This is a genomic window from Erythrobacter neustonensis (assembly GCF_001663175.1).
GTDB classification, from domain to species: domain Bacteria; phylum Pseudomonadota; class Alphaproteobacteria; order Sphingomonadales; family Sphingomonadaceae; genus Erythrobacter; species Erythrobacter neustonensis.
In genome coordinates this window covers 566,918-621,996 of record NZ_CP016033.1, presented here as the reverse complement: position 1 = coordinate 621,996, position 55,079 = coordinate 566,918, and the positions used below count along the sequence as shown (strand labels likewise).

General features: G+C 63.0%; 56 protein-coding genes and 1 pseudogene (2 of these 57 running past the window's edge). 27 read left to right on the top strand and 30 right to left on the bottom strand.

What is annotated here, in order from left to right:
* On the bottom strand, positions 1-551 hold the 5' end (the start) of the coding sequence (locus A9D12_RS02995) for an aspartate kinase (protein WP_068349658.1). The gene continues 736 nt to the left of window position 1, outside the view; only the first 551 of its 1,287 coding nucleotides appear in the window; it begins with the start codon at positions 549-551; its stop codon lies off the left edge, out of view.
* Positions 552-604: 53 nt separating this feature from the next.
* On the opposite strand from A9D12_RS02995, the gene ubiG reads away from it, so the two are divergent.
* Positions 605-1,342 (top strand): bifunctional 2-polyprenyl-6-hydroxyphenol methylase/3-demethylubiquinol 3-O-methyltransferase UbiG, encoded by a 738-nt coding sequence (gene ubiG / locus A9D12_RS02990; protein ID WP_068349656.1) that lies wholly within the window; start codon positions 605-607, stop codon positions 1,340-1,342.
* A 105-nt stretch (positions 1,343-1,447) separates the two neighbouring features.
* Here the strand turns inward: ubiG and A9D12_RS02985 are convergent, their stop codons facing one another.
* The 4 genes from A9D12_RS02985 to A9D12_RS02970 all read right to left on the bottom strand — a co-directional run bounded on the left by A9D12_RS02985 (position 1,448) and on the right by A9D12_RS02970 (position 4,162).
* The gene (locus A9D12_RS02985; RefSeq protein ID WP_068349654.1) at positions 1,448-2,512 is read right to left on the bottom strand and encodes a glycerophosphodiester phosphodiesterase family protein; all 1,065 of its coding nucleotides are present in this window, start codon (positions 2,510-2,512) and stop codon (positions 1,448-1,450) included.
* Complete coding sequence (locus A9D12_RS02980) at positions 2,491-2,838, bottom strand: arsenate reductase (RefSeq protein ID WP_068349652.1); 348 nt, start codon at positions 2,836-2,838, stop codon at positions 2,491-2,493. Before A9D12_RS02980 ends, A9D12_RS02985 begins: the two co-directional genes overlap by 22 nt.
* A gap of 16 nt (positions 2,839-2,854) precedes the next feature.
* Positions 2,855-3,328 (bottom strand): crossover junction endodeoxyribonuclease RuvC, encoded by a 474-nt coding sequence (gene ruvC / locus A9D12_RS02975; protein WP_068349650.1) that lies wholly within the window; start codon positions 3,326-3,328, stop codon positions 2,855-2,857.
* 90 nt (positions 3,329-3,418) lie between these two features.
* Positions 3,419-4,162, bottom strand: coding sequence for a YebC/PmpR family DNA-binding transcriptional regulator (locus tag A9D12_RS02970; protein WP_068349649.1), 744 nt, complete (start codon positions 4,160-4,162; stop codon positions 3,419-3,421).
* 29 nt (positions 4,163-4,191) lie between these two features.
* Between A9D12_RS02970 and A9D12_RS02965 the strand changes: the two genes are divergently transcribed.
* Positions 4,192-4,935 (top strand): CPBP family glutamic-type intramembrane protease, encoded by a 744-nt coding sequence (locus A9D12_RS02965; protein ID WP_156522779.1) that lies wholly within the window; start codon positions 4,192-4,194, stop codon positions 4,933-4,935.
* Here the strand turns inward: A9D12_RS02965 and A9D12_RS02960 are convergent.
* The 3 genes from A9D12_RS02960 to A9D12_RS02950 form a co-directional block, all read right to left on the bottom strand.
* The gene (locus A9D12_RS02960) at positions 4,932-5,249 is read right to left on the bottom strand and encodes a heavy metal-binding domain-containing protein (protein ID WP_068353533.1); all 318 of its coding nucleotides are present in this window, start codon (positions 5,247-5,249) and stop codon (positions 4,932-4,934) included. The genes A9D12_RS02965 and A9D12_RS02960 overlap by 4 nt on opposite strands.
* 108 nt (positions 5,250-5,357) lie before the next feature.
* On the bottom strand, positions 5,358-5,594 hold the full coding sequence (locus A9D12_RS02955) for a DUF2312 domain-containing protein (protein WP_068349644.1): 237 nt from the start codon (positions 5,592-5,594) through the stop codon (positions 5,358-5,360).
* Positions 5,595-5,674: 80 nt separating this feature from the next.
* Positions 5,675-5,986 (bottom strand): DUF1244 domain-containing protein, encoded by a 312-nt coding sequence (locus A9D12_RS02950; protein ID WP_068349643.1) that lies wholly within the window; start codon positions 5,984-5,986, stop codon positions 5,675-5,677.
* A gap of 65 nt (positions 5,987-6,051) precedes the next feature.
* Here A9D12_RS02950 and pyk point away from each other — a divergent pair, with 65 nt between their 5' ends.
* Positions 6,052-7,527, top strand: a complete 1,476-nt coding sequence (gene pyk / locus A9D12_RS02945; protein WP_068349641.1) for a pyruvate kinase — start codon at positions 6,052-6,054, stop codon at positions 7,525-7,527.
* A gap of 19 nt (positions 7,528-7,546) precedes the next feature.
* On the opposite strand, the gene A9D12_RS02940 is transcribed toward pyk, so the two are convergent.
* Positions 7,547-9,160 carry a ShlB/FhaC/HecB family hemolysin secretion/activation protein gene (locus A9D12_RS02940; RefSeq protein WP_068349639.1) on the bottom strand — a complete coding sequence of 538 codons (1,614 nt, stop codon included), beginning with the start codon at positions 9,158-9,160 and terminating at the stop codon, positions 7,547-7,549.
* Between the two features lie 165 nt (positions 9,161-9,325).
* Between A9D12_RS02940 and A9D12_RS02935 the strand changes: the two genes are divergently transcribed.
* The 5 genes and pseudogenes from A9D12_RS02935 to A9D12_RS02920 all read left to right on the top strand — a co-directional run bounded on the left by A9D12_RS02935 (position 9,326) and on the right by A9D12_RS02920 (position 14,170).
* Positions 9,326-10,942 (top strand): FecR domain-containing protein, encoded by a 1,617-nt coding sequence (locus A9D12_RS02935; RefSeq protein WP_068349637.1) that lies wholly within the window; start codon positions 9,326-9,328, stop codon positions 10,940-10,942.
* A gap of 82 nt (positions 10,943-11,024) precedes the next feature.
* Positions 11,025-11,873 (top strand): annotated as a pseudogene (locus A9D12_RS15180) (CHASE2 domain-containing protein); the annotation flags it as partial.
* A 534-nt stretch (positions 11,874-12,407) separates the two neighbouring features.
* The gene (locus A9D12_RS14945) at positions 12,408-13,385 is read left to right on the top strand and encodes an EAL domain-containing protein (RefSeq protein ID WP_231889680.1); all 978 of its coding nucleotides are present in this window, start codon (positions 12,408-12,410) and stop codon (positions 13,383-13,385) included.
* A gap of 87 nt (positions 13,386-13,472) precedes the next feature.
* Positions 13,473-13,784, top strand: coding sequence for an I78 family peptidase inhibitor (locus A9D12_RS02925; RefSeq protein ID WP_068349632.1), 312 nt, complete (start codon positions 13,473-13,475; stop codon positions 13,782-13,784).
* Between the two features lie 2 nt (positions 13,785-13,786).
* Positions 13,787-14,170, top strand: a complete 384-nt coding sequence (locus A9D12_RS02920; RefSeq protein WP_068349629.1) for a RidA family protein — start codon at positions 13,787-13,789, stop codon at positions 14,168-14,170.
* Positions 14,171-14,204: 34 nt separating this feature from the next.
* Here the strand turns inward: A9D12_RS02920 and A9D12_RS02915 are convergent, their stop codons facing one another.
* The gene (locus A9D12_RS02915; protein WP_068349627.1) at positions 14,205-14,585 is read right to left on the bottom strand and encodes a hypothetical protein; all 381 of its coding nucleotides are present in this window, start codon (positions 14,583-14,585) and stop codon (positions 14,205-14,207) included.
* Between the two features lie 125 nt (positions 14,586-14,710).
* Between A9D12_RS02915 and A9D12_RS02910 the strand changes: the two genes are divergently transcribed.
* From A9D12_RS02910 to mmsB, 5 genes are all read left to right on the top strand, one after another.
* Entirely contained in the window at positions 14,711-15,856 is a 1,146-nt protein-coding gene (locus tag A9D12_RS02910; RefSeq protein ID WP_068349625.1) for an acyl-CoA dehydrogenase family protein, read from the top strand.
* Positions 15,853-16,251 (top strand): VOC family protein, encoded by a 399-nt coding sequence (locus tag A9D12_RS02905; protein ID WP_068349623.1) that lies wholly within the window; start codon positions 15,853-15,855, stop codon positions 16,249-16,251. Before A9D12_RS02910 ends, A9D12_RS02905 begins: the two co-directional genes overlap by 4 nt.
* On the top strand, positions 16,248-17,309 hold the full coding sequence (locus A9D12_RS02900; RefSeq protein WP_068349622.1) for an enoyl-CoA hydratase/isomerase family protein: 1,062 nt from the start codon (positions 16,248-16,250) through the stop codon (positions 17,307-17,309). The genes A9D12_RS02905 and A9D12_RS02900 overlap by 4 nt, the downstream gene beginning before the upstream one ends.
* 109 nt (positions 17,310-17,418) lie before the next feature.
* Positions 17,419-18,213 (top strand): enoyl-CoA hydratase-related protein, encoded by a 795-nt coding sequence (locus tag A9D12_RS02895; RefSeq protein ID WP_068353530.1) that lies wholly within the window; start codon positions 17,419-17,421, stop codon positions 18,211-18,213.
* Between the two features lie 25 nt (positions 18,214-18,238).
* Complete coding sequence (mmsB, locus tag A9D12_RS02890; RefSeq protein ID WP_068349620.1) at positions 18,239-19,105, top strand: 3-hydroxyisobutyrate dehydrogenase; 867 nt, start codon at positions 18,239-18,241, stop codon at positions 19,103-19,105.
* Between the two features lie 6 nt (positions 19,106-19,111).
* On the opposite strand, the gene A9D12_RS02885 is transcribed toward mmsB, so the two are convergent.
* From A9D12_RS02885 to A9D12_RS02875, 3 genes are all read right to left on the bottom strand, one after another.
* Entirely contained in the window at positions 19,112-19,873 is a 762-nt protein-coding gene (locus A9D12_RS02885) for a hypothetical protein (RefSeq protein ID WP_068349618.1), read from the bottom strand.
* Positions 19,870-21,213: an O-antigen ligase family protein gene (locus A9D12_RS02880; protein ID WP_156522778.1), complete on the bottom strand. Its 1,344-nt coding sequence runs from the start codon at positions 21,211-21,213 to the stop codon at positions 19,870-19,872. Before A9D12_RS02880 ends, A9D12_RS02885 begins: the two co-directional genes overlap by 4 nt.
* A 119-nt stretch (positions 21,214-21,332) precedes the next feature.
* Positions 21,333-21,608, bottom strand: coding sequence for a hypothetical protein (locus A9D12_RS02875; RefSeq protein ID WP_197489863.1), 276 nt, complete (start codon positions 21,606-21,608; stop codon positions 21,333-21,335).
* Between the two features lie 785 nt (positions 21,609-22,393).
* On the opposite strand from A9D12_RS02875, the gene A9D12_RS02870 reads away from it, so the two are divergent.
* From A9D12_RS02870 to A9D12_RS02835, 8 genes are all read left to right on the top strand, one after another.
* Positions 22,394-23,602 carry a tyrosine-type recombinase/integrase gene (locus A9D12_RS02870; RefSeq protein ID WP_068349612.1) on the top strand — a complete coding sequence of 403 codons (1,209 nt, stop codon included), beginning with the start codon at positions 22,394-22,396 and terminating at the stop codon, positions 23,600-23,602.
* A 259-nt stretch (positions 23,603-23,861) separates the two neighbouring features.
* A complete protein-coding gene (rfbA, locus tag A9D12_RS02865) occupies positions 23,862-24,758 on the top strand; it encodes a glucose-1-phosphate thymidylyltransferase RfbA (protein WP_068349610.1) in 897 nt (298 codons plus the stop codon).
* The gene (rfbC, locus tag A9D12_RS02860) at positions 24,755-25,300 is read left to right on the top strand and encodes a dTDP-4-dehydrorhamnose 3,5-epimerase (protein ID WP_068349608.1); all 546 of its coding nucleotides are present in this window, start codon (positions 24,755-24,757) and stop codon (positions 25,298-25,300) included. The genes rfbA and rfbC overlap by 4 nt, the downstream gene beginning before the upstream one ends.
* A complete protein-coding gene (gene rfbD / locus A9D12_RS02855) occupies positions 25,297-26,154 on the top strand; it encodes a dTDP-4-dehydrorhamnose reductase (RefSeq protein WP_068349606.1) in 858 nt (285 codons plus the stop codon). Before rfbC ends, rfbD begins: the two co-directional genes overlap by 4 nt.
* Positions 26,147-27,202 carry a dTDP-glucose 4,6-dehydratase gene (rfbB, locus tag A9D12_RS02850; RefSeq protein ID WP_068349604.1) on the top strand — a complete coding sequence of 352 codons (1,056 nt, stop codon included), beginning with the start codon at positions 26,147-26,149 and terminating at the stop codon, positions 27,200-27,202. The genes rfbD and rfbB overlap by 8 nt, the downstream gene beginning before the upstream one ends.
* 12 nt (positions 27,203-27,214) lie before the next feature.
* Positions 27,215-27,910 (top strand): methyltransferase domain-containing protein, encoded by a 696-nt coding sequence (locus tag A9D12_RS02845; RefSeq protein ID WP_082925357.1) that lies wholly within the window; start codon positions 27,215-27,217, stop codon positions 27,908-27,910.
* Position 27,911: 1 nt separating this feature from the next.
* Positions 27,912-29,117 carry a polysaccharide pyruvyl transferase family protein gene (locus A9D12_RS02840; protein ID WP_068349602.1) on the top strand — a complete coding sequence of 402 codons (1,206 nt, stop codon included), beginning with the start codon at positions 27,912-27,914 and terminating at the stop codon, positions 29,115-29,117.
* Positions 29,110-30,339: a Coenzyme F420 hydrogenase/dehydrogenase, beta subunit C-terminal domain gene (locus A9D12_RS02835; RefSeq protein ID WP_068349600.1), complete on the top strand. Its 1,230-nt coding sequence runs from the start codon at positions 29,110-29,112 to the stop codon at positions 30,337-30,339. The genes A9D12_RS02840 and A9D12_RS02835 overlap by 8 nt, the downstream gene beginning before the upstream one ends.
* Positions 30,340-30,351: 12 nt before the next feature.
* On the opposite strand, the gene A9D12_RS02830 is transcribed toward A9D12_RS02835, so the two are convergent.
* Together A9D12_RS02830 and A9D12_RS02825 are read right to left on the bottom strand one after the other, a co-directional pair.
* Entirely contained in the window at positions 30,352-31,623 is a 1,272-nt protein-coding gene (locus A9D12_RS02830; RefSeq protein ID WP_068349598.1) for a rhamnosyltransferase WsaF family glycosyltransferase, read from the bottom strand.
* 1 nt (position 31,624) lies between these two features.
* On the bottom strand, positions 31,625-32,647 hold the full coding sequence (locus A9D12_RS02825) for a class I SAM-dependent methyltransferase (RefSeq protein ID WP_197489862.1): 1,023 nt from the start codon (positions 32,645-32,647) through the stop codon (positions 31,625-31,627).
* Between the two features lie 317 nt (positions 32,648-32,964).
* Here A9D12_RS02825 and A9D12_RS02820 point away from each other — a divergent pair, with 317 nt between their 5' ends.
* The 3 genes from A9D12_RS02820 to A9D12_RS02815 all read left to right on the top strand — a co-directional run bounded on the left by A9D12_RS02820 (position 32,965) and on the right by A9D12_RS02815 (position 36,100).
* Positions 32,965-34,410, top strand: a complete 1,446-nt coding sequence (locus tag A9D12_RS02820; RefSeq protein ID WP_197489861.1) for an oligosaccharide flippase family protein — start codon at positions 32,965-32,967, stop codon at positions 34,408-34,410.
* Between the two features lie 137 nt (positions 34,411-34,547).
* On the top strand, positions 34,548-34,754 hold the full coding sequence (locus A9D12_RS14830; RefSeq protein WP_197489860.1) for a hypothetical protein: 207 nt from the start codon (positions 34,548-34,550) through the stop codon (positions 34,752-34,754).
* Complete coding sequence (locus tag A9D12_RS02815) at positions 34,751-36,100, top strand: O-antigen ligase family protein (RefSeq protein ID WP_068349591.1); 1,350 nt, start codon at positions 34,751-34,753, stop codon at positions 36,098-36,100. Before A9D12_RS14830 ends, A9D12_RS02815 begins: the two co-directional genes overlap by 4 nt.
* A 27-nt stretch (positions 36,101-36,127) precedes the next feature.
* Here the strand turns inward: A9D12_RS02815 and A9D12_RS02810 are convergent, their stop codons facing one another.
* The 4 genes from A9D12_RS02810 to A9D12_RS02795 form a co-directional block, all read right to left on the bottom strand.
* Positions 36,128-37,081 carry a glycosyltransferase family 2 protein gene (locus tag A9D12_RS02810; RefSeq protein ID WP_068349589.1) on the bottom strand — a complete coding sequence of 318 codons (954 nt, stop codon included), beginning with the start codon at positions 37,079-37,081 and terminating at the stop codon, positions 36,128-36,130.
* A 16-nt stretch (positions 37,082-37,097) separates the two neighbouring features.
* The gene (locus tag A9D12_RS02805) at positions 37,098-37,973 is read right to left on the bottom strand and encodes a glycosyltransferase family 2 protein (RefSeq protein ID WP_068349587.1); all 876 of its coding nucleotides are present in this window, start codon (positions 37,971-37,973) and stop codon (positions 37,098-37,100) included.
* 114 nt (positions 37,974-38,087) lie between these two features.
* Positions 38,088-40,295: a GumC family protein gene (locus A9D12_RS02800; RefSeq protein WP_068349585.1), complete on the bottom strand. Its 2,208-nt coding sequence runs from the start codon at positions 40,293-40,295 to the stop codon at positions 38,088-38,090.
* Positions 40,296-40,300: 5 nt separating this feature from the next.
* Positions 40,301-41,017: a polysaccharide biosynthesis/export family protein gene (locus A9D12_RS02795; RefSeq protein WP_231889679.1), complete on the bottom strand. Its 717-nt coding sequence runs from the start codon at positions 41,015-41,017 to the stop codon at positions 40,301-40,303.
* Positions 41,018-41,337: 320 nt separating this feature from the next.
* On the opposite strand from A9D12_RS02795, the gene A9D12_RS02790 reads away from it, so the two are divergent.
* Positions 41,338-41,883: a hypothetical protein gene (locus A9D12_RS02790; protein ID WP_068349580.1), complete on the top strand. Its 546-nt coding sequence runs from the start codon at positions 41,338-41,340 to the stop codon at positions 41,881-41,883.
* Between the two features lie 13 nt (positions 41,884-41,896).
* Here the strand turns inward: A9D12_RS02790 and wecB are convergent, their stop codons facing one another.
* From wecB to A9D12_RS02745, 9 genes are all read right to left on the bottom strand, one after another.
* Positions 41,897-43,003 (bottom strand): non-hydrolyzing UDP-N-acetylglucosamine 2-epimerase, encoded by a 1,107-nt coding sequence (gene wecB / locus A9D12_RS02785; RefSeq protein ID WP_068353523.1) that lies wholly within the window; start codon positions 43,001-43,003, stop codon positions 41,897-41,899.
* A 38-nt stretch (positions 43,004-43,041) separates the two neighbouring features.
* Positions 43,042-44,352 carry a UDP-N-acetyl-D-mannosamine dehydrogenase gene (wecC, locus tag A9D12_RS02780; RefSeq protein WP_082925353.1) on the bottom strand — a complete coding sequence of 437 codons (1,311 nt, stop codon included), beginning with the start codon at positions 44,350-44,352 and terminating at the stop codon, positions 43,042-43,044.
* Between the two features lie 103 nt (positions 44,353-44,455).
* On the bottom strand, positions 44,456-44,917 hold the full coding sequence (locus tag A9D12_RS02775; RefSeq protein ID WP_231889678.1) for a glycosyltransferase: 462 nt from the start codon (positions 44,915-44,917) through the stop codon (positions 44,456-44,458).
* Between the two features lie 17 nt (positions 44,918-44,934).
* Positions 44,935-45,393, bottom strand: coding sequence for a glucuronosyltransferase (locus A9D12_RS02770; RefSeq protein WP_068349577.1), 459 nt, complete (start codon positions 45,391-45,393; stop codon positions 44,935-44,937).
* Between the two features lie 134 nt (positions 45,394-45,527).
* Positions 45,528-46,289 carry a 3'(2'),5'-bisphosphate nucleotidase CysQ gene (locus A9D12_RS02765; protein ID WP_068349575.1) on the bottom strand — a complete coding sequence of 254 codons (762 nt, stop codon included), beginning with the start codon at positions 46,287-46,289 and terminating at the stop codon, positions 45,528-45,530.
* Complete coding sequence (gene cysN / locus A9D12_RS02760; RefSeq protein WP_068349573.1) at positions 46,286-48,199, bottom strand: sulfate adenylyltransferase subunit CysN; 1,914 nt, start codon at positions 48,197-48,199, stop codon at positions 46,286-46,288. The genes A9D12_RS02765 and cysN overlap by 4 nt, the downstream gene beginning before the upstream one ends.
* Positions 48,199-49,110, bottom strand: coding sequence for a sulfate adenylyltransferase subunit CysD (cysD, locus tag A9D12_RS02755; RefSeq protein ID WP_068349571.1), 912 nt, complete (start codon positions 49,108-49,110; stop codon positions 48,199-48,201). Before cysD ends, cysN begins: the two co-directional genes overlap by 1 nt.
* A gap of 83 nt (positions 49,111-49,193) precedes the next feature.
* Positions 49,194-50,006, bottom strand: coding sequence for a class I mannose-6-phosphate isomerase (locus A9D12_RS02750; RefSeq protein WP_068349569.1), 813 nt, complete (start codon positions 50,004-50,006; stop codon positions 49,194-49,196).
* Entirely contained in the window at positions 50,006-51,043 is a 1,038-nt protein-coding gene (locus tag A9D12_RS02745; protein ID WP_068349567.1) for a mannose-1-phosphate guanylyltransferase, read from the bottom strand. The genes A9D12_RS02750 and A9D12_RS02745 overlap by 1 nt, the downstream gene beginning before the upstream one ends.
* A 208-nt stretch (positions 51,044-51,251) precedes the next feature.
* Here A9D12_RS02745 and A9D12_RS02740 point away from each other — a divergent pair, with 208 nt between their 5' ends.
* Together A9D12_RS02740 and A9D12_RS02735 are read left to right on the top strand one after the other, a co-directional pair.
* The gene (locus tag A9D12_RS02740) at positions 51,252-52,334 is read left to right on the top strand and encodes a CaiB/BaiF CoA transferase family protein (RefSeq protein ID WP_068349566.1); all 1,083 of its coding nucleotides are present in this window, start codon (positions 51,252-51,254) and stop codon (positions 52,332-52,334) included.
* Positions 52,334-52,795 carry a MaoC family dehydratase gene (locus tag A9D12_RS02735; RefSeq protein WP_068349563.1) on the top strand — a complete coding sequence of 154 codons (462 nt, stop codon included), beginning with the start codon at positions 52,334-52,336 and terminating at the stop codon, positions 52,793-52,795. Before A9D12_RS02740 ends, A9D12_RS02735 begins: the two co-directional genes overlap by 1 nt.
* Positions 52,796-52,919: 124 nt before the next feature.
* On the opposite strand, the gene A9D12_RS02730 is transcribed toward A9D12_RS02735, so the two are convergent.
* Together A9D12_RS02730 and A9D12_RS02725 are read right to left on the bottom strand one after the other, a co-directional pair.
* Positions 52,920-54,320 carry an efflux transporter outer membrane subunit gene (locus A9D12_RS02730; protein ID WP_068349561.1) on the bottom strand — a complete coding sequence of 467 codons (1,401 nt, stop codon included), beginning with the start codon at positions 54,318-54,320 and terminating at the stop codon, positions 52,920-52,922.
* A gap of 4 nt (positions 54,321-54,324) precedes the next feature.
* On the bottom strand, positions 54,325-55,079 hold the 3' portion of the coding sequence (locus A9D12_RS02725) for an efflux RND transporter periplasmic adaptor subunit (RefSeq protein WP_068349559.1). It continues 232 nt past the right edge of the window; only the last 755 of its 987 coding nucleotides appear in the window; the start codon falls outside the window, past its right edge; it ends in the stop codon at positions 54,325-54,327.

Sequence of the window (55,079 nt, the reverse complement as noted above, 5' to 3'; positions counted from 1 at the left end):
TAGACGCCGTCGACATCGGTGTAGATGTCGCAGCGATCCGCCTTGATCGCGGCGGCCACCGCCACCGCCGAGGTGTCCGATCCACCGCGGCCCAGCGTGGTGACGCGGCCCTCTGCCGACAGCCCCTGAAAGCCGGGGATCACCGCGATCTCGCCCGCTTCCATGCTGGCGATCAGCGCCTCGGCATCGATGCTTTCGACGCGCGCCTTGGCATGGGCTTCGACGGTGTGGATCGGCAATTGCCAGCCGAGCCAGCTGCGCGCCTTGCAGCCCAAAGCTTGCAAGGTAAGCGCGAGCAAGCCGCTGGTCACCTGTTCGCCGCTGGCAACCACGACGTCATATTCGGCCGGATCGTAAAGCGGGTTCGCCTCGCGGCAGAAATTGACGAGGCGGTCGGTCTCGCCCGCCATCGCGCTGACGACGACCGCGACCGAATCGCGTGTCCCGTCCGGTTTGACCGCGGCCTGCGCGCGCACGATATTGGCCACCCGGCGGATGCGTTCTGTCCCGGCCATCGAAGTGCCACCGAATTTCATCACGATACGCGCCACGTCGGTCAATGCTCCGGCTGGTGAGTGTTCGCGGCGGCTGTTAAGGGGGAAGGATGGGAAACGCAAACGTATCGAATGTAACTATCCGGCCCGAGGAAGCCGATTTCTTCAGCAAGCTGGCGCGCGACTGGTGGAACCCCAAGGGCCCGATGGCGAGCCTGCATCAGGTGAACCCGGTGCGGATGGCGTTCATTCGCGATGCGATCGATGCGCACTGGCCCGATGCGCCGCGCGCAGCAAGGCCGCTGGCGGGCAAGACGGCGCTCGATATCGGCTGCGGGGCAGGACTCTTGTGCGAACCGCTCGCGCGGCTGGGCGCTGCGGTGACCGGGGTCGATGCCGCGGCGGAGAATGTCGCGGCGGCCGCAGCGCATGCCGAAGGTGTGGGCCTCGATATCCGCTACATGGCGGGTGAGGTCGCCGGGCAGGATATCGGCGAATTCGATCTGGTAACAAGCGTCGAGGTGATCGAGCATGTCTCGGACAAGGCCGCGTTCCTGCGCGATGTCGCCGCGCGGCTGGCACCCGGGGGCCTGCTGATCCTGTCCACCCCCAACCGCACCGCGGCCTCGCGGCTGCTGCTGGTGGGCGCTGCCGAAATGGTCGGATACGTGCCGCGCGGCACGCACCACTGGGAGGATTTCGTCACCCCCGACGAGCTTGAGGCGCTGCTCGCGGATGCGGGTTTGCGCGTGACCGCACAGCGCGGGATCGCGTGGCGTCCGGGCAAGGGGCTGCACCTGTCGGACGATCTTTCGCTCAATTATATTCTTAGCGCGCGGCACGCCTGATTCGGGCGCTTGCCCGCCGCGTATGTTTCACGTGAAACATCCACTCGGGCCCGCGGTGAAAGGCATCGAACCGGGGTCTGGCAGGGGTCAAACAGGGCGCAGAACCTATCTGGCGCCGCTGACGCTGCACAGCAGGTTTTCCTTCCCGCCTTTGACCGCGTCCACGGCGCGGCCCGGATGATCGGCAAACACCCCCGAAACACCCGCCGCGCGCAGCATCGCCAGCAATGCGCCGTCGCAACCGCGCCCCTTCGGGTCCGTCCCTGATCGCAGCATGGCAGGCAGAAATTCGTTTTCGGGCCGCACGGTCCATGCATGCACCGCCAATCCCGCCGCCTTGGCATCCGCCACAAGCGTCGTCGGCGTGCCATCGGGGGTCAGGAGCAGCGCGATATGCGCGCCCACCGCATCGGCATATTTCGCGATCTCGGCAAGGCCGGCAGGCGCGATCATCTCGGCATAGCGGATCGCAGGTTCGTCCGCCGGGCCGTCCTCGGGCTTGACCAGCTGCACCAGCCTGAACCCGCCCCCGCGCTGCTTCAACCGCTGCAAAGGCGCGATCTCGAAGCTCTGGATGAAGACCGGGTCCTGCGGCGTGATGCCGAGCTGCGACAAGTCGCGCAGCAACAGGTCGACCATGTCGATCCCGGCATACTGGAGCATGAAGGTGGGGTGCTTCAGCTCGGGATAGAGGCCGATCCGCCGCCCGCTTTCGGCCTCCTTAGCGCGCACCAGCCTGACGATGTCGGCGAAGGTCGGCACCTCGTAAAGCCCGTCGAACCGCGCATTGGCGGGGCGCAGCGTCGGAATGCGTTCCTTGGCCCGCAGCGTCCTCAGTTCGGCAAGGGTGAAGTCCTCGGCGAACCAGCCTGCCACGCGCTGCCCGTCAATGGTCTTGTCGCGGCGGCGGTCTTCGAATTCCTCGCGGGAGGCGACATCGGTGGTGCCCGACAATTCGTTCTCGTGCCGCGCCACCAGCACCAGGTCCTTGGTCGCGACCAGATCGGGCTCGATATAGTCCGCGCCCTGATCAATCGCGCGTTCATAGGCGGCGAGCGTGTGCTCGGGCCGCTCGGCGCTCGCGCCGCGGTGCGCGATGACCACCATTTCCTGCGCTGCGGCAGGCGCTGCGAGCAAGGCTGCAAAAATCAAAGCAAGGCTGCGGACCATTCGTCTTCCCTGAAACCCACAAGGATGCCGTTTTCGTGTTCGGCGATGGGGCGCTTGATGATGCTGGGATGCTGAACCAGCAATGCGGCAGCGGTGTGACTGTCGGCGGCAAGCGCCTTGTCGGCATCGGACAGCGCGCGGTAGGTCGTCCCCTTGCGGTTGACGACCGCATCGAGCCCCGCAGTCCCGATCCAGCGGGTCACGCGCTCGGGATCGGCGCCTTCCTTCTTGTAGTCATGGAAGGTGTAGGCCTTGCCCGCCTTGTCGAGCCACACGCGCGCTTTCTTCACCGTGTCGCAGTTGGGAATGCCGTAAAGGTGGATCATGGGCCTGTCTTTCCGATCAGAATTTGGGGGCCAGATGCGCGTCGGCAATCGCGACGGCGAGGGCATCGGCCGCGTCGCTCCCGGCCACCGCGACGCCGGGGAGCAACACCTTGATCATCGCGGCGACCTGCTGCTTTTCCGCAGCCCCCGTGCCGGTGACCGCTTTCTTCACCAGCCGCGCGGCGTGTTCGTTGACCGCGATCCCCGCCGCGCCGCAAGCCGCCAGCACACAGCCGCGCGCCTGCGCCAGCTTGAGCGTCGATTGCGGGTTCTTGTTGACGAAGATTTCCTCCGCCGCGGCGCGCGCCGGGCGGTGTTCGGCGATCACCGCGGCAATGCCGGACTGGATCGCGGCAAGCCGCGCGGCCATCGGCGCGCCCGCATCGGTCTTGATCTGGCCGTTGGCAATGTGGCTGATCCGCGCGCCTTCGCTGCGGATCACACCCCACCCGGTCGAGGACAATGAAGGATCCAGGCCGAGGATCAGCACCCTACAACCCGAATGCGAGGCCGATCCGCCAAGCGGCTGCCAGCAAAAATGCGCCGCCAAGCGCGATCGCGAGCAGCCACTCCCCGCGTCTCAGCCCAGCTTCTCCATCACCTCGTCCGAGATTTCGTAATTGCCCCACACGGTCTGGACATCGTCATCGTCTTCGAGCGTGTCGATCAGCTTCATCAAGGTGGCGGCGGTGGCTTCGTCGGCTTCGACGGTCAGCACGGGCTTCCATGCCAGCTTCACATTGTCCGCCGGGCCAAGCACCTTCTCCAGTTCGCCGGCCACGCCGTGCAGGGCTTCGGCGGCGGTCCAGATCGTGTGGCCGTCTTCCGAGCTTTCGACATCATCCGCGCCCGCTTCGATCGCGGCTTCGAGCACCTTTTCCTCGTCGCCGACGCTTGCCAAATATTCGATCAGCCCGCGGCGTTCGAAGCCGTGCGACACCGAACCTTCCGAGCCCAAGTTGCCACCGTTCTTGCTGAAAGCGGTGCGCACGTTGGTTGCGGTGCGGTTGCGGTTGTCGGTCAGCGCCTCGACGATCAGCGCCACGCCGCCCGGGCCGTAGCCTTCGTAGCGCATTTCGCTGTAATCCTCGCCGCCGGCCTGCGCGGCCTTGTCGATCGCGCGCTGGATGTTGTCCTTGGGCATCGACTGCGCCTTGGCGGCGTTGACCGCGAGCCGCAGGCGCGGGTTCATGTCGGGATCGGGCATGCCCATCTTGGCAGCCACGGTGATTTCGCGGCTCAGCTTGGAGAACTGCGCGGCGCGTTTCTTGTCCTGCGCGCCCTTGCGGTGCATGATGTTCTTGAACTTGGAATGGCCTGCCATTGGACGATGTCACCGAGAATGTTGGAAGTGTGAGCGCGGCCCTTACTCCGTCAGACGCAGCCGATGCAAGCGGGCGTGCGACGGGGCTGCGCGGGCGAATGGCCGAGGCGGCGCGGTTCGTGCTGTGGCCGGGCTATACCGGGCGCCGCGTGCTGTCGCGGGGCGCGGCGGCCATCGTGGTTCTTGCAGCGATGCTTGTGCATGCAGGATGTCTCGCCCTTGTCGTCGGCCCGCTGTGGCTGGCAGCGCGCGCGTCAGGGGTGCTGCCCGCGGCGGATATTCCTGCCGATAGCCTTGCCGCCAGCCCGCTCGCCTTTCTGGTGATCGCGCCGCTGCTCGAAGAACTGCTGTTTCGCGGCTGGTTGACGGGCCGCGCCGCAGCCTTGCGGTTTGCCGCCTTCGGGTTTGGAGCGCTGGCCTTGTTGCTGGCGGGGCAGTGGTGGCCCGAACACGCCCGCGCGCTGGGTCTGGCGGGCGCGGCGACGGCGGCAACAGGGTTGGTGTGGTGGGGCGTCACGCGCCGCCGCGACACCGCCGTTCCGCGCTGGTTCGCCGCCCGTTTCGCGGTCATAGTATGGGGATCGGCGATCCTCTTCGGCCTCATTCACCTAGGCAATTTCCGCGCGCTGGAAAGTGCAGCCGGATTGGTGGTGGTGGCGCCGCAGGTGCTGGGCGGGATGATCCTCGCCTATCTGCGCACCCGGCTGGGTCTGGCGAGTGCGATCGCCTACCATGCCGGGTACAATGCGCTGTTTGTGCTGGCGGGCGGTTAGACCCGAACTGCGGTGCCGCTGGCCGAGACCATCAGCATCGAGCCGCGATCGCCGATAACCTCGTAATCGAGATCGACCCCGACCACGGCATTGCCGCCGCGCGCGGCCGCTTCGGCCTGCAATTCCTCGATCGCCTGATTGCGCGCATCGGCAAGGATGCGCTCGTAACTGCCCGAGCGCCCGCCCACGATGTCGCGGATATTGGCGAACAGGTCGCGGAACAGGTTCGCGCCGACGATCACTTCGCCCGTGACGATCCCGAGGTAGTCCTGAATGGGCCTGCCTTCGAGCGTGGGGGTGGTGGTGACGATCACGCCGCGCGCGTCTTTCCAGGGGGAAGCCATTGTCCGTCTCTCCTTGCAAACTGTCTTACGAAGATAACACAGCGTAGCGGCAATTCAATGGCACCCCGCCGGAAGCGATCACGCCATGCCGAGCGCGTTCTTGTAGGTTTCGAGCAGCATGTCCTGTTCGCTGCGATCGTCGGGCTTCATCTTCCGCAGGCGGACGATCTGGCGCATGATCTTGGGGTCGTAGCCGACCGCCTTGGCTTCCAGATAGACATCGCGGATATCGTCGGCGATGCCCTTCTTTTCTTCTTCAAGGCGCTCGATGCGCTCGATCAGCAGGCGCAGGCGGTCGTCGGCGGATTCGGCCATGGGGAAACTCCGGTTGATATGAGAATCGGTTGGCGGGCGCGATAGCCATCCCGGCGGCGGGGGTGAACCGCCCTTGCGAATTATTCCTGTGCGTTCTTGGCCACGCTTGCCTCCATCCGCGCCAATTGTTCGGGCGTGGCGGGCGATTGGCGGGTGGCCTTCCATTCGGCCGCCGGCATCCCGTGGATCATTTCGCGCGCGGCGTCCTTGTCGCCGTCGTAGCCCGCATCGCGGATCCAGTCGGCAAGGCAGTTGCGGCAGAAGCCCGCCAGACCCATCAGGTCGATGTTCTGCGCATCGTGGCGATGGCGCAGGTGGCGCACCAGGCGGCGGAAGGCGGCAGCGGCCTGAGCGTCGTCCAGCGTATCGAGCGGATCGGCATTGCTATTCATCGCGGCTTTCCCTTGAGTTGAAAATCGGCTGTGTCATAGGCGAACCCAACCAGGGATAGCCAGACATGTCACGACGCGATCAGTCACGGATCGACCCGCGCGGCCGCAAGGTCAAGATTCTCGCCACCATCGGCCCGGCGAGCCGTTCGCCCGAAATGCTCGAAAAGCTGGTGCGCGCCGGGGCGGATGCCTTCCGCCTCAATATGAGCCACGGCAGCCATGCCGATCACGAACCCGTGGTCGCCGCGATCCGCGCGCTGGAAAAGCAGTTCGCGCGCCCCATCGCGATCCTTGCCGACCTGCAAGGCCCCAAACTGCGCGTCGGCACCTTTGCCGAAGGGCAGGCGGTGATCCGCCATTCGGGGCACTTCGTCCTCGACCGCGATCCAACCCCCGGCGATCACAACCGCGTCCATCTGCCGCATCCCGAATTGTTCGGGATCATGGAGCGCGGTCAGCGCCTGCTGATCAACGACGGCAAGATCCGGCTGAAGGTGCTCGAAGCCGACGACAATCGCATCCTGTGCAGCGCCGAGGTTGGCGGGGTGATTTCGGACCGCAAGGGCGTGAACGTGCCCGATGCCGAAGTGCCGATCCCCGCGCTCACCGAAAAGGACCGCCGCGATCTTGCCTTTGCGACCGAGCAGGGCGCGGACTGGATCGCGCTCTCCTTCGTCCAGCGGCCCGAGGATATCGCCGAAGCGCGCAAGCTGATCGGCACGCATGGCACCGCGATCTGCGCCAAGATCGAAAAGCCCAAGGCGGTCGACCGGCTGGACTCGATCATCGAGATGGCCGACGGGATCATGGTCGCGCGGGGCGATCTTGGCGTGGAGCTCGAGCCTTTCGAGGTCCCGCCGCTGCAGAAGAAGATCGTCAACATGGCGCGCCGCGCGGGCAAGCCGGTGATCGTGGCGACGCAGATGCTCGAATCGATGATCGAGGCGCCGACGCCGACGCGTGCCGAAGTCTCCGACGTGGCCAATGCAGTCTATGACGGGGCGGACGCGGTGATGCTTTCGGCCGAAAGCGCGGCGGGTGCATGGCCCGAGGAATCGGTCGCGATGATGGATCGGATCGCGGTGCAGGTGGAACGCGACGAGGGTTACAAGGCGCGCGTCCGCTTCCTCGAAACGCCGCCCGATGCGACCACCTCCGATGCGCTGGCGCATGCCTGCATGACGATCGCGGACACCGTGCCGATCAGCGCGATCACCGTGTTCACCGCCAGCGGATCGACCGCGCGGCGCGTGGCGCGCGAACGGCCTGCGACCCCGGTGCTGGTTCTGACCCCGTCGCCCCGCACCGCGCGGCGGATGGGCCTGCTGTGGGGCGCGCACGCGGTCGTGACAAAGGATATCGGCAGCTTCGAAGAGATGATCGCCAAGGGCAAGCGCATGGCGCTGCGGCACAAGGTTGCAGCCGCGGGGGCCAAGCTGATCGTGCTTGCGGGCGTGCCGTTCGGAACGCCGGGTGCGACCAATCTGCTCCACGTGGTCAGCGTGACCGGCGACGAGTTGGACAAGCACACCGGCGACTGATCGGGCGGCTGACCTTAGCTTACAGCGATTGGGTGACCCTGAGGTTCAGGCGCGGGGACTTGTCGCCTGTATCGTAGCGGTCTTCGGTAAGCGGCACCGCCACTTCGAAGTCCAATTCAAGGTCGCGGGTGAAGTCGGCGCGGAAGCCGGCACCGCTTGAAGCAAGTGAGCTTGCACTGGTTCCTGCGCCGAGGTCGGATACGGCGCCCCCATCGGCAAAGGCATAAAGCTGCAAACGCCGCGAGGCTCCCCGCGCGCGGGGCCAATCGTACCGCAGTTCGGCAAGGCCTGCTGCACCTTGATCGCCGACGACCTGCGCGAAATCATAACCGCGCAGAAACTGACCGCCGCCCAGCGCAAAACTTTCACCGATCAGCAGCGGGGCGTTCGACAGCTGCCCGGTCGCGGCAAGCGAAAGGCTCACCCGGGGCATGATCCCGGCTCGCCAGTTGAACCACCACGACAATGTCGTGAAATTGGTCCGCGTATTCCAGCGCGACGCCATGGGGTCGCTGTTACCGGTTGCGCCGAGCACAGGCAGTCCCTGACTGACCGTTGCGCGGCCCTGCAGGTTGCCGCCGGCGAGCGGGCCGTAACCGTAAAAGCCAAGCCGGGCGAGCGCGATACGATCAGCGCGTACGTGGATGCCAAGACTGTCCTGCTGCAGGTCCTGAAGTTCTGCACTCCCCTCCAGCCAGAGGCTGCGCTTCTGCGCGCGCAGAAGCGGGTGACGCAGACGGATCCCGCCCTGCCATGCCTCGCCTACCAATTTGCGGTTGGCCAGATATGCGCCCGGTTCGGTTCTTGAGTAACTGCCGAATGCGCCGACAGCGGTGCCCGCATCGTTGATGATCACCGTGTAGCGTGCGTTGAAGAAGACCAGTTCCTGCGGGTCCAGCGGCGTCGCCGAAAAGCTGAGGTCGATCCGGTCCCCGCCGGAGATCAGCCCGTTGGCGTCGAATTCGATCCGAGCACGCACCGGTCCGATCGGCTTTGTACCGTCGCTCGCAACCAGCGCGGTCCCGCTGATGTGATCGCGCCCCGCGTCAACCACCAGAATACGGGCGTCACCGTCTTGTTCGAAGCGTGTGCGGCGGATCCGGACACCGGGCAGGTCATCGGCAAGCAGGACGGCGCGCTGCAATTGCGCCAGCGTTACCGGGCGCCCGTTCGCCACGCTTTCAAGCTGGCGGCGGATCGCGGAATCGGTTGCGCCTTCAACCCGCACGCGATCGATCCGCCCCTCGTCGATCCGCACTCTCAACAATCCGCCGACAAGTGTCTGTTCGGGGATCCATGCGGTGGCGAGCATATAGCCCTGCGTGCGGGCCCGCGCGGCGACTGCATCGGCAAGGCCGGCAAGGTCGCTTCGGCGCAATGGCCGCCCGGCGAAGGGTTCGACCGCCTGCGCAAAGTCGGACTGCCGCATCACGGCCAATCCATCGATCACGATCGCGCCGACATCCATGGCGCTTTCGGTATCGATCGTCTGCGGCGTATCCAGTACCGGCAGCACTTCGATCCGCACCGGGACGGGCAAAGGCAGAATCTCTTCTTCACGGTTTGCCTGCGTTGCCGGATTGGTCCGGTCGAAGGCATCCTGTGCCACCAGCGGATACGCCGCCAGCAGCATGGTAGCTATCGCTCCGATCGTAACCGCCCGCGGGATGATGTTGCAGTCCTTTCCGTTAAATCAGACGAAGAAGTAACTCGCAAAGGTTAACTAGTTATCCAATAGGACTTTCTTAACCACGAGTTTCAATGCGATTGCTGCAACTCTAGGTATAGATTGCTAGGCATGACGAATCTCAACCGCATCATGCCCCGCGTGCTTTTGGCGTTTCTGGCGCTCATCCTGGGGAGTACGCCCGCACTGGCTCAAGCCTCAGGCTGGAGTGTCAGCGAGGCGCGAGGGACGGTGACGTTGGCGGATGCGTCCGGGACGCGGCCCGCCAAGCCAGGCGCGGTGCTGGCGGCTGGCACGATGGTTCGCACCGGTGCGGGGTCTTCTGCGGTTCTGGTGCGCGGACGCGAATTCGTCACGATGCGGCACAACGCGCAGCTGCGAATCGCCCCGACTGCGCGCGAGCGTGGAATCGTCCAGATCATTCAGGATTATGGCAGTGCGCTGTTCAGAATCGGAAAGCAGGCCAATCCGCATTTCGGAGTCGACACGCCCTATCTTGCTGCGGTGGTGAAGGGCACGACCTTTGTCATTACGGTCAGCGAGCAGGGTGCAAGCCTTCAGGTGACCGAAGGGGCGGTCGAAACCGCGACGCTCGATGGCGGGGCGCGCGAACTGATCCGGCCCGGCGCGGTGGCAATGATCGCCGCTGGTGATCCGCTGCGCATGGTGATCGAAGGGCAGGGGCAACGGGTGATCGATTCGCCGGCACGCGCCGCGAACACTTCAGGCAACACCGCTCCTGCGGCATCCGCCACGCCGGCCCCATCGGCCGATGCGCCGGTATCGCCGGGCGGTCCTGCATCCTCCGCGCCCGAGGCTTCGAATGGGGCGTCCACAAACAGTACCGAGCGCGAGCAGGCGCGCATTGATCATGCAATCGTGAGTGCGCCGCAGGATCTGGGCGAAATGTCGCAAGGGTTTGTTTCGGGCGAAGTGGCTGTCATTGCAGCGGCGATCATTCCTGAAACGCCCGGCCGCGGCGGACCGCCAACAGGAGACGGACCAGGCCAACCTGCCAATGGCGGTACTCCGGCAAACGGCAATGGATCGGGCGCCGGCGCAGGCTCAGGGTCCGGCGCCGGCGGTGGTAGTGTCGGTGGCGGCACTGGCCATGGCGGCGGAGCATCCGGCCCTGGCGGAGAAGGCAACCCCAGCGCAGGCGATGGCGTGGTCTGTGCGGGTGCGATCTGCGTACCGGGGCCGGACAACGGCAACGGCAACGGCAACGGCAACGGTAGCGGTAGCGGTAACGGTAACGGTAGCAGTAACGGGGCTCCAGAAGACGGCACCGGCAACGGCAACGGCAACGGCAACGGCAACGGGGCACCGGAAGGCGGCAGCGGTGGCAATAACGGTAACGGCGATTCCGGCTCAGGCGGGAATGCCGGGCCGGATGATCCGGGCGCGGGCGATGGCGGGGACGACAACGATCGCGGGAACGAAGGCAGCGATGACAACGGTGGTGACGACCAAGGCGATGAAGGCCAAGGCGATGACGGCGGTGACGACGATGATCGTGATGATGACGCCGGCGGCAAGGACAATGACGACAGCGACGACAGCCGCGGTGACGATGACAAAGATGACGATGGTAAGGGCCGCGACGGTGATGATCGCGGTGAAGATGGCGACAACGACAGCGACGACGGCAAAGACGACAAGGGCGACAAGGACGGCAAGGACGCAGATGAGCGTGGCAACGGGCGCGGACGTGGCGGGCGCGGCTGATGCAGCATATCGGGTTCCGGTTTCAGCGCGATAATTCCGGCCGCGCAGCCCCGATTGGGCATTTCAAGGAAAAGGGCACAACATGACCGCTGCGCCCTTACTTCTGCCGAGGGCCGCGGCCAGCGGATCTTTCGACAATTGGCGGATCAAATGTCTGGTGATCGCGCTGCTGGGCGTGACGGTTGCGATGGCAGCGCTTTCCGGCTTTATGCGGGGCGCTGAAAACCGGATCCACGATCTCGCTTTTACGGTTTTCAACCGCGCTGCGAGCGGACAGGTGCATGTGGTCGAGATGGACGCTGCCAGCATGGCTGCCATTCGCAGCTGGCCTTGGCAGCGTGAACACTATGCTGCTGCCCTGCGTCAACTTGATGCGGCCGGTGTGCGTTCGATCAGTTTCGATGTCGATTTTTCCAGCAACGGTAATCCTGCGGGCGACAGGGCCTTTGCTCAGGCGATTGCGGATGCAAATGCTGCTATCGTGTTGCCGACATTCGGCCAGGCGGCGGATTTCGGTGATGGACGAAAGCTCGATTCGCTGCCGATCCCGGAGTTGCGAGAACATGCGCAGCTTGCATCGGTTTCGGTTGCCCCGGGACCTGATGGTTATGTCCGTACGATGCCGCTGGGCACGATAACCGATGCCGTCGCCCGGCCATCGATTTCGGCCTTGATCGCAGGCGAGGCTGGCTCTGCCGGGGAAAGTCTGACGATCAATTTTGCAGTCGATCCGGCCACGCTTGCGCGCCACAGCTTTATCGCGATCGAGAAGGGTTTGTTCGATCCTGCGCTGCTGCGCGGCAAGGATGTTATCATTGGCGCAACCGCGGTCGAATTGGGCGATCGCTATGCGGTGCCGCGTTTCGGGGTGATCCCGGGGGTGATCATCCATGCGCTGGCAGCAGAGACTCTGCTTGGCGCGCGCCCCGTGACCGGAACCTGGGCAATACCGCTTTTGGTCGCAGCGTTGCTTTCTTATGGCCTGCTTGGCGCACGGCGACGGCGCGCAGTCCTCATTCGCACCCTTGCCGCCGCAGTAGTGCTGGTTTCGGGCTGGATTGCGGCCCGGATCGGACTTGCGATCTGGACGGAGATCACCCCTGCGCTTGCCATGGTAATGGGGGCAGGTGCGGTCCGATACATTGTCCTCACACGGCGTTTCGCCGCTCAGGCCCGCCAGCGCGACCCCGAAAGCGGCCTGCCCAACCGGCTCGCTTTCAAGGCCCGCGCCGCGGTCGCCAGTGATCGCTATGTCGTCGCTGCACAGATCGACGATTTCGACGCGCTCAAATTGGCGATCGATCATGTCGGTCTTGGCGACCTCCTCCGGCGGACGGCTGAGCGTTTGCAGGTCGCAGGCGGAGGCAGCGGGGTAGTCTATCGCAGCGAGGACCGCACCCTTGTTTGGTTTTCTGCGCTGCCGATCGACGAGCTCCAGGCTCATCTTGCAGGCCTGCGCGCAGTGATGCGCAGTCCGTTCGATATTGCGGGCCGGCGTCTAGGCGTTTCGCTAACGTTCGGGGTCGCCGATTGCACCATTGCCGACCCTGATAGCCATGCTGCGCATGCCGCCGCTTCGGCCAAGCGCGCAGGCAAGCTGTGGCGGCTGCATACTCAGGAGGCCGGCGCCGCGATCAACCTTGAACTGGATCTGCTGAGCGAACTGGACGAGGCGCTGCGCAGCGGCAATATCGCCGTCCTCTATCAGCCCAAACTCAATCTGGTGACGCGCCGGATCGACTCCGTCGAAGCATTGGTGCGCTGGAACCACCCCAAGCGCGGGTTGCTCCCCCCGGATTGCTTCATTCCCCTGTTCGAAGAGCGCGGGCGCCTGGACGAGTTAACCCTTGCGGTTCTGGAGCAGGCGATGGACGATGCGAAGCGCTGGCACTCGGACGGCTTGCACATCGCAATCGCGGTAAACATTTCGGCTGCCGTATTGACGTCTGAAAACTTCGAAACCCGCGCATTGGCAAGGATCGCCCATTCGGGGCTTCCGGCTGAGCAAGTCACCTTTGAAGTCACCGAGAGCGCGCATTTCGAGGATACTGCCGAAGCGATCGCCATGCTTGAACGCTTTCGTGCAGCGGGCATCCGGATTTCAATGGACGATTATGGCACCGGGCAATCGGCGCTCAACTACCTCAAGCTGCTACCCCTGTCCGAGTTGAAAATCGACCGGATGTTCGTGGCCCAGGTGCATACCGACAGGGGCGATGCCATGCTGGTGCGATCGACAGTGCAGCTGGCCCACGAACTCGGGCTCAAGGTGGTGGCCGAGGGCATCGAGGAGGCCGCCTGTCTCGACTTCCTCACAGAAATAGGCTGCGATCACGCGCAAGGCTATTTCGTCGGGCGTCCTCTAGCCGCAAACGATCTGGCAGCACTGGCCGCAGCGACATTGCCCGCGTCACAGCCGCCTCCGTTAGTTAGCGCCGCCTGATCGCTGCCGCGCTTTTCATGCACGCATCCTGCTGATACGCTTGGCTTGAGATGCCGCACCGCGGCACGTATGCGCGAGAGGACGCCGATGAAGCACATGGTATCTGCAAGCCTGGTCGCGGCAGCATTGGCAGGGTGTGCCACGATGGGCGATAGCGCCGCGACCGACCCGGCGACCCCTGCGGCCGGCACGCCGATGGTGTGCAATGCGGCAGCCGTGCAGAACCACATCGGCCACGATGCGACCCAGGCCATGGGCACCGCGATCCTCAAGGACAGCGGCGCGCGCACCCTGCGCTGGGGCCCGCCTGAAAGCGCGTGGACGATGGATTACCGCGAAGACCGGGTGAACGTGCGCTATGACAGCGCGATGAAGATCACCGCTGTCACCTGCGGCTAGAAATGCGCCGCCACGCCTCGTCCGGTTCGCCGTTCGAAGCGGCCTTCGGGTTTGCCCGGGCGGTGCGCATCGGCAACCGGATCGTGGTTGCCGGCACCGGCCCGGTCGAGCCCGATGGCTCCACCACGCCCGGCGATGCGGCGGCGCAGGCGGAGCGGTGCTGCACCATCATCTGCGCGGCGATCACCGAACTTGGCGGATCGCCCTTGGATGTTGTCCGCACCCGGATGCTGCTGACCGATCCGGCGGATCAGGATGCGGTCGGTGCTGTTCATGCGCGCTTTTTCGGTGCGGCGCGCCCCGCGGCGACGATGGCAGGAACCGCGTGGCTGTGCCGCCCCGAATGGCGTGTCGAGATCGAAGCCGAAGCCGTAATCGGCGATTGAGGCGGCAGTGCGCGATTGAACAATATGCCGGGCGTTACGGCGTGGCAGCCGCAAGTCGTTCCCGTGTCGCGGCGATCAGCGCCGGCAGGTCGGGCAGGCTTCGCAGCGCATCACCGCTCAGCAGCACATGAGGCTCCGGCCCGTCGCCACCGAGCAGAATGGCGGGGAGCCCGACACCGCTGCGGTCGAGGTCGCGTTCGAATTCGTCGCGGTACAGGAACATCACCGGCATTCCGAGGGAATCGAGAAATTGCCGCCACGCGCCGCGCATGCTGACTGCGGAATAGGTGAGCGCGCACAGCGAACACGGATAGGTCGCCGGCGACAGCAGCTTGTGCACCGCATCGCGCAACCCGTTCAGCAATCCGCCCCTGGCGTTGTAGACCAGGATGAGTGTCGGGCGCGGGGCGATCATGCGGGCAGATACGGCCGATTTGCCTGCGCTGGATGCATGCCCCATCGCGCGCCTAGCAATTTTCTGCCCGCCACGTGCCCGCGCTGCCCTTTTCTGGCGCGGGCAAGGCGGCTAGAGCACGCGCCATGACCGGACAATTTCAAATCACCGAAGACCAGCTTGCGATTCAGGAAATGGCGCAGCGGTTCACCGCCGACCGTATCACGCCCTTCGCGGCCGAGTGGGACGAGAAGCACATCTTCCCGCGCGACGTGATCAAGGAAAGCGCCCAGCTCGGCTTCGGGGCGATCTATGTCTCCGAAGCATCGGGCGGGATCGGCCTCGGGCGGCTGGAAGCGGCGCTGATCATGGAGGCGATGGCCTATGGCTGCCCTTCGACCAGCGCCTTCATCTCGATCCACAACATGGCCGCGTGGATGATCGACAGCTTCGGCAGCGCAGAGGTCAAGGCCAAGTATCTCCCCGATCTCGTCACGATGGAAAAGATCGCAAGCTACGCCCTGACCGAGCCCGGCAGCGGGTCGGATGCGGCGGCATTGAAGACCACCGCGCGGCTCGATGGCGACCATTACGTCCTCAATGGCACCAAGCAGTTCATTTCGGGCGGCGGGGTCAACGATATCTATGTCACGATGGTGCGCACCAGCGATCACAAGACCAAGGGCGTGACCTGTCTCGTCATCGACAAGGACACCCCCGGCGTCAGCTTCGGCGCGCCGGAGAAGAAGCTGGGCTGGAACGCCTCGCCCACCGCGCAGGTGATCTTCGAGGACGCGCGCGTGCCGGTGGCCAACCGCGTCGGCGACGAGGGCGAGGGCTTCCGCTTTGCGATGATGGGGTTGGATGGCGGACGACTGAACATCGGCGCCTGCTCGCTGGGCGGGGCGCAGCGGTGTCTGGACGAGGCGATCGCCTACACCAAGGATCGCAAGCAGTTCGATCAGCCGGTCGCCGATTTCCAGAACACCCAGTTCATGCTCGCCGACATGGCGACCGATCTGGAAGCGGCGCGCGCGCTGCTTTATCTCGCGGCGGCCAAGGTGACCGACAACGCGCCCGACAAGTCGCGCTTCTCGGCGATGGCCAAGCGGCTGGCGACCGACAGCGGCTCGAAGATCGTCAACGACGCGCTGCAACTCTTCGGCGGCTATGGCTATCTGAAAGACTATCCCATCGAACGCTTCTGGCGCGACCTGCGCGTCCACTCGATCCTCGAGGGCACCAATCAGGTGATGCGCATGATCGTGGGCCGGGATCTGCTGCGCCAGTGACCGCGACACGCCTTGCGCTGACGACGCTGGTGGTGCCCGATTACGATGCGGGCATCGCCTTTTGCGTGGACGGGCTCGGCTTCGACCTGATCGAGGACAGCGACATGGGCGGCGGCAAGCGCTGGGTCGTGGTCGGCGGCAGGGGCGGCGGGCGGCTGCTGCTTGCCAAGGCGGCAAGCGACGCGCAAAGCTCAGCGATCGGCAACCAGACCGGCGGGCGCGTGGCGTTTTTCGCGCACACCGACGATTTCACAGGCGCCCATGCACGGCTCGTCGAAGCAGGGGCGAAATTTCATGAAGAGCCGCGGCATGAAGGCTACGGCACGGTAGCAGTGTTCAGCGATCCTTTCGGCAATCGCTGGGACCTGATCGAACCGAAAGAAACGGGGCAATGACTGACGACGTTCTGATCCGCGCGAATGGCCCGATCGGCCATATCAGCCTCAATCGCCCCAAGGCGCTGCACGCGCTGACCCTGCCGATGTGCCACGCGATGAGCGCGGCGCTGAGCGAGTGGGCGGATGATGACAGCATCAAGGCGGTGATCCTCGATCATGCCGAGGGGCGCGGCTTCTGCGCCGGCGGCGACATCGCCTTTCTTCGCGATTCGGCGCTGAACGACGGCGGGGTTTCGGGCCGCAAGTTCTTCCACGACGAATACCAGTTGAACCACCAGATGTTCACCTATGGAAAGCCGATCGTCGCCTTCATGGACGGGATCACGATGGGCGGCGGCGTGGGTATCAGCATGCCCGCGAAATACCGTGTCGCGACCGAGAACACCCGGTTGGCGATGCCCGAAACCGGGATCGGCCTGTTTCCCGATGTCGGCGGCGGCTGGTATCTGTCGCGGCTCGGTCAGCGGTTGGGCCAGTTCCTCGCGCTTACCGGCGCGCGGCTCGACGGGTCTGAGTGCCTGTGGACCGGGCTTGCGACCCATTATGTCCCGCATGAAATGCTCGAAGGGTTGAAGGCGCGCATCCACGACCACCCTGACCGGATCGCGGGCGTGCTGAGCGAGCCGGTCGGCACGCCGCCCAAGGCCCGGATCGAAGCCAACGCCGACAAGATCGCCAAGCATTTCGGTTCGGACGAATACGAGGACATTCTCGCCAGTCTCGATGCTGCCGCGGACGCCGGCGACACCTGGGCCGCGACCGAGCGCAACACGCTGGGCACCAAGAGCCCGCAGACCTGCAAGGTCGCCCTGCGCCAGCTCGCCGAGAGTGCGCAGTTGAGCGACTTCGCGGACAACATGGCGATGGAATACCGCATCGCCAGCCGCGTGCTGACCCGCCCCGATTTCGCCGAAGGCGTGCGCGCGGTGATCGTCGACAAGACCGGCGACCCCAAATGGAACCCGGCCACGCCCGAAGAGGTCACGCGCGACCTGATCGACGCGATCTTCGCGCCGCTGCCGGCGGGTGAAGAGTGGAAGCCGCTCGCAAATTGAACAATCGTCATTGCCAGCGCAGCAACGCAATCGTCTGCGACATGCGCCACATGGCGCCCGGATGGTCGCTGCGCCGGCATAATGGCAATGACGAGGCATGGAGAACCTGATGACCTACGAAACAATCACCGTCGAAACCGACGCGCGCGGCACCAGGGGCGTCACGCTCCTGACGATCAACCGTCCGCAGGCGCTGAACGCGCTGAACTCGCAGGTGCTGGCCGATCTGATCGCTGCCTTTGCCGCCTATCAGGCCGACAGCACCCAGCTTTGCGCAGTGCTGACCGGGAGCGGCGACAAGGCCTTTGCGGCTGGCGCGGACATCAAGGAAATGAGCGAGAAGGCATCGGCGGAGTTCTATCTCGACGATTTCTTCGCCCTCTGGACCAGCGAGATCGTGCGCAAGACCCGCAAGCCGTGGATCGCCGCGGTGAACGGCTTTGCCTTGGGCGGCGGGTGCGAGCTGGCGATGATGGCGGATTTCATCATCGCATCCGACAAGGCGAAATTCGGCCAGCCCGAGATCAAGCTTGGCGTGGCGCCGGGCATGGGCGGCAGCCAGCGGTTGACCCGCGCGATCGGCAAGTCGAAGTCGATGGAGATGTGCCTCACCGGCCGGATGATGGGCGCCGAAGACGCCGAGCGCAGCAATCTGGTCGCCCGCGTGGTGCCGCATGACGACCTGATTGCCGAGACGCTCAAGACCGCCGCCACCATTGCCGCGATGCCGCCGATGGCAACCATCGCCAACAAGGAGATGGTGAATTCGGCCTTCGAAATGACGCTCGATCAGGGGCTGATCGTCGAACGGCGGATCTTCCAGATCCTGACCGCGAGCGAAGACAAGGCCGAGGGCATGGCCGCCTTCATCGAAAAGCGCGAAGGCCAGTGGAAGGGTCGCTGAGGCCTGCCGCGTAGGGGAGAGTGACATGAGAATCGCCTTTATCGGCCTCGGCAACATGGGCGGCGGGATGGCCGCCAACCTTGTGAAAGCCGGCCACGAGGTCCGCGCCTTCGACCTCTCCGAGGCGGCGCTAGCCGCGGCGCACGGGGCAGGCTGCGCTACCTTTGCGACTGCCAGAGAGGCGTGCCAGGGTGCCGAGGCGGTTGTCTCGATGCTGCCCAATGGGGCTATCGTGCGGCAGGTCTACATTGGTGACGTGATCGGGCACGCCCCCGAGGGCGCGATCCTGCTCGACTGCTCGACGATCGATGTCGCCACCGCGCGCGAAGTAATCGAAGTGACCGAACAGCACGGCTATCAGATGGTCGATGCTCCGGTGTCGGGCGGGATCGCGGCGGCCAATGGCGGCACACTCACCTTCATGGTCGGTGGCAGCGATGAAGCCTTCACCCGCGCGGAGCCGATCTTGCAGGCGATGGGCAAGGCGGTGATCCACGCCGGGCAGCCGGGCAACGGGCAGGCGGCCAAGATCTGCAACAACATGCTGCTCGCGATCCACATGATCGGCACCTGCGAGGCCTTTGCCATGGCGCAGAAGCTGGGGCTCGATCCGCAGACGTTCTATGACATCTCCAGCGTCTCATCGGGCCAGAACTGGTCGATGACATCCTATTGCCCGGTCCCGGGCGTCGGCCCCGTCACCCCGGCGGACAACGGCTATCAGGGCGGGTTTGCTGCAGGCCTGATGCTCAAGGATCTGAAACTGGCGATCGACGCCGCAAACACCGCCGGTGCCAAGGTTGCCCTCGGCGACCATGCGCGCGCGATCTACGAGGCCTATGCCGAAGATCACGCGGGAAGCGATTTTTCCGGCATCATCCGCACGATGTAACGCGGGCTAGCTGGCTGCGCGGTTGAGTTTTGGGCACCGCGCGGCTGCGGCACTCGCCAGCGCAGCACCGGCATCGGCACCGGCGTCACGTTGCGTAAGCAGCTTGATGCTCTGTGCAAGCGCACCGCAATCGAAGGCGCTGCCTCGGCGCAGGCTTTCTGCCGCGATTGCGGCAAAGGCGGCGGGCGGCATCACCTTGGGGCCGCGCCGCAGGAAAATCGTATGCCACCGCTCCCCGCCGACCACGATCTCGGTCAGCGTATCGCGCCCCACCTTGCCCGAGCCACCAAGCACCGAGCGGCCAAGTTCCTCGAGCAGGGGGTCGGGGGTCGATTCGCGCAGGAACAGCGCGGCATAACGCCGTGCGGCTTCGGGCTGATTGCCCACTTCCAGTGCAAGGCGCAGCACGGCTTCCTGCGCCAGGGGTTCGCGCCAGCCGCGCTGTCCGGCAAGCTGGATCGTGCGCGCTGCGGCGGGTGCCTGATCGGCTTTCGCCTGAGCGATGGCGAGGAGCGACAGGTTTTCGGCAGGCAAGGGACGTCGCTGCACCAGCAGTCTGGCTTCTGCGAGTGCGCGCGCGGTGTCATTCGCCTTCAAGGCCGACTTCGTGATCGGCACCTGCGCCTGACTGCGCAGGAACTGCGGCACGGCCGGCGCAAGTGCCGGACTGCGGCGCGCCATGTAATCCAGCTGGAGCAGGATCGTCAGAATGGCCAGCGCGGCGAGCGCGGCGATCCATACGATCTGCACGGTCCGTCGCGCGGTCATGCTGCAGTCTCCCGGCGACTTGATGCGGTTCGTATCAGCAGCAACAGTGCAAAGGCGGCGAAGGCAAGCATCGTCTGGTTACGGAGCGGATAGTCGGTGATCGATTGCAGCGCGACCGCGAACAGGAAAACGCCGCCGCTCCATGCCGCCCAGCGCATGCTGCTGTGACGCGCCTTCCAGCTCAACCATCCTACCAGCACGATCCACCCGAAGGCGAGCGCCAATCCGAACGCCCCGGCTTCGATCGCAAGTTCGATATAATCGTTATGCGCACGACCGGCGCGGCGCTTGGTGAGGTTTTCGAGCGATTCGTCGACCAGCGAGACATCGTCGTATGTCCCCATGCCTGCACCAACCGGCCAATAGCGTTCTGCGCTGAATACCGCGTCGTCCCAGATGAAGCGGCGCGGATCGTCCTTGGCCTCGAACCGTTCGAGCGCAGCGGCCACACGTCCCGGAGCTGCTGCGACCAGAACGCCGACACCGCCGAGCACAATTGCCCCAGCTGCCAGTGCGATGAGCATAGAGCGCGAGCCTGAACTGCCTTGGCGTTGTGGAAGTAAAGCGGTTAGTCCCCTTATGAGGCCGAGGGTCAAGGGTATGAGGGCGAGCACCTGTCCGGTGCGCGACTGCGTCAATACCACTGCAATCATCAGAAGCACGCATACCGCAGCTCTTATGAGGCCGACAGCCGGGTGCCGTATGGGTGAGGGAAGCAACGCGGCAAGGCTCAGGGTAAAGCCCAGAAACAGCGCGGTCGAATTGCGGTTGGCAAACAGCCCTAGCAGCAGGTCGCCCGGCGCGCGCGACCCATGCGGGGTGAGCGCTTCGGAAGAACTCGTCACCTGGAGCAAACCGATCAGCACGGTCAACAGCCCGAGCGCGACAACGCCCCAGCCGCAGTCGATCAGCCGTTCGCGCGGCAGGCTCCAGCCCACCCAGAGCACCGTGGCGGGGGTGATCAGCGCCGATAGCGCCAGCATGGTGCGCACGGGATCGACGCTGGCGGGCATCCAGCGGTTCGCCGCTCCAGCCGCAGTCAGCGAATCGGCGACCAGCCCGGCCGACGGCAGGTTAGCCCACGCCGATGGCGGCAGCGGAATGATCTGAAACAGGGGGAGGGCAAGACTGGCAATGATCAACCCGCGCAGAATGAGCGGCGATTCGCGCCAGAATTGCGCGACGTTGTCCATGCGTGCGGAAAGCAGCAGGATCGCAGCAAGCTGAACCAGCAGGTTGCCGCGCGGTGCTCCGATCCCGCCGCCGCCGAAAACGAAGGCGACCAGCAGCACCCCACCCAGCATGAAAAGTGTCGAACGGCTGGCCGCGTTTCGGTTCACAGATAGTCTCGCGGTTGGGCGTGGTCTTACGAAAGCAAGGCAGCACAAAAACAAAGACGCCCGGTACGGTGTACCGGGCGCCTCTATGTCAAATCGCAAAAACGAGCAATATGCTCAGCTTAGCATGCACCAGGCGAAGCGCAGTCACTGTCGTCGTCACCGATCACGCCAGCTGCGATGAGGCCGCCCACGACGATGAGGCCGACTGCACCGGCAACGAGGATGAAGTTCGCGCCGCCTTCTTCGTCCTGACCTTCGCCGGCAGCCGAGCGGCCCAGACCAGGTGCCGAAACCGAGGTCGCGAAACCGGCATCGCCGGCACGGGTGTTTGCGTGAGCGATGATCGGCGCCGAAACGAGGCCAAGCGCAGCGGTAGCGGCAAGCGTGCGAGTCATGGTCTTGAACATGTTGGAGCCCTTTTCAAATTTCTATTCGCGCCAGTCTCTATCGCAATGCACAAGGCTTTGCAAGGTGATATGAGCCGGACGTACTGGCATTCCCTGACGATGTGAGCTGGCATGATCAAAGCGATGATCCTGCAGGTCCGGGCAGCCTAACCTCAGCAAGGATAAATTGTTCCTCCAGCAGAAATTATGATTGCTACGGTGTTGGTCAGAGTCTTCGAGGATATACCCAGACCGCACCGCCGCTGGGTTGTCACAGGCTCGTACTCACGAACGATCCAGCATATTGAGACTGACACACGGCACTCCATCAAAACAGAATTCATTAATCATCAAGTCAAAAAGCTGGATATCAAAAAATATCTCATGCCTTGCCGCATAACCTTCAAAAGATCAAATTTTGTTATATATCCATAATATTATAGTATTTCGCTTTCGCAAATTATAAAATAATTTGGTTTTAAACTTGCTCAACATAGAATGTGGATTTTATAACTTTGCGACTTAAATTTGCGATTAAAGATCTACCTGTGTTGGTGTGTGAAATCGGAAGTAGCCTTTGGGTTTAGTTACCGCAAGGACGGTAATCCGTACGACCGGCATTGTTCACCATTTGTTCTTTTCAGAACATCCCGAAAAATGTATAAAAGCCGCAGAAATCCAAGGGAATTGGCCCTTGGATGGTCTCGGATCGTCCCAGCAAATCCCGGGCTTTCCGAACGGTTTTGCGGGCCTTTTGCGGGCTCATGCGAAAACCACATTGGGAGAAGGCCCACATGCCTCTGACCGAAACCAAGCTTCGCACGCTCAAGAGCAAAGACAAGCCCTACAAGGTCGCCGATCAGCGCGGTCTCTACATCGAGGTCACCCCGTCAGGCGGCAAGCTGTGGCGATTCCGCTACCGGATCGGCAAGACCGAGAAAAAGCTGTCGATCGGCCCCTACCCCGAAATCAGCCTAAAGGAGGCGCGCGATGCCGCCTACGAGGCGAGACATACTGTCGCGTCAGGCGGTGACCCCGCGCTGGAAAAGCGCAAGAGGAAGATCCGCAACGAACTTCTCTCGGCCCAGACCTTCGAGGCAGTGGCGCGGGAGTACATCGAACAGATGATGGTCAAGAACGGGCTTGCTCAGGCAACGCTCGTCAAAGCGAACTTCTTCCTCGAGCAGCTCACGCCCGCCATCGGCAATCGTCCGATCCATGAGATAGAGCCGTTCGAAGTTCTGGCGCCCCTCAAGCGCCTCGAGGCAACCGGCAAGCACGAGACCGCGAAGAAGTGCCGCTCGTTCGCCGGGCGCGTGTTTCGCTACGGCGTTGCTACCACCCGCTGCAAATCCGATCCCACCGCCATGCTGAAGGGCGCGCTCGTGACGCCGCGCGCGCAGCACTATGCTGCGATCCTCGAGCCCAAGGAGCTCGGCGGCCTCTTGCGCGCCATCGATGACTACACCGGCCACCTGGTCACCAAATACGCCCTCCAGATCGCGCCGCATGTCTTCGTGCGGCCAGGCGAGCTGCGCCATGCCGAGTGGCACGAGATCGATCTTGAAGACGGGGTCTGGAAGATCCCCGCTGGCAAGATGAAAGCGCGCAGGCCGCACGCAGTGCCGCTCTCCAAGCAGGTGGTAGGCTACCTGACCGATCTTGCCACCATGCTGGGTACCGAAGGCTATGTCTTCCCGTCGGCCCGCAGCGGCAAGCGCCCGATGAGCGAGAACACGCTCAATGCTGCCTTCCGGCGCATGGGCTATTCCAAGGATGAGCTGACCGCGCATGGCCTTAGGGCCACCGCCTCCACCTTCCTCAACGAATCGGGCCTGTGGAACCCTGATGCGATCGAACGGGCGCTCGCACATGGCGACAGCAATGTCGTCCGCGGAATCGGTCACCGCGGCAAGCATTGGGACGAGCGCGTTCGCATGGCACAGTGGTGGAGCGACTACCTTGATGAGCTGCGCGCTGGCAAAAGGCGGCGAGCCACATAAATTGCCTCATGTGTGAACGGTATATCGGAGCGATGTTGGCACACTGCGGAAATGACGGGCAGTTGGGTAGCGGAACGGCACTGTTTAGGCCAAGGCCAGATCTATCTCTCGTAGTTAACAATCATTGCAACACTTCGCTCAAATCACAACCCCACGCAGCTGACGAACTCTCCTGCGTTTTGCGATTGACCCGCAGCGGCCATCCTGCAATGCGCCGCCCGGGGCGACAGTTTCATTTTCGGGCAGGTGGATCAACGCCATGACAGCGCAAGCAGCCAGACGCGGCATAATCCTTGCAGGAGGATCGGGCACGCGCCTCTATCCGTTGACGCGCGGTGTCTCCAAGCAGCTGATGCCGATCTTCGACAAACCGATGATCTACTATCCGCTCAGCACGCTGATGCTGGCAGGCATCCGCGAGATCCTGATCATCACCACGCCCGAAGACGCAGCCCAGTTCGAACGCGTGCTGGGCGATGGTTCGGATTTCGGCGTCGCGCTGACTTATGCCGTCCAGCCACGCCCTGAAGGTCTGGCGCAGGCGTTTCACATTGGCGCCGATTTCATCCGCGGGGGGCCATCGGCGCTGATCCTCGGCGATAACATCTTTTACGGGCACGGGCTGCCCGAACTTTTGAGGAACGCGAACGCGCGCACCACCGGCGCGTCTGTGTTCGCCTATCGCGTGATGGACCCGCAGGCCTTCGGCGTGGTCGAGTTTGACGCATCGGGCAAGGCAATCTCGATTGAGGAGAAGCCCATGACCCCCAAGTCGAATTACGCAGTAACGGGTCTATATTTCTACGATGAAACCGTAGCTGACCGTGCGCGCGACCTTGCCCCTTCGCCGCGCGGTGAGCTTGAGATCACCGATCTCAACCGGCTTTATCTCGACGAAGGCCAAATGTCCGTCGAAATCATGGGACGTGGTTTTGCCTGGCTCGATACCGGAACCCATGCGTCGCTGCTCGACGCGGCTGCCTATGTCCGCATCACCGAGGAGCGGCAGGGTCTCAAGATCTGTTGCCCTGAGGAGATTGCCTGGCGTCAGGGCTTCATCACGTCCGACCGCCTGCGTGAGATTGCCGAGCCACTGAGAAAATCGGGTTATGGGGAATATCTGCTGAAGCTGCTCGAAAGTCCGATGCGACCGTGAATATTATCGAAACCACGCTTTCCGGCGTGCTGATCATCGAGCCGCGCGTGTTCGGCGATGCACGCGGGTTCTTCATGGAAACCTGGAATGCGGAGGCCTTCGCCAATGCCGGGTTGAACCTGAACTTCGTTCAGGACAATCACAGCCGATCGCAGAAAGGTGTTTTGCGCGGGCTGCATTTTCAAAATCCCGGCCCGCAGGGCAAGCTGGTGCGGGTGGCCCGCGGGGCGGTGTTCGACGTCGCTGTCGACTTGCGTGGGTCGTCGCCGACATTCGGGCAATGGGTCGGGGTAGAACTGAGCGCGGCCAACAAGCGGATGCTCTGGGTGCCCGAAGGCTTCGCGCATGGGTTTCTGACCCTCGAGGACGACACCGACTTTCTCTACAAATGCACCGCGCCCTATGCGCCGCAGTCGGAGCACACATTGGCATGGGGTGACCCCGCTGTGGGGATCGACTGGCCCCTGATCGGGCTCGATCCGCTGATTTCGGAAAAGGACGCGCGCGGGCTTTCGCTTGCGGATGTGAAGGTGTTTGCATGAGGGTTCTGATCACTGGTGCCAACGGCCAGCTTGGCGGGGCACTGCAGCGCAATGCGCCCGCATGGGCCGGGGTGAATGCGATCGACATCGAGGATGTCGACCTCACCGACAGCGCGATGTTGCGGGCGCGGTTGGTGGTTGAGGCCCCAGACCTGATAATCAATACCGCCGCTTACACTGCCGTCGACAAGGCCGAAAACGACGCCGATCTTGCGCGTGCGATCAACGCTGACGCGGTCGCAATCATGGTCGAGGCGATGGGCCAGTCGGGCGGCAAGGTGGTGCACGTGTCGACCGATTACGTGTTCGATGGCAGCGCGGCCACGCCCTATGCGCCCGGCGATGCGCGCAATCCGCAATCGGTGTACGGGCGCACCAAGGCTGCGGGCGAGGACGCGTTGCGGCCCGAAGATCTGCTGGTCCGCACGGCGTGGGTTTACGAAGCGGGCGGGGCCAATTTCGTGCGCACCATGATCCGGCTGATGAACGAGCGCGGCGAGATCGGCGTGGTGAATGACCAGATCGGGTCACCGACATGGGGGACCGGCCTTGCGCGCACGATCTGGGCGCTGATCGAAAATCAGGCCACCGGCATCTTCCACCACAGCGATGACGGCGCCATCAGCTGGCACGAATTTGCGCTCGCTATCGCCGAGGAGGGGCACGCGCTGGGGCTGATCAAGCAGGTTCCGGTGATCAACCCGATTTCGACTGCCGATTATCCCACACCTGCGCGCCGGCCCGCATTCTCGTTGCTCGATTGCAGCGCGACGCGCGCGCTGTTGGGCGACCGTGTGGTTCCATGGCGCGAACATCTGCGCCTGATGCTGATTGAGGAGGCTAAGCTTGGCTAATCTGCTAGTTACCGGCGGGGCCGGCTTCATCGGCGGCAATTTCGTGCATTATTGGAATGCCAGGCACCCGGATGACTTGGTCGTGGTGCTCGATGCGCTGACCTATGCTGGCAATCGCTCGACCCTTGGTGGCGCCAAGGCCGAGCTGGTGGAAGGCGATATCCGCGACACCGAACTGGTTGAAGGTCTGTTGCGTGATCACGCGATCGACACGCTGGTGCATTTCGCTGCAGAAAGCCATGTCGATCGTTCGATTGTCGGACCGGACGCCTTTATCGACACCAATATCCTTGGCACCAACAGCCTGCTGAAAGCCGCGCGCACGGTGTGGTTGGCGGGCACCGGGGTTGCTCACCGCTTCCACCATATCTCCACCGACGAAGTTTTCGGTTCGCTCGGGCCGAACGATCCGGCTTTCAGCGAAACGACGCCTTATGCCCCCAATTCACCCTATTCGGCGTCGAAAGCAGCTTCCGATCACCTAGTCCGTGCCTATCACCATACCTTTGGGTTAGACGTGACGACCAGCAATTGTTCGAACAATTACGGGCCCTACCAATATCCCGAAAAGCTGATCCCGCTGTTTCTGCTGAACGCGCTCCACGGGCGCAGCCTGCCGATATACGGCGACGGCATGAACGTGCGCGATTGGCTCCATGTCGAGGATCACTGCCGCGGGATCGAAGCCTGTCTCGCTAAGGGCCGGCCCGGTGAAACCTACAATATCGGAGGCGGCGCTGAACTGCCTAATATGGAGGTTATCGACACGATCTGCGCCGAAGTCGACCGGGCTTTTGCCGAGGTGGACGGCCTTGCCGCGCGCTACCCCGATGCGCCTGCGGCCAAGGGCGAGGCGACGAGCAGCCTCAAGAGCTTCGTCACCGACCGTGCCGGCCATGACCGTCGCTACGCCATTGACGAGACCAAGGCGCGCGCCGAACTCGCCTATGCGCCCGAGCGCGGTTTCGAGGAAGGTCTGCGCCAGACCTTGCGCTGGTATCTCGACAACGAAAACTGGTGGCGTCCGCTTGCTGCGCGCATTCAATAAGAGGCGAGAGGCATGACCGCAGACACTCCCCGGCCCACCCGCCGCAACGAAGGCAAGTGGTTCACCACGATGCAGCGCCATTTCCGAATAACGCGCTTCGCGGCGATCAACCGCCTGATCGAGACATTGCTTGCAGGGCGCGAGACGATCACCATCCTGGATGTCGGGGGGCGGGCCGAATACTGGAATATGCTCGCGCCACAACTGCGCGAGAAAGTCCACGTCACGCTTCTCAATTACGGCGACGAGTTGGCCCTCTTTTCAGAACACGTGGCCGCGGGGCTGCGGTTCACCAACGTTGCAGGCAACGCTTGCAACATGCCGCAATACGCGGACGGCAGTTTTGATCTCGTCCATTCGAATTCGGTCGTCGAGCACGTCGGCAGCTATGCCAATATGTTCGACTTCGCCAATGAGATCCGCCGTGTCGGCAAGGCCTATTACGTCCAAACGCCGAATTACTGGTTCCCGATCGATCCCCATTCGGCCTCTCCGTTCCTGCACTGGCTGCCCGATCCGATCCCCCGCATGCGCTTCTATGTCGGGGTTACCCGGCGCGTCGATGAGCGCGGTGCGGCAATGAGGCTCGATGGCACGAAGATGATCGGACGGATATTCTTCGGTGCCCTGTTCCCCGATGCAGTTCACACCAGCGAACGGCTGGCGCTTGTCTTTGTAAGTTCGTTGATCGCAGCGCGCGGTGCCTGACATGACAGACGCTCTTCCATTACATATCGGTTTGCTGTGGCATTCGTGCCTGTCCGAGAACCTCGGCGTCGGTGCACTCAGTGTGGCCAATGCCAATCTGATCGCGGCGGCAACGGAAAAGGTGGGCCGGCGGCCGGTGTTTCATCTGATGGGCGTGCGCGGCGCCTTCGATTACAGCCACGAAATCGCCTACGAGAACCATTTCGAGAATATCGGCTACAAGGCGCTGGCCAATCCTGCTTCCAGCCTGCACCGGACGCTGCGCCAGTGCGATGTGGTGTTCGATATCGGCGGCGGCGACAGTTTCTCTGACATTTACGCCGCGCGGCGGTTCTGGCTGATTATTGGTTCGAAGATCGCCGCCCAGCGCAGCCGCGGGCCGCTGATCCTCAGTCCGCAGACGATCGGTCCGTTCCACACATCTGTCGCTCGCCATGCAGCAGTGGGCGTGATGAACATGGCGCAGACGGTGTTCGCCCGCGACGAGACATCGTTCAAGGTGCTGGAAGAGCTTGGCATGGGGCACCGTTCCGCGCTCACCACCGATGTCGCCTTCGCGCTGCCTTTCACGCCTGCGCAGGGCAAGGACGCGCGCGATCTGGCATCGGGGCCGATCAAGGTCGGCCTCAATGTTTCGGCGCTGCTATACCGCCGCGATCTGGCGACCGGTGACAGGATCAAGCTGACGGTCGATTACCCCGCGCTGATCGACGCGCTGGTTGATCGCATCGCGCGCGAACCGCGGGCCGAATTGCATCTTGTGCCTCACGTTCTGGCGGCCTCGACGCCCTATGAGGACGATTACGCACTCGCCGAGGAACTGTACGGGCGTTATCCCGCTGCGGTCTTGCCGCCGCGATTCTCCGGGCCTTCGCAGGCAAAGAGCTACATTGCGGGGCTCGATCTTTTTGCGGGAAGCCGAATGCACGCGACCATCGCAGCGATTTCGTCCGGAACCGCGGTGGTGCCGCTTGGGTACAGTCGCAAATTCAGCGGGCTTTTCAACTCGCTCGGTTACGGCTGGAATGCGGATCTGACATGCGAGGACAATGCGGCAGTGATGACGCGCTTCGATGCCGCGCTTGCTGATCTGCCGGCAATTCGTGAGCAGGCTATTGCCGCCAATGCCGAAGCACAACGGCGGCTAGGGAGCTATCGCACTGCTCTCGACGCAATCATCGCCGAAGCGGCTGCACGTCATGTTTGATATCGAAACGATCAAGAATAACGGACTCTGTGCAGGCTGCGGGCTATGTGCGGGCATTGCAGGGCACGGCACATCACCGATCGTGATGGAGGTCTCGTCCGAAGGGTATATGCGTCCCAACGCTGTCGATCCGATCCCTCCCGCATTGGCCGAAACGATCGACGCAGTGTGTCCCGGTGCTAATATCCGTCACGATGCAACCACTGTGGGCGCGGATTATCATCCGGTCTGGGGACCGTTGGTCGAAGCCCGGCTCGGATGGAGTACCGACGAAGAGCTGCGCCGCAACGCTTCGTCAGGCGGCGGCCTGTCGGGTATTCTCGTCCACCTGCTTGCGAGCGGCGCAATCGACTATGTCGTGCAGACCGCTGTTGCGCAGGATTCGCCCGTGCGCAATGCGATGGTAATCAGCACGGGGCGCGACGACGTGTTCCATGCGGCCGGTTCGCGCTATGCCCCGTCCTCGCCACTAGCCGATATTGGCGCGCGGCTCGATGCACCCGGCAGGTTCGCTTTCGTCGGCAAGCCCTGCGATGTTGCCGGACTGCGCCAGTTGGCGCGGCGCGACCCGCGCGTGAACCAGAAGGTGCCGGTGATGATCGCATTCATGTGCGCGGGCGTGCCCAGCTATGGCGGCACTTCGGCATTATTGACGGCGATGGGCGTCCAAGACGAGAGCCGGGTGGCATCGTTCCGCTATCGCGGCGATGGCTGGCCGGGCTTTGCCACCGCACGTCTGGATGACGGCACGGCCTTCACCATGGATTACGATACCAGTTGGGGGCGCATCCTCAACCGCCACCTGCAATTCCGTTGCAAAATCTGTCCCGACGGGGTCGGCGAGTTCGCCGACATCGTATGTGCCGATGGATGGTATTGCGACGCGGATGGTAACCCGCTGTTCGACGAGCGGGAAGGGCGCAGCATCATGTTGACGCGCACGCTTCGGGGTGAGGCTATCGTTGGCGAGGCTATCACCAGCGGTGCCATCGCCAGCGAACCGCTCAGCCTTCGATCGCTCAACCACATGCAGCCCTTCCAGGCGAGACGCAAAGGCATGGTCCTGCCGCGGCTCGCCGCGATGATGCTGTCCGGACGCGAGCGCCCGCGCTTCATCAATCTTGCGCTCGGGCGCAATGCCCGCATGCTCGGCGCGAAGGAAATCTTGCGCAGCTTCGCGGGAACGTTCCGCCGGCTGCTGGCGGGACAGGGTCGCGACTGATGCCAATGCCTTCTAGGACTTGGCGACCGGCGCAAACACTTCGCAGAGATCGCGTGCTAAGTCGTGCAAAAATGGATACGTTTCCGTCCGGATGTAGGTCGGATTGATCGCTTCGGGCGCGGCTCCTGGGGTACGGCGACAGGCCTCAGCAATAGCCGATGCCAGTTCGCCGTCCGTGATCGACGAGATCGAAATGATGTTCGGGTGGAAGTTCGCCAAATCCTTGCAGAGATAACTGTTGGTCACGGTATTCAGACCGAAATGTGCCATTTCAAGCGGAGGGTAGCTCGGGTGAGGGGAGGCCATAAGGCTCACGCCCACCGAACTTCCCAGCAACATTTCGGCATAGTCCTCCAACGACAACTTGCCGATCGAGGTCAGCTTGCGTCCATCGCCCAGCGGTACCGGCTCATGCGGCTCGCCCGCTGAGACGATCTCCCAATCGGCGAATTCCGGATAATCGCGCGCCCAAGCTTTCAGGCCCCGTACAAGCGCGCCGAAGCAATTACGGGCGACGCTAGGGCGGCCGTAGACCAGCACCCGCTTGAGTCGCTTGGACGCGCCCGCGCGATTAAGATAAGGCCGCAGCGCCTCCACAATCACCGGTTCGAACACATAGCGGCGGTCGAAGCTGTGGGCCATTACGTCAATGTAACGTGCGAGACTACCGCTGTTAATGATGGTCCACAGGGGCCCGGTATGATCATAGGCGCCACGTGCAAGCATGTGTGCTGACGAAAATTCCAGCCAGCCCGGTTCGTAATCCTGGGCAAGTCGGATCAACGGCATGGGCGGGGCATTGAACAGGTCTGCCTGAATATGCCGTATTCGGCCAAAATTGAGCATGTTCCACCAAATTTGGGTAATAAATATCTCACGTGGGCGAACTTCGATCGTGTCGCCTGCAGACACGACGAGCTGGACCTGTTCAGGGCGGATGTCCAACCCCGCTTTCGCTGCATATTTGGTAACAATAGAGGGATCCGAGTTTGGGCCTGCATTGGTAATAATCACACGTGCATCAGCGTTGCTGTTCTGCCGCAAGGCCATCGCAAGGCGCGAAAAGATGTCAATTCCGGTTGCAGCTCCACCGAAGTCGGACCCTTTCGTCATGAATTGCAACACCGAGGTGACGCGCGGGCGCTCGTTATGCTCAGGTTCGACCTGATAATCACACAGTGCTGTCTCATCGATTGGCGGCGGGGTAATCGCCTCCCTGAACTGCCGCAGCATTGACTTGATCTGCGGCGGAATCCTTTGAGAGACATAGGAACGCTTTGCCATTTTACTGCGCCTCCGGTTTGGTCGCGACAAAGGTAAGATATTCAGTATCCTCGCAGGTTTCTGCGCCCGCCGCGGCCACTGCTGCTGCTGCTGCGAGCTGCTCTTCACCCCCGCATGACGCCAGCGAATTGCGCCACATCACGGCGCGGATGGTCGGATCGACATATTGCATTGGCCTAACGAAGCCTGTCGTGAGGAGTGCATCGACCATCGCCTGACGGCTCGGAATCACGAAGTGGCGGGGCGTTTCAAGGCAACGCCATTGTCGGCCAAAAATGTCCAGCCCGCGCGATCCTCCGTTGGGCAATTCCACGAATAAGGTGCCGCCGGGCTTTAGCCAACGAAACAACCTCGCCAGCAATGCGTGGGGATCCGGTACGTGCTCCAGCACATGTGCGAGCGAGATGTGATCGAATTCCTCGTGCCATCGCTGTTCGTCGATCTGCGCAACGTTGCCGACCGGAATGCCATGTTTCGAAAGGCCGTCAATCAGCTGCGGATCATATTCGAGGCCCTGCAATTCATGACCCAGCGGCCGCAGGAGCAGAAGATAGGCTCCGCTGCCGCAGCCATAGTCAAGCACCTTCGCAGGCGCTTTGGGCGCAAAGCGGTAAAGCCGGTCGATGCCCTGAAAGTTCTTGTTCGTTAGTCGCGCCACGATAGACATCGCCCGTGCCACCGCACCCGGACCGCGCCCGTATCGTGAGCGGATATAGGCGTTGCGGATTATGTATTTAAGAGAACGCGAGCCAGCGCCAGTGTCGGGATCGGCATGAGTGTAATAGCCCGCGTAGGCACGCCCTAGCCGTGCGCCGACCGGCCGTTCGCGCAGCCAGAGGCTCCTGCACGCGTTACAGCGCATGAACGTGAACAGCCCGTCGTCCCGTCCATAATTGAGATCGGTGACACGGTCAGCGGCCACAAAGCAATCCCGCGATTGACACATTGGGCAGCGATCAATGATTTCGAGGTCGTCGCCAAGTTCAAAATCTATTGCGCGAGGGGGCGCATTCTCGTCGAACATACTCGTTTCCATCGTTAATGTTTGGCCGTCGACGTCGAGCGGCCTTACGGTGTTGCTCGCGGTTTGTGCTGAGTTTATAGATCAGTTTTTTAAACCGTATTACCCATACGGATCGCGCACTCCTTGCGGCAATTTCCTTCGGAGAAGGCGGACCTGTTGCAGTCGAACAAACGCGATGCTGCGTTGCAGCACGTTCCAGCTTCCATAAACCGAAGAATTCTGATTTACGCAAGATCGAGGTGCATCAAGGTTCGCAACGATCCAAGGCTTCCCAGCCCACGATGGCGGGGCGTAGTACCGCGAAAGGCGATCAGGCTGTGAAACTTGTAAAAAATTCCGTTGTGAATCTGTTGCCGACAGTGGTCGGTGTTCTGACCAGCATCCTGACGATACCGCTCTATATCTCACTTATCGGCACGGATCGTTATGGAGCGTTGTTGGTTGGTTTCGTGTTGCTCGGCTATTTTGGGCACGTAGACTTTGGGCTTGGTCGGGCAATAACGCACCGGCTGTCTTCGAATAAGGAAGAATCTGCCGTGCGGGCCGGCATTGTGTGGTCGGCGCTGGTAGGGGCGGCGGGTATTGCGGTGCTGGGCGGCGTGGTGGTTTTTATTGCGGCCAGAGTTTTCTTCGGATCCTTCTTCGAGGCGGACGAAGCGTTGCGGGTGGAGGCGCTGGCAGCGTCGTGGCTTTTCGCGATGTGCGTGCCAATTATCCTGTTTACGGGCGTGTCGTCAGGGGCTGTTATATCGTTAGAACGGTTTGGTACAGTGTCGTTCGCGACAGTGGTGGGGAATCTGCTGTCCCAGTTGCTGCCGCTTTTGGTGGCAGCGCTCCATTTGACTGACCTTAGCTGGCTACTCGGGGCATCGGTGCTCGGCCGCCTTGCATCACTGATCCTGATAATGACCAGTATGTGGCGCAATTTCCTTTTGGGTCAGCGCCTTGTCGCATCGCTCCAGCAGTTGCGTAGCTTGTTCACCTATGGATCTTGGATTATGGTGACTGCAATTGTCGGCCCATTAATGATCATGTCCGACCGCCTTGTGATCGGCGCGGCGGTTAGTGCAGCCGCAGTGGTCGCCTATTCCGTACCGTTTCAGATCGCTTCGCGGACGGCCATGCTGCCGGGGTCAGTTGCGCAGGTGCTCTTCCCCCGGTTAGCATCGCAGACCCCGGAGCAATCGCTGGCGCTCGGCAAGGTATCCGTCGTAGTTATCGGCCAGCTATATGCGTTTATGGTCGTGGGCCTAATCTGTCTCGCCGGACCTCTTTTGCAGCTCTGGTTGGGGGATGATCTTGATCCGCGGTCGGTCTTGATCGGTCAGATCATCATCATCGGTTTCTGGACAAACGCGCTAGCTTATGTGCCCTTCACTCTGATTCAGGCGAGTGGTAATTCTCGCTTTACCGGGATTATGCATCTAGCAGAATTGCCGGTCTATCTGGCGATGCTGTTCGGTTTGGGCCTGACGATTGGCCTCGCCGGGATCGCGCTAGCTTTTACTTTGCGAACCACTCTTGATTGTGTCGTACTTTTCGTCAAGGCGGGTTTTACCGATCAAGCCACCTTAGGTCGGTTGATTGGGCCAGCCTGTGGGATTGGCGTGGCCTTGTTGGCCGCTCAGTGGATTGATGGTTGGCTGTCCGCTCTAACGCTGGCGACTGCAGTCTGTATTCCCCTGCTGGTGCTATGCTGGATTCAGGTTCCTGAGGCAGCCAAGCGTGCTGTGCTGGCGCGATTTGGAGCAGCAGCAGCCTAGCCATCGCATTGCAATGGTGCTCTCAATGTCGCCAACACCTGCCTAGTTTACCCGGTGTTTCAGATTTTGTCCCTCGCAAGCCAAACCCTAATTGACGGCGGCTTGACCGTTACTTCTGTCCGATTCCCCAGCAGATCATGTTGATCCAAACTTTTAAGCCGCACCCGACCACTTTCGCTCCCTTACAATGCCATTTTGACCGTCAACAAAAAATCGATGGTGAAGCAGTGCATTGCCGAACAAAGTCGCGCATCGCTGCAACTGCCATCTATGGGTGGAAAGCGGCAGGTGGCGGTGCTATCGAGGTGTTTAATTCGAAATTGTTGGACCGAGGAAATTTATGAGCGGAAGCAACGTCCTTCGCCCAACTGCGCTTCCGCGCGGAGCCTATCTGGCTTCGACGCTGGTCGCTCGCTCGGATGCCGGGCGGACATACTTGGCAATTATTCTTTTCTACCTCCTGCTGGTGCCGCCCCAATTCAACGTCACCCTCGGCGACGTCTACCTTTCACCCTTTCGGATATTCCTGATCGTCGGCTCTCTTTATCTGGTGTTCGCCGGTCTGCGAAAGGAACTCAGGTGGACCGTGCCTGACTTCTTCATCGGTCTTGGCACGTTGTGGATCTGGCTTGCGTCCTACATGAACAGCGGCTCAGTGGGCACTGCGCTTGTGATGGGCGGTTCACACACAGTTGACATCGGCCTCGCCTATTTTACGGCCAGGGTTGGGGTGCGGACCCCGAACGACCTGCGCCGGTTTCTGGTGCTGTGTGCGCCAGGAGCCGCCTTTATGGGCGCTATGGTTCTTGCCGAAGCCATCAGCCATCAACTGATCGTTCAGCGCATTGCTGGCCTGCTAACGGGGCAGCCCTATCCTACGCGCCGGGATGTTCGGCTCGGCTTCATGCGTGGCATGGCCTCCTTTCCGCACCCGATCCTTGCAGGCATTTTCCTTGGCAGCCTTTTGCCGCTTTACTGGTTTTCCGGCTTGCGCGGCTGGCCGAAATACCTTGGCATGGTGTCGTCTGTGTTTGGGGTCTTCTCGATGAGCTCGGCGGCGATGCTCGCTCTTGTTGTGGGCGGTGCGCTGTCGATCTATGATTGGCTGACCGAGCGAATCAAGAACCTGACTTGGCAGATTTTTCTGACTTTCTCTGCCATTCTCTATATCGCTGTGGAGCTGACCAGCAATACAGGTTTTTATGGTCTGCTTATACGCTATGCGTCCCTAGATACGGCTACAGCGTATAACCGCGTGCTGATCTGGGAATTCGGCACCGACAATATCGCGCAGCACCCCTTTTTCGGAATCGGCTACTCTGATTGGGACCGGCCTGACTGGATGCATTCGGGCTCATTCGATCACTTTTGGCTTATCATGGCGCTGCGCTTCGGCATTCCGGAAACAGTTTTTCTCCTTGGCGCGACGTTGATTGCGCTGGTGATGATCGCCGTACGGTCGCGTAGTTTGGCCTTTCACGATGGCCGACTGTTACGCGGCGTTACGATCTCGCTTGCCGTGTTCGCCCTTGGAGTGAACTCGGTCTCGCTGTGGATGGCGCCGCTGGTTTGGTACTTCATGCTGCTCGGCTTGACGGTAAGTCTCGGCTCGATGCGTGTGCCGTCTGCTCAGCGTCGTAGGGTCCCCATGCCTGCCACGCGGCGGACATCTGCTCCGCCGCTCATGTAATTCGCGCGCTGTCCGCGCATTGCGGTTTCAGCGACGAAGCTTTGCCATTAGTCCGCGCGCGGGATCGTAACCGTGACGCCAGTGGTTAGGCCGGGTGGCGACCAGTCGATACCGCGCGGCAACATTAGCGAAGTTGGGGCTCGCGCATCCCATCGTCATCCCCGCGGTAAGCCGCACCAGCGACGCGGCCCAGATAAGGAAGAAGGCAACAAGGCTTTCCGGCCTGGACCAGTGGAGCCGGGTAAACTGCATAATGCCCGCGCTAAGATACAGCTCGCGATGCGGAGAGGTTCCGTCACCATGCCCAACGTCATGGTTGGCGCGCGATCTTGCGATGCGTCTGAACCGATGCCCGGCTTTCGCCAGCCGGTAGAAGAGATCCACTTCCTCACAGTACAGAAAATAACGATCATCCAACCCGCCGACTTCGTCCCATGCGCTGCGGGTAAACATTGCAAAACTCCCGCTTAGGACCGGCACTTCGGCGTCATGATCGAACGACAGCCGAGTGGGCGCTTCCTGACTGGTTCTCAGCAGAATGCGGGTCGCCATTTCTCGCAAGGACGGGAACCCCAATGTGTTTCCGAAGTCGGGCTGATTATGCTTGTCGAGAGTAACGCCGCCCCACGCCGAGGTTTCCGGATAAGTGGCGGTCGCGTCCATCAGAATATCGATTGCTTGGGGCTTAAGCACGACGTCGGGGTTGAGCAGCAGCAGGTGCCGACCCTTGGCCTCATCTGCGAGGAGATTGTTGCCTGCCGCGAAGCCGACATTGCCACGGCTGGCAACAATTTTGACCTGGGGGAAGTGCGTCGCGACGAGATAAGCTGTGGCTCCGGTGCCATTATCTATCAGCAGCACCTCGTAACTATGCCGCGCACACGCCTGTGCGATCGACCCGAGGCAATCCGCGATGATCGCCTGCGAGTTATAAGCGACGATCAGTATGCTGACGTCGGGAGGAGGCAATGGCTCGTTCATAGTTTGACTCGAACGTTCAGGCTGCTTGCCGAGTCGACATGTCGCGCGCCCACGCGGCAGCTTTGCCACGTTTCCTGTTCCAGTGCGCCAGCGACCTCGCAGCGATTTTAATAGTCAGAAAGACCATGAGATCGAACGCCCCGGTCCCGCTGATCAGCGCTGCTTTCCATCCTCCGCCGTTATTGGCGTTGGCTAAATACGCACTCGGATACAGGTTTTGAACCTCTTGGTTGCCAATCCGGCGCCGCGCTTCGACCCTAATCTGTTCGCGCGCCGTGCGAGGAGGGTAGACAACCGAAAACACTTTCTGACCCCTTTCGTCTTGCGCGATATAGCGCTTCTGTTCGTCCGGAAAACGCGTGTGGATCCAGATGTCATCACCGATGATTGGAGGGAAGGAGCCAACTGCTTCCAAAGCCGCAGCAGACAATCCGTAGATCCCTGCGCCGCCCTTGCCTGCCTTGGCGTATGGCTGCCGTGACCAGGCCCGGTAATACGCCTTCATGAAAATATTGCAGCGGTCGAGGTTCATCCTGATCGATGGCGCAGCGGTCATCACCCCGGGCTCTCGCAGCGCCTGTGCGAGCGCATTGAGAGACGCAAAACCGCACTCCACATCGGCATCGACATATATTCTCGGGAAGTGGGTCGCAGCGCCATTTGCTGCATTGATCGCTGCGGTCTTCGACCCCGTCGGAAGATCGAGGACGACAATATTAATGCCAGCCGCATGTGCAACTTCAACAGTTCGATCCGTACAGCCATTGGCTGCCACGATGATCTCCATAGCCCCCGCTGGCGCGCCGTCCTGAATACGTTTGAGGCAACGACCGATGACGGCCTCTTCGTTGTGCGCAGGGATGATAACCGTGAAGGGATGCATCTCGTACATTGTCAGTGCTACCGTCCAGCGGTAATTGGAATGTCGGGCAAAGGCACTGTGCGCGGAAGCCGCATGTTAGCCTATGCAGAACACGATGACGAGGAGGGGACGCAGAAGGCCTCCCTACTTGTCGCTTCCATATTCATAATAGCCGTACTGATAATTGTAGGACTGGCCTGCCTGCAGCGCACGGTATTTAGTCAGCACGGCACCGATCACCTGGCCACCGGCAACCGTGAGGCGGCGCACGGCGGTGCGTGCCTGACCGAAGGGCAACTTGTTTGCTTCAAGCACGAACACGGTGCCATCGACGAGATGCGCCAGCGTCGGAGCATCAGCCAGACCCATGACCGGGCAGGAGTCGAATATCACCAGTGAATATTCACTGCGCACCCGCTCGATGAATTCGCGCATTTCACGCGACGCGAGAATTTCGGTCGGATTACGCGGGACCTCTCCCACAGGAAGGATGTCGAGGTTTTCGTGGACGCCCTTGACCACCGCTTCGTCAAGCGAAACATGGCCGAGCACCACTTCGACGACGCCAACCTTAGGGCGCTCGATATCGAGCAGCATGGCAACCGACGGGCGGCGCAAATCGGCGTCGACGAGCAGCGTACGGCGGCCGAGGCTTGCAAACAGCTCGGCAAGGATCACCGACGTCGTACTTTTGCCTTCGCCGGCGCGGCTACTGGTCAACTGGATCACGTTCCGATTACGCGGCAGGCTGAAATCGATCGCTGCGCGGATCGACGAATAGGCCTCCATCAGCGCGCTGAAGCGATCCGTGCCCGGCAAGGCCATGCTGCGATCTTCGACATATGGCGTATGTCCGAGTAACGAAAGACCAAGTTTTTCTTCTACGTCGTCGAGCGACCGGATGCGATCATCAAGGGTCTCGCGAAGCATCGCAAGCACCGCACCAAGCGCGATCCCAAGAACCAATGCAAGGCCAATGTTTTTGAGAAAGTTGGGCGAGAATGGATCGCCAGGGACCATAGCTGAATCGATTTTCGTAATCATCCCTGAATCAAACGAGGCGGCGCTGTTAAGTTGGTTGTACCGATCAAGCAGCGATTTAAGCTGATCGCGCAACGCCTGAGCTTCGCGCTCAAGAACACCGAGTTCGACCTGCTGGTCCTGTTCCACCAAGCGATCGCCGGTCAGACCCGCCAGTTCCGCCTCGAGCGCCTGCTCCTGACGCTGCGCGACGAGGAACTGGTTCCGAACGGTGGCCTTGATGTCCGAACTGGACCGACCGATCTGCGCATCGAGCAGCGCAATCTGGGAAAGGAGCGTCTGAATTTGCGGGAAATCGTCGTTATAGCGCTGCCGCAATTCAACAAGCTGCGCCTGTTTGGCCGCACGATCTGCGAGTGTTGTCTGCAATGCAGGGTTAGACTGCACTTCAGGCAACTGCGATGCCGGAAGAGCCTGAAGTGCACGCCAGCGCTGTTCGGCCTCAATCCGAATCGCACGCGCATTGGCAACACGCGCGTTAATGCTCGAAAGGTTGCTGGCGGTCAGCGTGGCAGGTTCGGAACCGGGTTCACCCGTCGACGGCTGAAGAATGATGCCATTGTTGCGGGCATAGACATTGGCATTCTGCTCGGCGTCGCTCAAACGGGCGCGCGTTTCGTCAATCTGAGTCTTCAAATATTCGACCGCGTAATTGTTGCTTTCGATCGACTTGTTCGAACCCGTGCGGACGAATACATCGGCGTATGCATTAGCGATCTCGGCCGCGAGCATCGGGCTTTCCGATTGATAGCCGATCGTGATGATCCAGTTCTCAGTGGGAACTTCTGCGACCACCCCGTCAAGTAGCATCGAAGCTGCAATGTCGCGCTTTGCCTTGCGCCACTTCTCATCGGTCATGCCGGGCGCGCGGCCCTCGTCGATATCCTTCCCGAGCAGATCCGAGCGCGTATCGAGATTGAGTTCATCAACGACCGCTTCGGCAAGCTTACGGCTCTTGATAATCTCGGTCTGGGTTGCGAGGTAATCGAAGATCTGATTGGGATTGAAACCCTGATTTACATCCTGACCCTCGACGACAGATTGGCCATAGGGCTTGATGCTTACCTTTGCATCGGCCTGATAAATCGGCGTTGACAGGAGTGTGATCACGACTCCGACAAGCACCGATACGCCTACAGCGGCGACAAACAGCCAACGTTGGCGATAGATGATCCCGCGGATCGCGTCGAAATCGAATAATTGCGGGGTCGGTTGGACGGTGCCCATTTGGGTTTCAGCCGTGTAAGCATCAAGCCAATCGTTGCGACGATCGGGAATAGGCGCACCGGTAATCGGATTTTCGCTGGTCATGTCAGTTATCGCAGTCCAGCCACTGCAAATACGCCAAAGACAGGGAGAGCCTTGAGCAGGTCTTCCCAGAATACCGAAAGCCCGTCAGTCCCGACGACCACGCGGTCGCCCGGCTGCAATACAGGGTCGAGCATCGTACCCTGACGCACCTGCGCATAATCGAACTTGGCAATCATGATGCCCTCAGGGCTTTCGCGGAAAACCGCGACCTGATCGAGCTTGGCGGTCCGCTTGAAGCCTTGCGCCATCGCCATTGCCGATGACAGGCGCGCTCCGGGCTGGAAGGTGAACACGCCCGGCTCTTCAACCGCGCCTTCGACCGTCACCTGATGCGAGGCATATTCAGCGATATTGACCGTAACCAAGGGCGTCTTGAGGCCCGCTGCCGCCAAGCGACGGGTGACATCCTGCTCGAACTGCTTGGTCGTCATGCCGGCAGCGGGGATCGAGCCCAGCATCGGCACCGAGACATTGCCTTCAACTCCGATCTGGATCGACGCGATCGAGAATTCCGGTTCCCGGAAAACGCTGATCGAAATCTTGTCGGCCGGACGCAACATGTAAGTGGTGGGGCGCTGATAGGAAAAATCGGCCTGCCCAAGATCTGCACGCGGCTGGATTACGCTCGCACCTGCGACAGGTTCGGGGCTCGATGAGCATGCCGACAGCATGATCATCGCGATTGCTGCTACCGAAGCGTTCCGCGTCAGAGTGGTTCTCATATAGCCCATCGATCCCTTTGTCTTAGCGTCGGGTGCTTAGACGCTGGGATACTGCGTTGCAACAGGATTGCGTTTGCCGCCCCCGCTGGTATCCAGCGGTTTGCCGCATTGTCAGGAGGCGTGCGACAAGGCAGCGACAGCGTCCCCGGCACGCGCTGTTCGCGGCCGCGATCATTGCCGTTTCGAAGATTATCGCTCAGCTCTACGGCAAGAATGCTTGCGCCGGGCTGCGGGGTTGAGCCATCGGGTGGCGTCGTGTGACGCAGCCGGTCGAAGGCGGCTGGCAGTCGCACGAACCCCACTGCAATCAAGGCCAGACAATGACCGGCACCGTCTCGACGATCAGTTATCTTGCGAGCATTCTCTATGTGATCGTCGCGGCCGCCTGTCTGTGGGCCGCCTCGACCGTGGGCAGATTTCGGCAGCTGCCGGCGCACCGCAGAACGTGGATGCTTGTCGCTGCACTTTTTGCGCTCCTCATGCTCGCCCGGATTTTTGCGGTCGAAGATGTCTTGCGCGACAGTTTGCGCAGCGCGATGCGGGCTTCGGGCAACTACCGCGAGCGGCGCGATCTGCAGGCCCCCATCGCCGCAGGGTTGCTCGTCATCGGCGCCGGGGTGGGCGGCTTTCTGGTCTACAGATGGGTTAAGACATTGCGCGGACGGCGCAATTACATGGTCTTTATCAGCATGCTGGCAGCTTTAGCCATGGTCTGTCTGGTCGTGCTGCGCATCACATCATTGCACCTCATCGACGCGCTTCTTTATGGCGCACTCAAGCTCAACTGGATCATCGATACCGGGGCTAGCCTCGCCGTCATAGCCGCTGCGGTGACCTACGTGCGGCTGGTGCGCGCGCGACCATGACTGGCGGCGGGCCCTATATTGAAGCGGCCAGAATGGCTGCGATCTTTTGCGCTGCAGTGCCATCACCATAGGGGTTATGCGCGCGCGCCATGGCTGCATAGTCGGCTGGTTTCTCCAGAAGGCGCCGGGTTTCCGCAATGATTACATCGATATCGGTTCCCACCAGCCGTGCCGTTCCGGCAGCAACGCCTTCCGGCCTTTCAGTGGTGTCGCGCATCACCAGCACGGGTTTGCCAAGGCTGGGCGCCTCTTCCTGGATCCCGCCGGAATCAGTGAGGACAAGCTCGCTGGTGGCCATCATTGCGACAAAATCGAGATAGTCCAATGGGTTGATCAGTGCGATATTGTCTTTGCCGGCCAGTGCCGTCCGCATCACGCCGCCGACGTTGGGATTGGGGTGCACCGGATAGATGATCGCCACATCATCCAGATCGGCAAGCTGTTGTAAAGCCGAAGCTATCTGCGCCATTCCCAGGCCGAAATTCTCCCGCCGGTGGGCCGTCACCGCGATAATGCGTTTGCCCGCAAACCGCTCGCGCAGCGGTGCGATCACCGGCGCGCTGGACGGATCGGCGGCGATTTTGGCCTGCGCGAAAAGTAGGGCATCAATCACTGTGTTGCCGGTAATGTGTATGGAACCTTCGGCAACGTTTTCAGCGCGCAAGGCATCCGCGGCCGTCGGGGTCGGGGCAAAATGCAGATCGGCGATGACCCCCGTTACCTTGCGGTTCACCTCTTCGGGCCAAGGCGAATAAATATCGCCGCTGCGCAGGCCCGCTTCGACGTGACCGACGGGGATCCGGCGGAAATAGCAGGCAAGGCTTGCCATCATCGTGGTCAGCGTATCGCCATGCACCAGCACCCGGTCGGGCTGTAGGCGATCCAAAGCCTCCCCGAAGCGCGTAAGAATGCGGGCGGAAAGGCCATCCAGCGACTGGTCTGGAAGCATCAGATCGAGGTCTAGATCGGGTCTGAGGCCGGCAAGAGCGAGAACGGAATCGAGCAATTCGCGGTGTTGGGCGGTGACGACCACTTGCACGTCGAACAGGCCGGTTTCGCGCAGGGCGAAGATCACCGGGAACATCTTGATCGCTTCGGGGCGGGTGCCGAAAGTGACCATGATGCGCGGCTTCGCACCTGCAGCATTTCTCACGTCGATCACCTTCGCAACATGCCTCGCGTGTCGAACACCAGCTTGCCGGCAAGGTCTTGCGGCGCAAGATGCTTGAAGGCGGTGTGATCGACCAGCACCACGACAATCTCCGCCTGCCGCAGCCCTGCGTCAAGCGTCACCAATGCAGCGCCGGTGCCGTCGAAGGCGCCGGGCAGTTCGTCGGTAAAGGGCTCGACGATCAGGATCCGGTCGCCGTGCGTGTGGGCAAGCCCGTGCGCGATTTCGAGCGCCGGGCTTTCGCGGAAATCGTCGATGTCGGGTTTGAAGGCGAGGCCGAGCAGAGCAACCTTCCCCTCGGGCGCGGCTTCGAGCAGTGCGCGCACCTTGTTCTGGGTGTGCACCGCCTTGTGATCGTTGACTTCGCGCGCGGTTCGCACCAGCCGCGCGGCAGAAGGCGCACCGGCGACGAGAAACCACGGGTCGACCGCGATGCAATGTCCGCCCACACCGGGGCCGGGCTGGAGGATGTTGACCCGCGGGTGGCGGTTGGCGAGGCGGATCACCTCCCACACATCCACGCCGATCACATCGGCAATCATCGACAATTCGTTGGCGAAGGCGATGTTGACGTCGCGGAAGCTGTTTTCGACCAGCTTGACCGTCTCGGCAACGCGCGCAGTCGTGTAGAGGCAGTCGCCCTTGACGAAGCTGGTGTAGAGCACCGCGGCCCGTTCGGCGCAGGCTGGCGTCACACCGCCGATGACGCGGTCGTTGTGAACCAGTTCGTTGACGATCCGGCCCGGCAAGACGCGTTCGGGGCAATAGGCGAGCGCGATGTCGGCATCGTCCTCATCGTCCATGCCGTCATGCGGCACGACGAGATCGGGGCGTAGCGCGCTGATGATCGCGGCCACCTTTTCGGTGGTGCCGACGGGCGATGTGCTTTCGATGATGACGCAGGCGCCGGGCAGGATTTTCGGCGCGATCGCGCGGGCGGCGGCCTCGACATAAGTGATGTCGGGGGCATTGTCCGCGCCCAGCGGAGTGGGCACCGCGATCATGTAAAAGCTGGCGGTGGGAACCTCGGTCGATGCGACCAGCGTTTGCGCGGTGATCGCGTCATGCACCAGGCGGTCGAGATCGCGTTCCTCGATATGGACGCCGCCAGCGTTGACCGTATCGACAACCGACTGCGACACATCGACGCCGCACACGCTCCAGCCATAGGAGGCGAGCAGGGCCGCGGTCGGCAGACCGATATAGCCAAGCCCGATCACCGCGACCTGATGATCGGGGGCAGGGTGGGCCGCGGCCTTGTGCCCAAGCACGGCGGTCGAATCGAAAGGAGCGTTCATGCAGGTCTGGTTTCCGGTCTGGTGCCGGACAGATGGCAGGAAAGCCCTTAAAATCGCGTTAGGCTTGCCAGGCGTTTCACCATTACCCGCATAACCGCGAGGATCAGAACGCGCGGCCTTCGATGAAGGCGGCAAGCGCGGTATGCAGCTTGTGCGCGGTGGCCGACCGCACCGCGGTCCAATCCTTGAGCGCGAGGCCTTCGGCGATCCGCGGGCCCAGTTCGCTTTCGTCGGCCGCCACGACGATGCCCGGCCGCCCGGCAAGCTTGCCCACCGTCGCACGCTGGTGATCATTGCGGTGTTCGCCCAGATCCGCGCGGCGCGGCATCAGCAGGATCGGCTTGCCACAGCGCGCCGCGGTCAGCACGGTGCCGATCCCGGCATGCGAGACGATCAGCCGCGCGTCTGCGACCAGCGCCTCGAATTCGGCCGGCGCGATCTTTTCGCGCGCATCCATATTGCGCGGGGCATAGGTGCCCTTGCCGGTCTGGGCGATCACCGGCATCCCGAGATCGGGGGCGAGCGCATCCATCGCCGCGATCAGCCGGTCGAATCCCAGCTGCATGCCCACGGTGACGATGATCACAGCACCGCTCCGAAATAGCGCGGGCGATCCTCGCCGGCGAGGTGTTCCCACTGCGTCCAGCATTCATGCGCGAAGCGTTTGGAGAGCTTGCCGCACATCGACAGCTCCTCGCCATTGGCGACCGAATCGATCCACAGCGTGCGCGCACCCGTCAGCCGGCCGGCAAGGATGCAGAAGAACCCGGGGGCAGCACCGGTCGAGAGGATCACCTGCGGGCGGCGGCGCAGGACGATGGCAAGCGCCTTCACTGCACACAGCGCCGATTGCAGCGGCTTGTTCTGGTTGCAGTCGGGCAGGCTGTCGACTTCGCTGACCCCGTGCTGGAGTGCGACCGCTGGTTCGGTGGTGGCAAACCGGATATCGTAATGCGCCAGCGTCGGGCGCAGTAGCATCAGCTGTTCCCAGTGCCCCCCGCCCGAAGCGACCGCGAGCACCCTGATCCTGTCATTCGCCACGCGGCACACCCTGCTTGCTGCATTGCACAATCATGATGCAGATGCCTTCGGGCAGACAAGCGGCAGTGTCAATCGCGCCCTGCGCAATGCAGCGGCCGACAGCGGCAGCCCGGCGGACCACGCAGCCGGTGCGATCAGGCGTTTGCCGGCAGGCGCGCGACTTCGGCGAGCACGCGTTCGGCCCATTCGGCGCGGCAAATCAGCAGGTCGGGCATGTAGGTATCGGCCTGATTGTAGACCAGCGGGCTGCCATCGATGCGCGAACAGTGGAGGCCGTGCGCCGCAGCGACCGCAACAGGCGCACAACTGTCCCACTCGTATTGCCCGCCGGAGTGGAGATAGACCTCCGCCTCGCCCCGCACCACCGCCATCGCCTTGGCTCCGGCACTGCCCATCGGCACCAGCTCTCCCCCGAGTGTGGCAGCAACCGCTTCGGCCTCGCGGGCGGGCCGCGTGCGGCTCACAAGGAAGCGCGGGCGGTCGGGCAGCGGGACAAGCGGCTGCAGCTGATCGGAGCGAAGCACGACGCCGACATCGAGGCCCGGCAGCGCCACCGCGCCGGTGACGGCGACACCATCCACCGCGAGCGCAACATGCACCGCCCAGTCGGCACGTGCCTCGCCGTATTCGCGGGTGCCATCGACCGGATCGACGATCCACACGCGTGATTTGGCGAGCCGCGCGGGATTGTCCTTTTCCTCTTCCGACAAAAGCCCGTCGTCAGGCCGCAGATGGCGCAATGCATGGCACAGGAACTGGTTCGCGGTTGCATCGCCCGCCTTGCCGAGCGCCTTGCCTTCGAACATTCCGCTGGCGCGAACCGCCATCAACAGCCGCCCGGCCTCTGCGGCAAGGCTTGCGGCAAGCGCGGCATCGTCAAGATCGGCGGCGCTCATTTCAGCGGCAGGATCTGTTCGATGATGTAACGCGCGGCCTCGTCGGGGGTCATGTCGACGGTGTTGACGCGGATCTCGGGGTTTTCGGGCGCTTCGTAGGGGCTGTCGATCCCGGTGAAGTTCTTGAGCTGGCCGCTGCGCGCCTTCTTGTAGAGGCCCTTAACATCGCGGCCTTCGGCAACCTCGAGCGGGGTATCGACGAAGATTTCGATGAATTCGCCTTGCGGCAGCATCTCGCGCACCATCTGCCGCTCGGCCCGGAAGGGCGAGATGAAGGCGGTGAGCACGATCAGCCCCGCATCGGTCATCAGCCTGGCAACCTCGCTCACCCGGCGGATGTTCTCGATCCGGTCGGTCTCGGTAAAGCCGAGGTCGCGGTTCAACCCGTGGCGCACATTGTCCCCGTCGAGCAGGAAGGTGTGGCGGTTCATCAGGAACAGCTGCTTTTCGACCGCGTTGGCGATGGTCGATTTGCCCGAGCCCGACAGGCCGGTGAACCACAGCACGCGCGGGGTCTGGTTCTTCATCCCGGCATGATCGTCGCGGGTGATGGAGGTCGGCTGCCAGTGGACGTTGTCGGCGCGACGCAGGCTGAACGCAATCATCCCGGCCGCAACGGTCGCGTTGGTGAACTTGTCGATCAGGATGAACCCGCCCAGCTGGCGGTTGGCGGCATAGGGCTCGAACGCGATCGGGCGGTCGGTGGCGAATTCGGCAACGCCGATCCCGTTGAGGCCCAGCGTCTTGGCCGCAAGATGTTCGAGGCTGTTGACGTCAATCTCGTATTCGGGCGGCTGGATGGTCGCGGTGACCGTTTGCGTGCCGAGCTTGAGCCAGTAGCCGCGGCCCGGTTTCAGCGCCTCCTCGTCCATCCACACCAGTGTTGCCCGAAACTGGTCAGAGGCCTGCGGCGGATCGCCCGCGCTTGCGATCATGTCGCCGCGGCTGCAATCGACCTCGTCGGCGAGCATGATCGTCACCGATTGCCCGGCAACCGCTTCGGCAAGATCGCCGCCGAAAGTGGCGATCGCCTTGACCGTGCTGGTCTTGCCCGATGGCACGATCCGCACGGCATCGCCCGGGCGCACGACCCCGGCAGCGATCTGTCCGGCAAAACCGCGGAAGTCGAGATTGGGACGGTTGACCCACTGCACCGGCATCCGGAAACCCTGTTCCTGCGCGGCAACGCTGTCGACCTCGACCGTTTCGAGATGCGCGATCAGCGCCGGACCATCATACCACGGTGTGTTGGCCGACGGCGCAGAGGTGATGTTGTCGCCCTTGAACCCTGAAATCGGGATCGCGGTGAAATCGGTGATGCCGATGCTGCTGGCAAAGGCGCGGTAATCTTCGACGATGCTGTCGAAGACCGCCCGGTCATAGCCGACCAGATCCATCTTGTTCACCGCCAGGACGACGTGGCGGATGCCGAGCAGGTGGACCAGATAGGAGTGCCGCCGCGTCTGTTGCAGCACGCCCTTGCGCGCATCGATCAGGATTACCGCGAGGTCAGCGGTCGATGCGCCGGTCACCATGTTGCGGGTGTATTGTTCGTGGCCCGGCGTATCGGCGACGATGAACTTGCGCTTTTCGGTGGCGAAGAACCGGTAGGCAACGTCGATCGTGATGCCCTGTTCGCGTTCTGCGGCAAGACCATCGACCAACAGCGCAAAGTCGATCTCCTGCCCTTGCGTGCCGTGCCGCTTGCTGTCGCTTTCGAGCGCGGCAAGCTGGTCCTCGAAGATCATCTTGGAATCGTAGAGCAAGCGCCCGATCAGCGTAGACTTGCCATCATCCACGCTGCCGCAGGTTATGAAACGCAGCAGGCTCTTGTTCTGGTGCGCGGCGAGATAGGCGTCGATATCTTCGGCGATCAGCGCGTCGGTCTGGAAGCTGGAGGGAGTTTTCATCAGAAATAACCCTCCTGCTTCTTCTTTTCCATGCTGGCATCGCCGCCATCCTTGTCGATCACGCGGCCCTGGCGTTCGCTGGTGGTTGTGAGCAGCATTTCCTGCACGACTTCGGACAAGGTCGAGGCGGTGCTTTCGACCGCGCCCGTCAGCGGGAAGCAGCCCAGCGTGCGGAACCGGATCGAACGCATCGTGATCTCGGGCGCCTTGCCCATCGCCGCTTCGAGGCGCGGCAGATCGTCGGCCATGAACAATCCGCCTTCATATTCGTAGGTGGGACGTTCAGCCGCGAAATAGAGCGGCACGATCTCGATCCCTTCGTTCATGATGTATTGCCAGATGTCGAGCTCGGTCCAGTTCGAGATCGGGAAGACGCGGATGCTCTCACCCTTTTTCTTGCGGGCGTTGTAGAGGTTCCAGAGTTCGGGGCGCTGGTTCTTGGGGTCCCAACCGTGGCTGCTGGTCCGGAAACTGAAGACGCGTTCCTTGGCGCGGCTCTTTTCCTCGTCGCGCCGCGCGCCGCCGAAGGCGACGTCGAAGCCATAGAGGTCGAGCGCCTGCTTCAATCCTTCGGTCTTCCACATGTCGGTGTGCAACGGACCGTGTGCAAACGGGTTGATCCCGCGCTCTTTCGCTTCGGGGTTCTGGTGGACGAGCAGTTCCATCCCGGCATCACGCGCGGCCTTTTCGCGCAAGGCATACATGTCCTGAAACTTCCAGGTGGTGTCGACATGCAGCAGCGGGAACGGCGGGGGCGCGGGATAAAACGCCTTCTTGGCAAGATGCAGCATCACCGCCGAATCCTTGCCGATCGAATAGAGCATCACCGGGTTATCCGCCTCCGCCACAACCTCGCGAAGGATATGGATGCTCTCGGCTTCAAGCCGTTCGAGATGGGTGAGGGAGCGCATGGCACACGGTGTTAAACGGTGCAAAGACCAAAACAAGCAAGTTTGCCTTTGTCTGCGCAAGGCAGGATTTCAGGCCGCGGCGATCAGATCGAGCGGGCGAGCAAGGTCACCTCGGCATGGGCAAAGTCGAGGTCGGCGAGGCTGTGTGCGATGAGGCTTTCGCCCGCTTCGGCCGCCACCGATCCGTCATGTGCGCGCACCGATCCGTGCAGCGGCAGCACCTGCACAACCCCCGGATAGGCCGCCAGCGTTTCTGAATCCGGCGCGCCGATGATCCGGTCCAGCCGGAAGAACGGGCCGTCGACCAGCCGCGTGCCATCGCGCACGCTGCGGCGGTGCGCTGCATCATAGGGGCCGGTGATGGCGACGCCCAGCGCTCGTTCGAGGTGGAGTTCGCGCGGCCTTCCGTAATCATACAGCCGAAAGGTGGTTTCGCTGGTCTGCTGCACTTCCACCAGCGCCAGTCCCGGCCCGATCGCATGGACGGTGCCCGCGGGCAGATAGAATAGGTCGCCTGCCTTGGCGCTGTGCCAGGCGAGCAAATCCTCGATACTGCCGTCCCGCGCCGCGGCGGCGACCGCGTCGCAGCTTACCTCGCGTTCGAACCCGATTGCGAGCCTTGCGCCGGGTGCTGCGCCGAGCACCAGCCAGCATTCGTCCTTCCCCGCCTCGCCCGGCTGCGCGTTGGCAGCGGACGGGTGCACCTGGACAGAAAGCTTTTCCGAGGTGAACAGGTATTTGACCAATAGCTGCGGCATTTCGGGGGCGGGTTCGAACCAGATTTCGCCGATCCGCCGGCCATCGGGCGCGGCAAAGGGCGCAGGCAGCAGGTCGCGGCCCCAGACCTTGTCGACCATCCGCATGGCAAGGCGGCGCGGGGCAAAGCCATCCGCCATTACTGGTCGACCGCTCCGGGCAATTTCCCCACAATCTGCGCCCCGTCGCGGCTGGTCACCAGCACCTCGCCATTGGCGACGACGATGCAGATGTCTTTGAGCCCGACGGCTGAAATCCGCGGCCCGTCGGTCATCGCGAACACATCGCTGCAATCAGCCAGATCCGCACGCCCGCGCACCACATTGCCTTCGGCATCGGCGCGGTCGGCCAGCGCATCGGCCAGCGCTGCCCAGTTGCCGATGTCGGACCAACCCATGTCGGCAGGCACCATGGCTGCGCGATCGGTGTTCTCCATCACCGCGTAATCGATCGAATCCCCGCTGATTGCGGCAAAGGGGGCGGGCGCGGGATGGAAGTGCGCGCCGTCCCACTGCCCCTGTGCCACAGCTTGCGCGACCAGCCGCGCCATGTCCGGGCGATGGCGGGCAAGTTCGTCGAGCAGGCATCCGGCCCGGAAGGCGAAGATGCCGCCGTTCCAGCTGTATTCGCCGGTTTCGAGATAGGTTTCTGCCCGCGCGCGGTCGGGTTTCTCGACGAATTCGCGGATCGCGTATCCTCCGGGGAGCGGCGCGCCGCGGCGCAGGTAGCCATAGCCCGTCTCGGGGCGGTCGGCGCTGATCCCGAAGCTGACCAGATAATCCTCGCGCGCGAGCGCTGCTGCGGCCAGCGCGGCCGAGCGGAACGCGGCGGTATCGGCGATATGGTGATCGCTCGGACACACCAGCATCACCGCCTCTGGCGGCAGCAAGGCCGCGGCCAGCGCGATCGCGGGCGCGGTGTTGCGCGCGGCTGGCTCGATCACCAACCGCGTGCCCGCCGCCGCATCGAGCTTGGCGATCACCAGATCGGCATGCGCCGCGCCGGCAACCACGATCGGCGCCGCAAAGCGATCATCGCCTGCCACCCGGCGCAGCGCCTGCTCGAACAGCGTCTCGTCACCCGTCAACGGCAGCACATGCTTGGGGGTCGCCTTGCGGCTCATGGGCCACAGCCGCGTGCCGCTGCCCCCGCACAGGATGACCGGATAAATCGTCATTGCTTCACTCACTACCGTCCGATCCTGCATCCGCTACATCACTGCCGGGTGCTGCGCCACGGCGAAGGCACGGCTTGCGTGCGTCGCCGCCTGATATCGCAAAAGTCCTGCAAGACGGTGAAGAGGCGCCTGCTTGCTATCGCGCGGCGGCTTTGCGATGAGCCGGGGACACAGGGCGGGCAAAGCCGCTTGCGGGAGAGAGCACCACATGAACCAGCCATCAGGGCCGCTTGCCGGCCTCAAAGTGATCGAATTCAGCGGCATCGGGCCGGGCCCGCATGTCGCGATGCTGCTTGCCGATCTGGGCGCCGAGGTGGTGCGGATCGACCGGCCGGGTGCGGGCGTCAGCAACCCGGTGGTCGAACGCGCGCGTCACCGCATGGCGGTCGACCTCAAGAGCGAGGAGGGCAGGGCGCAGGTGCACGCCGCGGTCGCACACGCCGACGTGCTGATCGAGGGCTTTCGCCCGGGCGTGATGGAGCGGCTGGGGCTGGGGCCGGAGGAACTGCTCGCCGCCAATCCGCGGCTGGTCTACGCCCGCATGACCGGCTGGGGACAGGACGGCCCGCTGGCGCAGGCCGCCGGGCACGACATCAACTACATCGCGCTCACCGGCGCACTTGCGGCTGTCGGCAAGCCCGGCGAGACCGCAACCCCACCGCAGAACCTCGTCGGCGACTTCGGGGGTGGGTCGATGTATTGCGCTTTCGGGATCATGGCCGCGCTGTATGAACGCGAACGCAGCGGCAAGGGGCAGGTGGTCGATGCCGCGATCGTCGACGGGGCGACCAGCCTGATGAGCTTCTTCTTCGGGGTGCGGGGCGTGCCGCACCTGTCGACGGAACGGGGCAAGGGGATGCTCGGCGGGGCGGCGCATTTCTACCGCTGTTTCACCTGCGCGGACGGCAAGGAGATCAGCCTCGGCTCGATCGAGCCGCAGTTCTATGCCGAGATGCTGGCCAAGGCCGGCGCTCCGGCGGAACTGGCGGAAGGCCAGATGAACCCCGCCAACTGGGACGACTACGCGGACAAACTGGCCGCACTGTTCGCCACCAAAACGCGCGCCGAGTGGTGCGACCTGCTCGAAGGCAGCGATGCCTGCTTTGCCCCCGTGCTGGGGATCGACGAGGCGCGGGAGCATCCGCACATGAAGGCGCGCGGTGCCTATGTCGAACACGACGGCATCTGGCACACCGCCCCCGCCCCGCGCTTCAGCCGCACGCCCGGCGCGGTCCGTTCCAGTGCGGATGACGGCGCGGACGTGGTCGCGCGCTGGGGGAGTGCGACCTGATGGCGGGCAAGTTCTTCGACGAATGGCAGGTGGGCGAACGGATCGAACACCCGATCCGCCGCACCGTGACCGAGACCGACAATCTGCTGTTCTCGACGATGACCCACAATCCGCAGCCGCTCCACATCGATGTGGAAGCCGCAAAGGCGAGCGGGTTCGGGCAGATCCTCGTCAATTCGACCTTCACCTTCAGCCTGCTGGTCGGGTTGTCGGTGGGCGAGACGACGCTGGGCACGCTGGTCGCCAACCTCGGCTTCGACAAGGTGGTGACGCCCAAGCCCGTATTCATCGGCGATACGCTGCGCGCCTCGTCCGAGGTCAAGGAGCTGCGCGAGAGCAAGTCGCGGCCCGATGCGGGGATCGTCACCTGGGTTCACGAAATGACGAATCAACGGGATGAGGTGGTGTGCCGCTGCGAACGCTCGGCGCTGATCCAGCGGCGCCCTGTTGGAGACACATGAGACACTGTCCAGAACAGGAAAAGCCTCCTGCCCGGACGGGGTGATGATGCGCCGGTCGCGGCGCTGACGACGATGGCAAAGAGCGCGCAAGGATTAGCGCCGCGGCGTGGTGTAGGAAAGCGCGCTAGTCCGCGGGCTCTCCGCCCAGCGCCTGCCACAGAACGATCCGCGCACGCGCCGCACGGCCCAGCGCGGCTGCGGTGTTCTCGCCGCTGGTATCGGCAGCCCGGCGCGCTTCGAGCACGTCGAGGAAGCTGGCGAGCCCGGCCTTGTAACGCGTTTCGGCGATTCCGGCGGCGCGCGCCAACTGGTCGCGCTGCGTGATCGCCAGTGCAGCTTCGGCATCGGCGGCTTCGACCACGCCGTAAGCCGCCTCGGCATCGCCCAGCGCCTGATAGACCGCGCCGCGATAGGCGGCAAAGGCGGCGCGCTTGTCGGCGGCGGCGGCATCGATCCCGGCCGCGACACGCCCGAAATCGAGCAGCGGGCCGGCGATCCCGCCGGTCAGCGTGGTCACCAGCGAATCGTTGAACAGTTCGCTGGGGTCGAACGCCAGCAGCCCGATCACGCCCGACAGCGTGATCCGCGGGAAGCGTGCGCGCGCTGCGGCGGCCAGATCGGCATCGGTTGCGGCAAGTTCGGCGGCGGCGGCGGCGACATCGGGCCGATTGGCAAGCAGGTCGGACGGCAGGCTCGCCGGCGCCGCCGCGGGCGCAAGCGCGGGGGCGGGGGTCGCCAGCGCGGCGCGCACCGTCGCGCCATCCTGCGCGGTCAGTGTCACTAGCCGCCCGACCAGCCGCGCGCGCTCGGCCTCCAGCGCGGCAAGGCGGGTGGCCGATCCGCTTGCGGTCGCCTCGGCACGCACGCGGTCGAACCCGGGGGCGATCCCGGCATCCTCGCGTGCCTTGGCAAGCGCGGCAAGCTGGCGCGCAGCAGCGCCATCGGCGGCAATCGCGGCAGCGCGCGCATCGAGCACGCGCCAGTCGGTAATGCTGGCGGCGATTTCGGCGAGCAGCGCGAGGCGCACGCCCTGCGCCTGCGCGGTGGCGGCATCGATCCGGGCCAAAGCGGCGCGTTCCTGCGCCTTAAGCCGCCCGAACAGGTCGATGTCCCAGCTGGCACTGATGTTCGCGCCGTAAGCGGTCTGTTCGCGCGGGATGAAGCCCTGCTGCCCGGCGGTGCCGAATTGCGCGGGGTTGATGCGGTTGCGGGTCACATCGGCATCGGCGGAGATATTGGGCAGGCGTTCGGCCCCGGCCCGGCGCGCGCCCGCGCGGGCGCTGTCGATCCGCGCCAGCGCCTCGGCAAGATTGGGCGCATCGTTGAGCGCGGCCTGCGACAGCGCGGTGTAGGCGGGATCGCGTTCAGGCATCAGCGCGGCAAGCGCTGCGCCCGCCTGGGCCTGCGGCGTGTAGAAGAACGCGCGCGGCAGCTCGGGCGCAGGCGTGGCAACATCGGGCACGCTGGCACAGGCGGCGAGCATGAGCGGCAGCAGCGCAGCCCCGGCAAGGATCGGGCGGGCCATCGCCTTACCCTTCCGACTTTGCAGGCGCACCCGGTTTGGCCGGGATAAAGGCATCGATCTGCTGGCCGACGCGGAAGGCATCGGACGGCGGCAGGGCATAGATCAGCTGGAGCACGCGCACATCGACGCGCTCGGCGGCCGAATTGGTCAGCGATCGCTTGGGCACCACCTGCGGTTCGGCGCGCACGAAGGTGGCGTTGACATGCTGTTCTGCCGCGCCGCGCGGGGACACCACCGCAGGCTGGCCCAGGGCAACGCGCGCGATTTCGTTCTCGTCGATATCGATGCGCACGTGGAGCGGGCTGGTTTCGCCCATCTGGATGAAGGGCACGGCATTGCCGCCGCCCTGCGTCGCGACATATTCGCCCTTGCGGATGTTGACCGCGAGGATCTCGCCCGCAATCGGTGCGCGCACGGTCAGCCGGTCGATCTCGGTGCGGGCCGCAGCGGCGGCAGCGCCGGCCGAGGCGAGCCGCGCACGGGCAAGGCCCAGGCGGCTGGTGGCGGCGGCCTCCTCGCCCTCGGCACGGATCACTTCGGCGCGGGAGACGGCGGCAGGATCGGTGAGCCCGCGATAGAGCGCGAGCTGCTGGCGCGCGGTTTTCTGCGCGGCGGCGGCTTCGTTGATGGCGGCGCGCGCCTCATTGATGGCGGTGTTGGCCTGTGCAAGGCTTGCCTGTGCGGCGCGCGCATCGACCATGAACAAGACCTCGCCGCGCGCAACGCGGTCACCCGGCGCGACGCGGACATCGGTGACCA

Excerpts from the sequence above, each read along its gene's own strand:
- ubiG (WP_068349656.1), top strand. The coding sequence starts at position 605 with ATGGGAAACGCAAACGTATCGAATGTAACTATCCGGCCCGAGGAAGCC.
- A9D12_RS02985 (WP_068349654.1), bottom strand. The coding sequence starts at position 2,512 with ATGGTCCGCAGCCTTGCTTTGATTTTTGCAGCCTTGCTCGCAGCGCCT.
- A9D12_RS02980 (WP_068349652.1), bottom strand. The coding sequence starts at position 2,838 with ATGATCCACCTTTACGGCATTCCCAACTGCGACACGGTGAAGAAAGCG.
- A9D12_RS02970 (WP_068349649.1), bottom strand. The coding sequence starts at position 4,162 with ATGGCAGGCCATTCCAAGTTCAAGAACATCATGCACCGCAAGGGCGCG.
- A9D12_RS02955 (WP_068349644.1), bottom strand. The coding sequence starts at position 5,594 with ATGGCCGAATCCGCCGACGACCGCCTGCGCCTGCTGATCGAGCGCATC.
- A9D12_RS02950 (WP_068349643.1), bottom strand. The coding sequence starts at position 5,986 with ATGAATAGCAATGCCGATCCGCTCGATACGCTGGACGACGCTCAGGCC.
- pyk (WP_068349641.1), top strand. The coding sequence starts at position 6,052 with ATGTCACGACGCGATCAGTCACGGATCGACCCGCGCGGCCGCAAGGTC.
- A9D12_RS02940 (WP_068349639.1), bottom strand. The coding sequence starts at position 9,160 with ATGCTGCTGGCGGCGTATCCGCTGGTGGCACAGGATGCCTTCGACCGG.
- A9D12_RS02935 (WP_068349637.1), top strand. The coding sequence starts at position 9,326 with ATGACGAATCTCAACCGCATCATGCCCCGCGTGCTTTTGGCGTTTCTG.
- A9D12_RS14945 (WP_231889680.1), top strand. The coding sequence starts at position 12,408 with ATGCGCAGTCCGTTCGATATTGCGGGCCGGCGTCTAGGCGTTTCGCTA.
- A9D12_RS02925 (WP_068349632.1), top strand. The coding sequence starts at position 13,473 with ATGAAGCACATGGTATCTGCAAGCCTGGTCGCGGCAGCATTGGCAGGG.
- A9D12_RS02920 (WP_068349629.1), top strand. The coding sequence starts at position 13,787 with ATGCGCCGCCACGCCTCGTCCGGTTCGCCGTTCGAAGCGGCCTTCGGG.
- A9D12_RS02915 (WP_068349627.1), bottom strand. The coding sequence starts at position 14,585 with ATGATCGCCCCGCGCCCGACACTCATCCTGGTCTACAACGCCAGGGGC.
- A9D12_RS02910 (WP_068349625.1), top strand. The coding sequence starts at position 14,711 with ATGACCGGACAATTTCAAATCACCGAAGACCAGCTTGCGATTCAGGAA.
- A9D12_RS02900 (WP_068349622.1), top strand. The coding sequence starts at position 16,248 with ATGACTGACGACGTTCTGATCCGCGCGAATGGCCCGATCGGCCATATC.
- A9D12_RS02895 (WP_068353530.1), top strand. The coding sequence starts at position 17,419 with ATGACCTACGAAACAATCACCGTCGAAACCGACGCGCGCGGCACCAGG.
- mmsB (WP_068349620.1), top strand. The coding sequence starts at position 18,239 with ATGAGAATCGCCTTTATCGGCCTCGGCAACATGGGCGGCGGGATGGCC.
- A9D12_RS02885 (WP_068349618.1), bottom strand. The coding sequence starts at position 19,873 with ATGACCGCGCGACGGACCGTGCAGATCGTATGGATCGCCGCGCTCGCC.
- A9D12_RS02875 (WP_197489863.1), bottom strand. The coding sequence starts at position 21,608 with ATGACTCGCACGCTTGCCGCTACCGCTGCGCTTGGCCTCGTTTCGGCG.
- A9D12_RS02870 (WP_068349612.1), top strand. The coding sequence starts at position 22,394 with ATGCCTCTGACCGAAACCAAGCTTCGCACGCTCAAGAGCAAAGACAAG.
- rfbA (WP_068349610.1), top strand. The coding sequence starts at position 23,862 with ATGACAGCGCAAGCAGCCAGACGCGGCATAATCCTTGCAGGAGGATCG.
- rfbD (WP_068349606.1), top strand. The coding sequence starts at position 25,297 with ATGAGGGTTCTGATCACTGGTGCCAACGGCCAGCTTGGCGGGGCACTG.
- A9D12_RS02845 (WP_082925357.1), top strand. The coding sequence starts at position 27,215 with ATGACCGCAGACACTCCCCGGCCCACCCGCCGCAACGAAGGCAAGTGG.
- A9D12_RS02840 (WP_068349602.1), top strand. The coding sequence starts at position 27,912 with ATGACAGACGCTCTTCCATTACATATCGGTTTGCTGTGGCATTCGTGC.
- A9D12_RS02835 (WP_068349600.1), top strand. The coding sequence starts at position 29,110 with ATGTTTGATATCGAAACGATCAAGAATAACGGACTCTGTGCAGGCTGC.
- A9D12_RS02830 (WP_068349598.1), bottom strand. The coding sequence starts at position 31,623 with ATGGCAAAGCGTTCCTATGTCTCTCAAAGGATTCCGCCGCAGATCAAG.
- A9D12_RS02825 (WP_197489862.1), bottom strand. The coding sequence starts at position 32,647 with ATGTTCGACGAGAATGCGCCCCCTCGCGCAATAGATTTTGAACTTGGC.
- A9D12_RS14830 (WP_197489860.1), top strand. The coding sequence starts at position 34,548 with ATGTTGATCCAAACTTTTAAGCCGCACCCGACCACTTTCGCTCCCTTA.
- A9D12_RS02815 (WP_068349591.1), top strand. The coding sequence starts at position 34,751 with ATGAGCGGAAGCAACGTCCTTCGCCCAACTGCGCTTCCGCGCGGAGCC.
- A9D12_RS02810 (WP_068349589.1), bottom strand. The coding sequence starts at position 37,081 with ATGAACGAGCCATTGCCTCCTCCCGACGTCAGCATACTGATCGTCGCT.
- A9D12_RS02805 (WP_068349587.1), bottom strand. The coding sequence starts at position 37,973 with ATGTACGAGATGCATCCCTTCACGGTTATCATCCCTGCGCACAACGAA.
- A9D12_RS02800 (WP_068349585.1), bottom strand. The coding sequence starts at position 40,295 with ATGACCAGCGAAAATCCGATTACCGGTGCGCCTATTCCCGATCGTCGC.
- A9D12_RS02795 (WP_231889679.1), bottom strand. The coding sequence starts at position 41,017 with ATGAGAACCACTCTGACGCGGAACGCTTCGGTAGCAGCAATCGCGATG.
- A9D12_RS02790 (WP_068349580.1), top strand. The coding sequence starts at position 41,338 with ATGACCGGCACCGTCTCGACGATCAGTTATCTTGCGAGCATTCTCTAT.
- wecB (WP_068353523.1), bottom strand. The coding sequence starts at position 43,003 with ATGGTCACTTTCGGCACCCGCCCCGAAGCGATCAAGATGTTCCCGGTG.
- wecC (WP_082925353.1), bottom strand. The coding sequence starts at position 44,352 with ATGAACGCTCCTTTCGATTCGACCGCCGTGCTTGGGCACAAGGCCGCG.
- A9D12_RS02775 (WP_231889678.1), bottom strand. The coding sequence starts at position 44,917 with ATGCAGCTGGGATTCGACCGGCTGATCGCGGCGATGGATGCGCTCGCC.
- A9D12_RS02765 (WP_068349575.1), bottom strand. The coding sequence starts at position 46,289 with ATGAGCGCCGCCGATCTTGACGATGCCGCGCTTGCCGCAAGCCTTGCC.
- cysN (WP_068349573.1), bottom strand. The coding sequence starts at position 48,199 with ATGAAAACTCCCTCCAGCTTCCAGACCGACGCGCTGATCGCCGAAGAT.
- cysD (WP_068349571.1), bottom strand. The coding sequence starts at position 49,110 with ATGCGCTCCCTCACCCATCTCGAACGGCTTGAAGCCGAGAGCATCCAT.
- A9D12_RS02750 (WP_068349569.1), bottom strand. The coding sequence starts at position 50,006 with ATGGCGGATGGCTTTGCCCCGCGCCGCCTTGCCATGCGGATGGTCGAC.
- A9D12_RS02745 (WP_068349567.1), bottom strand. The coding sequence starts at position 51,043 with ATGACGATTTATCCGGTCATCCTGTGCGGGGGCAGCGGCACGCGGCTG.
- A9D12_RS02740 (WP_068349566.1), top strand. The coding sequence starts at position 51,252 with ATGAACCAGCCATCAGGGCCGCTTGCCGGCCTCAAAGTGATCGAATTC.
- A9D12_RS02735 (WP_068349563.1), top strand. The coding sequence starts at position 52,334 with ATGGCGGGCAAGTTCTTCGACGAATGGCAGGTGGGCGAACGGATCGAA.
- A9D12_RS02730 (WP_068349561.1), bottom strand. The coding sequence starts at position 54,320 with ATGGCCCGCCCGATCCTTGCCGGGGCTGCGCTGCTGCCGCTCATGCTC.